The 56,721-nt window shown below is 65.4% G+C and carries 49 protein-coding genes and 1 pseudogene (2 of these 50 only partly in view); 17 read left to right on the forward strand and 33 right to left on the reverse strand.

The window, feature by feature from the left end:
• Nucleotides 1–926, reverse strand: the 5' portion of a protein-coding gene (gene dnaK / locus AC1DGP_RS14770; RefSeq protein WP_441490793.1) for a molecular chaperone DnaK. The gene continues 1,000 nt to the left of window position 1, outside the view; 926 of the gene's 1,926 nt are visible here — the first part of the coding sequence; its start codon is at nt 924–926; the stop codon falls past the left edge of the window.
• A 331-nt stretch (nt 927–1,257) separates the two neighbouring features.
• Between dnaK and AC1DGP_RS14775 the strand changes: the two genes are divergently transcribed.
• Nucleotides 1,258–2,148 carry a hypothetical protein gene (locus AC1DGP_RS14775; RefSeq protein WP_441490792.1) on the forward strand — a complete coding sequence of 297 codons (891 nt, stop codon included), beginning with the start codon at nt 1,258–1,260 and terminating at the stop codon, nt 2,146–2,148.
• Between the two features lie 9 nt (nt 2,149–2,157).
• Here the strand turns inward: AC1DGP_RS14775 and AC1DGP_RS14780 are convergent, their stop codons facing one another.
• Nucleotides 2,158–2,625 (reverse strand): Lrp/AsnC family transcriptional regulator, encoded by a 468-nt coding sequence (locus AC1DGP_RS14780; RefSeq protein ID WP_441490791.1) that lies wholly within the window; start codon nt 2,623–2,625, stop codon nt 2,158–2,160.
• 160 nt (nt 2,626–2,785) lie between these two features.
• Here AC1DGP_RS14780 and AC1DGP_RS14785 point away from each other — a divergent pair, with 160 nt between their 5' ends.
• The 5 genes from AC1DGP_RS14785 (at nt 2,786) to AC1DGP_RS14805 (ending at nt 8,448) form a co-directional block, all read left to right on the forward strand.
• Complete coding sequence (locus AC1DGP_RS14785) at nt 2,786–3,811, forward strand: ABC transporter substrate-binding protein (RefSeq protein ID WP_476832250.1); 1,026 nt, start codon at nt 2,786–2,788, stop codon at nt 3,809–3,811.
• A gap of 19 nt (nt 3,812–3,830) precedes the next feature.
• Nucleotides 3,831–4,583 (forward strand): ABC transporter permease, encoded by a 753-nt coding sequence (locus AC1DGP_RS14790; protein ID WP_441506359.1) that lies wholly within the window; start codon nt 3,831–3,833, stop codon nt 4,581–4,583.
• Nucleotides 4,571–5,335, forward strand: coding sequence for an ABC transporter ATP-binding protein (locus AC1DGP_RS14795; RefSeq protein WP_441506360.1), 765 nt, complete (start codon nt 4,571–4,573; stop codon nt 5,333–5,335). Before AC1DGP_RS14790 ends, AC1DGP_RS14795 begins: the two co-directional genes overlap by 13 nt.
• A gap of 280 nt (nt 5,336–5,615) precedes the next feature.
• Nucleotides 5,616–7,787, forward strand: coding sequence for a protein-disulfide reductase DsbD family protein (locus AC1DGP_RS14800; protein WP_441506361.1), 2,172 nt, complete (start codon nt 5,616–5,618; stop codon nt 7,785–7,787).
• 22 nt (nt 7,788–7,809) lie between these two features.
• Complete coding sequence (locus AC1DGP_RS14805) at nt 7,810–8,448, forward strand: redoxin domain-containing protein (protein WP_441506362.1); 639 nt, start codon at nt 7,810–7,812, stop codon at nt 8,446–8,448.
• Between the two features lie 142 nt (nt 8,449–8,590).
• Here AC1DGP_RS14805 and AC1DGP_RS14810 read toward each other — a convergent pair whose 3' ends face one another.
• From AC1DGP_RS14810 to AC1DGP_RS14825, 4 genes are all read right to left on the reverse strand, one after another.
• A complete protein-coding gene (locus AC1DGP_RS14810) occupies nt 8,591–9,472 on the reverse strand; it encodes a formylglycine-generating enzyme family protein (RefSeq protein WP_441506363.1) in 882 nt (293 codons plus the stop codon).
• Between the two features lie 50 nt (nt 9,473–9,522).
• A complete protein-coding gene (gene nirK, locus AC1DGP_RS14815; protein ID WP_441506364.1) occupies nt 9,523–10,653 on the reverse strand; it encodes a copper-containing nitrite reductase in 1,131 nt (376 codons plus the stop codon).
• A gap of 178 nt (nt 10,654–10,831) precedes the next feature.
• A complete protein-coding gene (gene uvrB / locus AC1DGP_RS14820) occupies nt 10,832–13,489 on the reverse strand; it encodes an excinuclease ABC subunit UvrB (protein ID WP_441506365.1) in 2,658 nt (885 codons plus the stop codon).
• A gap of 185 nt (nt 13,490–13,674) precedes the next feature.
• Entirely contained in the window at nt 13,675–14,091 is a 417-nt protein-coding gene (locus tag AC1DGP_RS14825) for a DUF1801 domain-containing protein (RefSeq protein WP_441506366.1), read from the reverse strand.
• Nucleotides 14,092–14,653: 562 nt separating this feature from the next.
• Here AC1DGP_RS14825 and greA point away from each other — a divergent pair.
• Nucleotides 14,654–15,121, forward strand: a complete 468-nt coding sequence (gene greA, locus AC1DGP_RS14830; RefSeq protein WP_441506367.1) for a transcription elongation factor GreA — start codon at nt 14,654–14,656, stop codon at nt 15,119–15,121.
• A gap of 9 nt (nt 15,122–15,130) precedes the next feature.
• Here greA and AC1DGP_RS14835 read toward each other — a convergent pair whose 3' ends face one another.
• On the reverse strand, nt 15,131–16,348 hold the full coding sequence (locus tag AC1DGP_RS14835) for a TIGR03862 family flavoprotein (RefSeq protein WP_441506368.1): 1,218 nt from the start codon (nt 16,346–16,348) through the stop codon (nt 15,131–15,133).
• 74 nt (nt 16,349–16,422) lie between these two features.
• Here AC1DGP_RS14835 and AC1DGP_RS14840 point away from each other — a divergent pair.
• Nucleotides 16,423–16,721: pseudogene (locus tag AC1DGP_RS14840) on the forward strand (YnfA family protein).
• A 119-nt stretch (nt 16,722–16,840) separates the two neighbouring features.
• On the opposite strand, the gene phoB reads toward AC1DGP_RS14840, so the two are convergent.
• The 7 genes from phoB to AC1DGP_RS14875 all read right to left on the reverse strand — a co-directional run bounded on the left by phoB (nt 16,841) and on the right by AC1DGP_RS14875 (nt 23,341).
• A complete protein-coding gene (gene phoB / locus AC1DGP_RS14845) occupies nt 16,841–17,539 on the reverse strand; it encodes a phosphate regulon transcriptional regulator PhoB (RefSeq protein ID WP_043235687.1) in 699 nt (232 codons plus the stop codon).
• Nucleotides 17,540–17,572: 33 nt separating this feature from the next.
• On the reverse strand, nt 17,573–18,292 hold the full coding sequence (gene phoU / locus AC1DGP_RS14850) for a phosphate signaling complex protein PhoU (RefSeq protein WP_069878062.1): 720 nt from the start codon (nt 18,290–18,292) through the stop codon (nt 17,573–17,575).
• 48 nt (nt 18,293–18,340) lie between these two features.
• Nucleotides 18,341–19,141 carry a phosphate ABC transporter ATP-binding protein PstB gene (pstB, locus tag AC1DGP_RS14855; protein ID WP_069878064.1) on the reverse strand — a complete coding sequence of 267 codons (801 nt, stop codon included), beginning with the start codon at nt 19,139–19,141 and terminating at the stop codon, nt 18,341–18,343.
• A 44-nt stretch (nt 19,142–19,185) separates the two neighbouring features.
• Nucleotides 19,186–20,073: a phosphate ABC transporter permease PstA gene (gene pstA, locus AC1DGP_RS14860; protein WP_441490779.1), complete on the reverse strand. Its 888-nt coding sequence runs from the start codon at nt 20,071–20,073 to the stop codon at nt 19,186–19,188.
• Nucleotides 20,074–20,086: 13 nt separating this feature from the next.
• Nucleotides 20,087–21,058: a phosphate ABC transporter permease subunit PstC gene (pstC, locus tag AC1DGP_RS14865; protein ID WP_069878068.1), complete on the reverse strand. Its 972-nt coding sequence runs from the start codon at nt 21,056–21,058 to the stop codon at nt 20,087–20,089.
• Between the two features lie 95 nt (nt 21,059–21,153).
• A complete protein-coding gene (pstS, locus tag AC1DGP_RS14870) occupies nt 21,154–22,179 on the reverse strand; it encodes a phosphate ABC transporter substrate-binding protein PstS (protein ID WP_441506370.1) in 1,026 nt (341 codons plus the stop codon).
• 100 nt (nt 22,180–22,279) lie between these two features.
• Complete coding sequence (locus AC1DGP_RS14875) at nt 22,280–23,341, reverse strand: ATP-binding protein (protein WP_441490777.1); 1,062 nt, start codon at nt 23,339–23,341, stop codon at nt 22,280–22,282.
• A 614-nt stretch (nt 23,342–23,955) separates the two neighbouring features.
• Between AC1DGP_RS14875 and AC1DGP_RS14880 the strand changes: the two genes are divergently transcribed.
• The gene (locus AC1DGP_RS14880) at nt 23,956–24,246 is read left to right on the forward strand and encodes a hypothetical protein (protein WP_441490776.1); all 291 of its coding nucleotides are present in this window, start codon (nt 23,956–23,958) and stop codon (nt 24,244–24,246) included.
• A 93-nt stretch (nt 24,247–24,339) separates the two neighbouring features.
• On the opposite strand, the gene AC1DGP_RS14885 is transcribed toward AC1DGP_RS14880, so the two are convergent.
• The 4 genes from AC1DGP_RS14885 to AC1DGP_RS14900 form a co-directional block, all read right to left on the reverse strand.
• Nucleotides 24,340–25,287 (reverse strand): lysylphosphatidylglycerol synthase domain-containing protein, encoded by a 948-nt coding sequence (locus AC1DGP_RS14885; protein ID WP_441490775.1) that lies wholly within the window; start codon nt 25,285–25,287, stop codon nt 24,340–24,342.
• A 249-nt stretch (nt 25,288–25,536) separates the two neighbouring features.
• Nucleotides 25,537–27,060 carry an ABC-F family ATP-binding cassette domain-containing protein gene (locus tag AC1DGP_RS14890; protein ID WP_476832251.1) on the reverse strand — a complete coding sequence of 508 codons (1,524 nt, stop codon included), beginning with the start codon at nt 27,058–27,060 and terminating at the stop codon, nt 25,537–25,539.
• A gap of 349 nt (nt 27,061–27,409) precedes the next feature.
• The gene (locus AC1DGP_RS14895; protein WP_441490773.1) at nt 27,410–27,973 is read right to left on the reverse strand and encodes a hypothetical protein; all 564 of its coding nucleotides are present in this window, start codon (nt 27,971–27,973) and stop codon (nt 27,410–27,412) included.
• A 109-nt stretch (nt 27,974–28,082) separates the two neighbouring features.
• Nucleotides 28,083–29,960: an ABC transporter ATP-binding protein/permease gene (locus AC1DGP_RS14900; protein ID WP_476832252.1), complete on the reverse strand. Its 1,878-nt coding sequence runs from the start codon at nt 29,958–29,960 to the stop codon at nt 28,083–28,085.
• Between the two features lie 176 nt (nt 29,961–30,136).
• Between AC1DGP_RS14900 and AC1DGP_RS14905 the strand changes: the two genes are divergently transcribed.
• The 3 genes from AC1DGP_RS14905 to AC1DGP_RS14915 all read left to right on the forward strand — a co-directional run bounded on the left by AC1DGP_RS14905 (nt 30,137) and on the right by AC1DGP_RS14915 (nt 31,486).
• On the forward strand, nt 30,137–30,427 hold the full coding sequence (locus tag AC1DGP_RS14905; RefSeq protein WP_441506373.1) for a hypothetical protein: 291 nt from the start codon (nt 30,137–30,139) through the stop codon (nt 30,425–30,427).
• Nucleotides 30,417–30,734: a hypothetical protein gene (locus tag AC1DGP_RS14910; RefSeq protein ID WP_441490770.1), complete on the forward strand. Its 318-nt coding sequence runs from the start codon at nt 30,417–30,419 to the stop codon at nt 30,732–30,734. The genes AC1DGP_RS14905 and AC1DGP_RS14910 overlap by 11 nt, the downstream gene beginning before the upstream one ends.
• 122 nt (nt 30,735–30,856) lie before the next feature.
• A complete protein-coding gene (locus AC1DGP_RS14915; protein WP_441506374.1) occupies nt 30,857–31,486 on the forward strand; it encodes a nitroreductase family protein in 630 nt (209 codons plus the stop codon).
• A gap of 22 nt (nt 31,487–31,508) precedes the next feature.
• On the opposite strand, the gene AC1DGP_RS14920 is transcribed toward AC1DGP_RS14915, so the two are convergent.
• The 13 genes from AC1DGP_RS14920 to AC1DGP_RS14980 all read right to left on the reverse strand — a co-directional run bounded on the left by AC1DGP_RS14920 (nt 31,509) and on the right by AC1DGP_RS14980 (nt 49,400).
• Nucleotides 31,509–32,555, reverse strand: a complete 1,047-nt coding sequence (locus AC1DGP_RS14920; protein WP_441506375.1) for a GSCFA domain-containing protein — start codon at nt 32,553–32,555, stop codon at nt 31,509–31,511.
• A gap of 145 nt (nt 32,556–32,700) precedes the next feature.
• Nucleotides 32,701–34,110: a polysaccharide pyruvyl transferase family protein gene (locus tag AC1DGP_RS14925; protein ID WP_441506376.1), complete on the reverse strand. Its 1,410-nt coding sequence runs from the start codon at nt 34,108–34,110 to the stop codon at nt 32,701–32,703.
• Nucleotides 34,107–35,285, reverse strand: a complete 1,179-nt coding sequence (locus AC1DGP_RS14930; RefSeq protein ID WP_441506377.1) for a glycoside hydrolase family protein — start codon at nt 35,283–35,285, stop codon at nt 34,107–34,109. Before AC1DGP_RS14930 ends, AC1DGP_RS14925 begins: the two co-directional genes overlap by 4 nt.
• On the reverse strand, nt 35,285–36,490 hold the full coding sequence (locus AC1DGP_RS14935; RefSeq protein WP_441506378.1) for a polysaccharide pyruvyl transferase family protein: 1,206 nt from the start codon (nt 36,488–36,490) through the stop codon (nt 35,285–35,287). The genes AC1DGP_RS14930 and AC1DGP_RS14935 overlap by 1 nt, the downstream gene beginning before the upstream one ends.
• Before the next feature lie 41 nt (nt 36,491–36,531).
• Nucleotides 36,532–37,836: a glycosyltransferase family 4 protein gene (locus AC1DGP_RS14940; RefSeq protein WP_441506379.1), complete on the reverse strand. Its 1,305-nt coding sequence runs from the start codon at nt 37,834–37,836 to the stop codon at nt 36,532–36,534.
• A 2-nt stretch (nt 37,837–37,838) separates the two neighbouring features.
• Nucleotides 37,839–40,022 carry a glycosyltransferase family 2 protein gene (locus AC1DGP_RS14945; RefSeq protein WP_441490763.1) on the reverse strand — a complete coding sequence of 728 codons (2,184 nt, stop codon included), beginning with the start codon at nt 40,020–40,022 and terminating at the stop codon, nt 37,839–37,841.
• A 4-nt stretch (nt 40,023–40,026) separates the two neighbouring features.
• Nucleotides 40,027–40,776, reverse strand: a complete 750-nt coding sequence (locus AC1DGP_RS14950; protein WP_476832253.1) for a hypothetical protein — start codon at nt 40,774–40,776, stop codon at nt 40,027–40,029.
• Nucleotides 40,773–42,026, reverse strand: coding sequence for a glycosyltransferase family 4 protein (locus AC1DGP_RS14955; RefSeq protein WP_476767593.1), 1,254 nt, complete (start codon nt 42,024–42,026; stop codon nt 40,773–40,775). The genes AC1DGP_RS14950 and AC1DGP_RS14955 overlap by 4 nt, the downstream gene beginning before the upstream one ends.
• Nucleotides 42,023–42,856 (reverse strand): class I SAM-dependent methyltransferase, encoded by an 834-nt coding sequence (locus AC1DGP_RS14960; RefSeq protein WP_441506382.1) that lies wholly within the window; start codon nt 42,854–42,856, stop codon nt 42,023–42,025. Before AC1DGP_RS14960 ends, AC1DGP_RS14955 begins: the two co-directional genes overlap by 4 nt.
• Nucleotides 42,853–45,129 (reverse strand): glycosyltransferase, encoded by a 2,277-nt coding sequence (locus AC1DGP_RS14965; protein WP_441506383.1) that lies wholly within the window; start codon nt 45,127–45,129, stop codon nt 42,853–42,855. Before AC1DGP_RS14965 ends, AC1DGP_RS14960 begins: the two co-directional genes overlap by 4 nt.
• Before the next feature lie 62 nt (nt 45,130–45,191).
• Nucleotides 45,192–45,986, reverse strand: coding sequence for a calcium-binding protein (locus tag AC1DGP_RS14970; protein ID WP_113517019.1), 795 nt, complete (start codon nt 45,984–45,986; stop codon nt 45,192–45,194).
• Between the two features lie 313 nt (nt 45,987–46,299).
• Nucleotides 46,300–47,655 (reverse strand): HlyD family type I secretion periplasmic adaptor subunit, encoded by a 1,356-nt coding sequence (locus tag AC1DGP_RS14975; RefSeq protein WP_441506384.1) that lies wholly within the window; start codon nt 47,653–47,655, stop codon nt 46,300–46,302.
• A complete protein-coding gene (locus tag AC1DGP_RS14980; RefSeq protein ID WP_476767598.1) occupies nt 47,652–49,400 on the reverse strand; it encodes a type I secretion system permease/ATPase in 1,749 nt (582 codons plus the stop codon). The genes AC1DGP_RS14975 and AC1DGP_RS14980 overlap by 4 nt, the downstream gene beginning before the upstream one ends.
• A gap of 338 nt (nt 49,401–49,738) precedes the next feature.
• Here AC1DGP_RS14980 and AC1DGP_RS14985 point away from each other — a divergent pair, with 338 nt between their 5' ends.
• Nucleotides 49,739–50,359, forward strand: a complete 621-nt coding sequence (locus AC1DGP_RS14985; RefSeq protein ID WP_441506386.1) for a MarR family winged helix-turn-helix transcriptional regulator — start codon at nt 49,739–49,741, stop codon at nt 50,357–50,359.
• 29 nt (nt 50,360–50,388) lie between these two features.
• Nucleotides 50,389–51,546, forward strand: a complete 1,158-nt coding sequence (locus tag AC1DGP_RS14990; protein ID WP_441506387.1) for a glycosyltransferase — start codon at nt 50,389–50,391, stop codon at nt 51,544–51,546.
• A gap of 7 nt (nt 51,547–51,553) precedes the next feature.
• Here the strand turns inward: AC1DGP_RS14990 and AC1DGP_RS14995 are convergent, their stop codons facing one another.
• Both AC1DGP_RS14995 and AC1DGP_RS15000 read right to left on the reverse strand, forming a co-directional pair.
• The gene (locus tag AC1DGP_RS14995; protein ID WP_441506388.1) at nt 51,554–51,862 is read right to left on the reverse strand and encodes a hypothetical protein; all 309 of its coding nucleotides are present in this window, start codon (nt 51,860–51,862) and stop codon (nt 51,554–51,556) included.
• 283 nt (nt 51,863–52,145) lie between these two features.
• Nucleotides 52,146–53,297: an amidohydrolase/deacetylase family metallohydrolase gene (locus tag AC1DGP_RS15000; protein ID WP_476832254.1), complete on the reverse strand. Its 1,152-nt coding sequence runs from the start codon at nt 53,295–53,297 to the stop codon at nt 52,146–52,148.
• A gap of 180 nt (nt 53,298–53,477) precedes the next feature.
• Between AC1DGP_RS15000 and AC1DGP_RS15005 the strand changes: the two genes are divergently transcribed.
• The 3 genes from AC1DGP_RS15005 to AC1DGP_RS15015 all read left to right on the forward strand — a co-directional run.
• Complete coding sequence (locus tag AC1DGP_RS15005; RefSeq protein WP_441506390.1) at nt 53,478–55,043, forward strand: ABC transporter substrate-binding protein; 1,566 nt, start codon at nt 53,478–53,480, stop codon at nt 55,041–55,043.
• Between the two features lie 79 nt (nt 55,044–55,122).
• The gene (locus tag AC1DGP_RS15010) at nt 55,123–56,064 is read left to right on the forward strand and encodes an ABC transporter permease (RefSeq protein WP_069878112.1); all 942 of its coding nucleotides are present in this window, start codon (nt 55,123–55,125) and stop codon (nt 56,062–56,064) included.
• Nucleotides 56,061–56,721, forward strand: partial view of an ABC transporter permease gene (locus tag AC1DGP_RS15015; protein ID WP_476832255.1) — the 5' portion only. 200 nt of this gene lie beyond the right edge of the window; 661 of the gene's 861 nt are visible here — the first part of the coding sequence; its start codon is at nt 56,061–56,063; its stop codon lies off the right edge, out of view. The genes AC1DGP_RS15010 and AC1DGP_RS15015 overlap by 4 nt, the downstream gene beginning before the upstream one ends.

The raw sequence follows: 56,721 nt of genomic DNA on the forward strand, positions 1-56,721 counted from the left end.
TGGATCAGATCGTCGACCAGGCTCTCGAACTTGGCGCGCGAGAGCTTGATGGCGAGGTGCTTCGGCCCGGAGGCGTCGGCAGTGATGTAGGGCAGGTTGATTTCGGTCTGCGCGGCGCTGGAAAGCTCGATCTTGGCCTTCTCGGCAGCTTCCTTCAGGCGCTGCAGGGCGAGCTTGTCCTTCTTCAGGTCGATGCCCTGCTCGCGCTTGAACTCGTCCGCAAGGTACTCGACCAGGCGCATGTCGAAGTCTTCGCCACCCAGGAAGGTGTCGCCATTGGTCGACTTCACCTCGAAGACGCCGTCGCCGATCTCGAGGATCGAGACGTCGAAGGTGCCGCCGCCGAGGTCATAGACCGCGATCGTGCCGGTGGTCTTCTTGTCCAGGCCATAGGCGAGCGCAGCCGCGGTCGGCTCGTTGATGATACGCAGCACCTCGAGGCCGGCGATGCGACCGGCATCCTTCGTGGCCTGACGCTGGGCGTCGTTGAAATAGGCGGGAACGGTGATGACCGCCTGCGTGACCGGCTGCCCGAGATAGGCCTCGGCGGTCTCCTTCATCTTGGTCAGGGTGAAGGCGGAAATCTGCGAGGGCGAATAGTCCTTGCCGTCAGCCTCGACCCAGGCATCGCCCGTCGGGGCCTTCTTGATCCGGTAAGGGACAAGATTCATGTCCTTCTTCGTCATCGGATCCTCAAAGGTCCGACCGATCAGGCGCTTGATGGCGAAGAAAGTGCGCTCCGGATTGGTGACGGCCTGACGCTTGGCCGGCTGGCCGACAAGCCGCTCGCCGTCATCGGTAATGGCGACGATGGAGGGCGTGGTGCGCGCGCCCTCGGAATTCTCGATAACCTTCGGTGTAGTGCCTTCCATCACGGCAACGCAGGAGTTCGTCGTGCCGAGGTCGATACCAATAACTTTACCCATGGACGGGATCCCTTTCGATTAGCAGATCGCCGACCGGCKACGCATTTCGCACCGCCTGCCGGCCCATGGACCGGCCCGCCCCCGCCTTACGCGGCAAACGGAACCGGCATTCCACGTTTCGCGGTCGTCAAACCGCCTCTTGGCGGCGTATATAGTGAGGGTGTTCCCGCCCTTGCAAGACACGGAGCCGGATTAAGAATCGGCAACCGCGCGCGTCACGCGGGGAGACGTCGCGGCCGCATCATTGCCAAGCAGTGTTGCGCCAATGCTCTTGCACGCGTTCGCTCGCCAATTCATGCAGAAGATTGCGTTTACCATTTCACGGCACCCGATGCTGACCAGACCCGGCCGCATAGCCCTCAAGATCTTCGCGATGCTGGCTGCAGCCGGTTCGGGTGGGCTTGCCCAGGCTCAGCCGATGCAATTGCCGGGCGCGCAACCCTTCAATCCGCCGGGCGCACATCAGGCGGCGCCCCCCGGCACGGGCGGACCGGCCAAGCCGCACACCCCGTCGATGCCGGCCATCAAGCTGCCGACCGAGGAAGGGATCATCGGCCGCGTGCTCCGGCAGAATGGCGGCGCCGGCGAAGCGGTCTTCGAGAAGACACCGACCGGCTTTGGCCTCAAGCTCAACGCTGCCGGCTTCCAGCCCGGCAACCTGACCGAGCCCTGTGCCATTTCCTTCGGCGATACGCCGCTGCCGGTGACATCGCTCGGCAAGCCGGCCGGTGTGCCACGCTACAAGCTGGAGGCCTCGGCCTGCCCGATCGTGTTCGATGTCCTGGAGGGCGCCTTTCTGGTGGTCGAGCCGGAGCAACCCTGCGTGATCGAGGCAGCCGCCTGCCGGATCGATCCGCGAGGCCTCTGGGGCCCTGATGCACGCACCCTCTCGGCGCGGGCCAAGGAGATCGAATCCGAACGCGGCAGGGCGGAGCGCGCGGTGCGCGAGGGCTTTCGCGCGCTTGCAGCCAAGGGCGATCTCAGCACGCAGCGCAGCATCGCGCGGGAACAGGCCGGGTTCACCTCCGAGCGTGAGCTGACCTGCCGTGATTTCCAGCGCGAAGGCTCGCTCGGTTTCTGCGCCGCGCGCATCACAGAGGCCAAGGCTGCCGCAATCCGTGCCCGCCTCGGCCTGCCCGAACCCAAGCCCGAACGGCCCAAGCCGGCGCGACCGGCCGTGGCCCGCCCGGTCGCGCCGGCGGTTGCCGTTCCGACCCAGTAAGCCCGGCCCTTACACTTTCGGCAGGTCCGGAACCTTGTAGGCCGTGGTCGCCTTGATCCGTTCCATCGCGAAGCGGGAGGTGACGTTCTTCAGCGGAATCGTCTCGATCAGCCGCTTATAGAACCCGTCATAGGCCGCCATGTCGGCAACCACCACGCGCAGCATGTAGTCGACATCGCCGGCCATCCGGTAGAACTCCATGACCTCCGGCATCGACGCGACCATCTGCGCGAATTTTTCCAGCCAGGGACCGGAATGGTCGGCGGTCTCGATCTGGACGAAGACCGTGAGCCCGAGTCCGATCTTCTCCGGCGCCACCAGCGCGACACGCTTGGTGATGACGCCCGTCGCCTCCAGCCGCTGAATCCGCTTCCAGCAGGGGGTCTGCGAGAGGCCGACGCGATCGGCCAGCTCGGCGATCGAGATGTTCGCATCACCTTGCAGGACAGTCAGGATTTTCCGGTCGATCGCATCCATTCTCTCAGCCCATCAATTGGAGAACTAATTTCCTATTGAATTGGGAATCTAGAGAAAAATCATCTTTTCGATGCCCGCATCTTGCTTTCAGATAGAAAATCCTTTTCTCAATCTGTCAACCGGCGTTCTCGCCGGACCGATTTTCACGAAGGATGGATCGATGGATCGCCGCCATTTTCTGCTCGCCGGCTCTTCGCTTCTCGCGAGCACTCCCCTTGCCGGCGCTGCATGGGCCCAGAGCGGCGTGACAGCCCGTGTCGGCTACATCCCGGTCATCGGCACGGCGCCCGTCTTCGTTGCCAATGGCGAAGGCTGGCTCAAGGAGGCCGGCATCAATGCCGCCTTCACGGTTTTCGAATCCGGTCCGAACATGATCCAGGCCCTGGCCTCGGGCACGATCGACCTCTATGTCGCGGGTATCGCGCCACTTGCCGTCGCCCGCTCGCGCGGCGTCGACATTCGCGTCGTGGCCGCAACTGCGATTGCCGAGAACGTCTTCGTGGCAGCTCCCGCGCTCGCCAAGTTCTTTACGTCCGGCACCGCACCGGCTGCGGCCTTCGAGGCGCATAGGGCCGCCACCGGAAAACCGGCCCGGCTTGCGACCCAGCCCGCCGGCTCGGTGCCCAACACCACCCTGCAATATTGGCTCTGGGAGGTCGCCAAGGCCGACAAGGCCGATGTCGAGGTCGTGCCCATGGGCATCGACGCGACACAGCAGGCCGTGCTCGCTGCAGCTGTCGAGGGCGCGATCGTGCGCGAGCCGGCGCTGTCGATCATCCAGACCCGCAATCCCGGCATCAAGCTGATTGCCGGCGGCGAGGAGCTGTTCCCCGGCCAGCCCGGGACCGTGGTCGCAGCATCAGGCGATTTCGTGACCAAGAATCCGGACGCCGTGCAGAAGCTGGTGACGAGCCTGGTGCGTGCCGCCGCTCTGATCGCCAAGGACCCCGACAAGGCTGCCCCGCATGTCGGCGCCGCGCTTGGCAAGGGCATCGTCGACCCGGCCCTGATCCGACAGGCGCTGACCTCGCCCGCCAGCAAGTTCCAGATCGATCCGCGCGTCATCATCGAGCCGTCGCGTGCCATGCAGGCCTATCAGGTCAAGCTCGGCTCGCTCGAGAAGGAACTGCCTTTCGACGGCCTGTTCGAGACCCAGTATTACGAGCGCGCCATCAAAACCCTCTGACAGAATCCGGCGGCTGATCTTGACCTCGCTCAGGGCTCCGGCCCTCGCCTTTGCAGGCCTCCTCGCCTTCCTGCTGCTCTGGGAGGCGATCCCTCATTTCGGGCTGGTGAACCCAGCCTTCCTGCCTGGCCCGTCTGCCTTGCCGAAGGCATTCTGGCGCGAAGTGACCTCGGGCGCGTGGTTGTCGGCGATCGGCGGCTCGCTCGGCCATTATTTCACGGGCCTCATCGTCGGCGCCGGCCTCGGCATTGCCACTGGCGTGCTCGTCGGCATGTCGCGCACCGCGGACGAAGCCACGGCCTGGGTCGTGCGCGTGCTTCGGCCGATTCCCGGCCTCGCCTGGGTGCCCTTCGCCATCATCTGGTTCGGGGTCAATCCCTCGGCGGCGGTCTTCATCATCGCCATCGGCGTGTTCTGGATCGTCTTCTTTGCGGCACAGGGCGCGATCCGCGGCGTCGATCGTGACCTGATCGAGGTCGCGGATGCGTTTGGTTTCCGATCGGCCTGGCAGCGTCTGAGCAAGATCCTGCTGCCGGCCGCAATGCCCGGCATTCTGGTCGGCGTCCGCACCGCGCTTGGCCAGGCCTGGATGGCGGTGGTCGCCGCCGAGATCTTTGGTGTCGCCGGCGTCGGGCAGCGCATGATGCAGGCCTCCAGCCTGCTCGCGACCGACATCGTGGTGATCTACATGCTGACCATGGCCGCGCTTTACGGCCTGCTCGACACCGCCTTCGTCGCTTTCCAGGGATGGGTGCTGCGATGGAAAGCGTGATCGACATCAAGGCCCTGTCGCTGACCTTCACCCGCGACGGGGAAGCGACCGAGGTGCTGCACAAGCTTGACCTCCAGGTCGCGCGCGGCGAATTCCTCGCCATTGTCGGCCCATCCGGCGTCGGCAAGTCGACCCTGCTGCGCGTCATCGCCGGGCTCGCCAAACCGAGCGGCGGCGAGGTCATCTTCCATGCCAGGGACCGGACCCGCCGGCCGGTCGCGCTGGTCTTCCAGGATTCGCGCCTGCTGCCCTGGCGCAAGGTGATCTCCAATGTCGGCTTTGGGCTCGAGGGGCGGGCCTCGCGCCCTGCGCGGCTCAAGCAGGCTCAGGAGATGCTCGATCTCGTGGGGCTCGGTCAGCTCGCACAGCGCTGGCCCCACCAGCTCTCGGGCGGCCAGCGCCAACGCGTTTCGCTGGCGCGCGCGCTCGCGGTCGAGCCGGAAATCCTGCTGATGGACGAGCCCTTCTCGGCACTGGACGCACTGACGCGCGAAACCCTGCAGGACGAGCTGATCCGCGTCTGGCAAAGCACCGGCAAGACCGTGCTCTTCGTCACACACGACATCGACGAGGCTGCCTATCTCGCCGACCGCGTCGTCGTGCTCTCGGGCGCACCCGGCCAGATCATCGCCGAGCATCGGATCGCCGCTCCGCGCCCGCGCCGCCGCGGGGCCGCCGCCGAGACCGAGATCGTGCGGGCCGTGCGCCGCGGACTTGGCGCCGATATCGTCGCGGATGGCGCAGCGATCTGATCGCCGGTCACACCACGTCGTGATTCCAGCCGACGCGCAGCGCAGCCTCGGACACCCTCCCGGGCGCCGGGAGCGATGATCGCGTCCGGAACGGCGGCGCTGCGCGGCTCGTCCGGAATGGTGACGCTCCCGTGCGCGGGGCGACATCATAGCGCGGGGCATCCTTGCGCCTGACGCCCGAAGAAGGCCCTGCTCACGCGCTATCACCGGCTTGTCATTGGCGCGCAGCGCCAATCTGGGGCAGGTGAGCTGAGGCCTTTACGATTTGATGACGGAAAACATGGTCGAGCGCATTACAAACGGCTTGCTGCGGCGGGGCCTTCTCATCCTCGCACTGCTCCTGCCCGGCGCCGCCCTTGCCGCCGAATCTGCTGCGGTCACCAGCCCCCGCGTCACTGCGACCCTGCTCTCCAGCCGCGACGTCGTTGCGCCCGGCGAGCGCTTCCAGGTCGCGCTCAGCCAGAAGATCGCCAAGGGCTGGCACACATACTGGGCCAATCCCGGCGATTCCGGCGAACCGACGCGGATCGAGTGGACATTGCCCGCAGGCTTCAGCGTCGGTGCGATCCAATGGCCGGCGCCGAAGGCGCTCCCGGTCGAGCCGCTCGTCAATTTCGGCTTCGGCGATGCCGTGCTGCTGCCGGTGGAGATCACCGTTCCCGAAGGCGCACAGCCGGGCGAGCGCCTTGCCCTCAAGGCGAACGCGACCTGGCTGGTCTGCGAAAAAATCTGCATCCCCGAGGAAGGCTCCTTCACGCTCGACCTCAAGGTCGGCCCGGCCCCGGTCGCCGATGAGGCGGCACAGTCGCGGATCGATGCGGCCCGCGCCGCGCTGCCGCAACCTGCCGATTTCCGGGCGAAGCTGACCCAGGACGGCGATGCGCTCGCCCTCGCGCTGCCGGGCCTCGGGCAGCCCGTCGAGGAGCTGCGCTACTTCCCGCTGCTCGAGACCTTGATCGAGCACGCAGCCCCGCAGACCGCGACGAACACTGCCGCCGGCACGGTCTTGCAACTTGCCCGCTCCAGCTCGTTCAAGGTCGGCGAGACCGAGCTCAGCGGGGTCATCACCTATCGCGAGGCCGGCGTGCCGCGCGCGCTGAGCCTGATGGCCGATGTCGAGCCTGCGCTGGTCAATTCCACCACGGCGCCGCAAGCGGCCCAGGCCCCGGCCGTGGTGCGCGTCGCCGCAGCGCCCGAAAGCAACCTGACGCTCTGGGCGGCACTGGCCTTCGCCTTCGCCGGCGGCCTGATCCTCAACCTGATGCCCTGCGTGCTGCCGGTGCTGTTCATCAAGGCGCTCGGCTTCGCGCAGGCCGCGCAGGCGAGCCGCGCCGAGGTGCGCGAGCAGGGTCTGCTTTTCCTTTGCGGCGTCCTTACCAGCTTCATCATCCTTGCCGGCGCGGTGATCGCGCTGGCAGCGCTCGGCACCAGCATCGGCTGGGGGTTCCAGCTGCAATCGCCGCCCGTCGTGATCGCGCTGGCGGTCATCATGGTGCTGATCGGCCTCAACCTGCTCGGCGCATTCGAAATCGGCGGCTCCGTCCAGGGTGCCGGACATGGGCTTGCCTCCAGCGGCGGACGCTTGGGCGCCTTCATGACCGGGGCGCTCGCCGTCATCGTCGCGACGCCGTGCACCGCCCCCTTCATGGGCGCGGCGATGGGATATGCCGTGACGCAACCGCCGCAGATCGCGCTTGCGGTCTTCCTGGCGCTGGCGCTCGGCTTTGCCGCGCCGGTGGTCCTCCTGTCCTTCGCTCCCGGCTGGCTGCGTCTGCTGCCCAAGCCCGGCCGCTGGATGGTCATCCTCAAGCAGGCCTTTGCCTTCCCGATGTTCGCGACTGCGACCTGGCTGGTCTGGGTCGCCTCCGTCCAGGCCGGCCCCGGCGGCGTGCTTGCCGCTCTGGCTGCGATCCTCGCCGCCGGCTTCCTCGTCTGGCTGCTCGGCCTCGGCCGCAGTGCTGGCGGGCGGACCCGAGTCGCCCTGTCGGCTCTCGCCCTGTTCGTCGCCGTCAGCGCCGGGGCCTTCGTGCTGCAGAGTGCCGTTCCAAGCGCGACGGACGCAGCACGGGCCGGCGACATCGAGCCCTGGTCTCCCGAGCGCGTCGCCGCGCTGCAAGCGGAAGGGCGTCCCGTTTTCGTCAACTTCACCGCGGCCTGGTGCATCACCTGCCTTGCCAATGAGCGGGTCGCGCTGGTCCGGCAGGAGGTCAAGGACACCTTTGCCAAGCTGAACGTCGCCTATCTCAAGGCCGACTGGACCAACCGCAATGCCACCATCGCAGCCGCACTTGCCGAGCACGGCCGGGCCGGCGTGCCGCTCTACCTGTTCTATCCCGGCACGAAGGGCGCGCCGCCCGAAATCCTGCCGCAACTCCTGACGACCGACATGCTGGTCGAGGCCGCCGGCCGTGCCGCCGGCAAAGAGGCGAGGACCGCGCAGAACCGACCCTGATCCTGGGAAGACGGAGGCAGACATGACAGCTGTGACACGTCAGAGGTTCATCGCAGGCTTGGTCCTTGCGGGCCTCACCCTCGCAGCGGCCCCGGCGCTCGCGCAGAGCGGCCCGCGGATCGGTGCGCCGGCCCCCGCCTTCTCGGCGCTCGATGTCGACGGCCGGACCCGGTCGCTCCCGGAATTCGCGGGCAAGACCGTGATCCTGGAATGGACCAATCACGACTGCCCCTATGTCCGCAAACACTACAACAGCGGCACCATGCAGAGCCTGCAGCGCGATATGACGAAGGAAGGCATCGTCTGGCTGAGCGTCGTCTCCTCACCGCCGGGTGAGCAGGGCTATGTCACGGCCGCCCAGGCCAAGGGGCTGACCGCCTCGCGCAACGCCGCCCCCAGCGACCTGTTGCTCGACCCCAAGGGCACCATGGGCCGCGCCTATCGCGCGCAGACCACGCCGCATCTGTACATCATCGATGGCAAGGGCACGCTGGTCTATGCGGGCGCGATCGACGACAAGCCCTCGGCCAGCGCCGCCAGCCTGAACGGCGCCAAGAGCTATGTGCGCCAGGCAGTCGCCGAAATGAAGGCCGGCAAACCGATCTCAGAAGCCACAACCAAGGCCTATGGCTGCGCGATCAAGCTCGCCCCGCTGAACTGACAGCAGCGAGCGCCGCCTCCGCACTGTCGCGGTGCCGCCGATCCACCTATGTCGAGGTCAGCGCGGCATGGTGCCTGATCGGCCGCATCGACGATCGGATCCCTGGTCCGGCCGGCGCTTAGGGCGTCTCCTTGAGCGTCGCCTATCTCGCGACCAGCTGGACCAGCCCCAAGACAAAGCTCCATCCGGGCCGGGAAACGTCGTCACGTACGAGCCGGAAGCCGAGATTGCTCGGAGGCGTGCCGGATGCGCAGCCGCCGGCGCGCGCATCGCGAACGAAATCCGCCATGTAGGCCCGATGGCGGCCCTCAACGACGCGAACCCCGCAATTGGCCAGGACAGCCGTCCTTGCCCCCGTAGCAGCGACGGCGATGCGCTGAAAACAGGTGTCGGTCCATTCCCAGACATTGCCGGCCAAATCGAGAAGGCCATTCTCGTTCGCGCCGAAACTTCCAATCGGTTGTGGCGCCTTTGCGACTGTCGTCACGCGGCTCGCGTCCCTGTCATAGATCGCAAGCGCTCGCTGGCCGGGGTCGCCGCCACTGAGGTTTTCCGGCAGGGCGTCGTCGTGGAATCGGCTCGCGGCTGCATAGGCCCACTCGCCGTCCGTCGGTAGCCGGAACGTCGCCCCCGTCTCGCGTGACAACCAGGACGCATAGGCCTGAGTATCCCGCCAGCTCACTCCGACGACGGGACGGTCAACGGCAGCAGCGTCGGTGCCCGCCATCGGGCACGCTCGGGCTTTGACGCAGCGCAGATAATCCGCGACCGTGACCTGATTTTTCATCACAGCCAGCGGCCTGTCGACAGCAACCGCCACAATCGGCGCGATGATCGGCTTCCCGTCCCGCAAGAACTCGCCGCTGGCACGGTAACGGAATGTACCGGACCGCAGTTCCACGAGCTCCGGGAACGGCGCACGTGCTGTCGCCGATCCGGTGCCATATCCCGGCGCAAGGGCCGAGATCGCGATGGGCGCCAGCGCCGCGCTGGCCAGGGCCATGAGTTTGAACGCGGACAGCATGATGCCTCCCGAGGCGGCCGTCCGACGGCCCTAGGCGGGTGATGGTCAGATCATTTATGCGCGACGTTGCTCACAATCGGTTCGGGCGCCTTTACCTGGGTCATCAGGTCATCATTCCATTGACCCTCGACCCTGAAATGGGCTGTCGCACCAAGTTCGAAGGCCTCGATCATGTTGTGGTTCACGTATCCGACAATGCCGGGCTGAAGGAATTTGGTGAGCGCCGCGCCCGCGGATCCGCCCCGAATGAACCAGGTTTCGAGATTGGTCTCGGGAGGATTCGAGAACTTGCCGGTCTCCCAGACATAGTCTCCGAACCCGCCGACCAGATGTGGACGTGTGTCGCGGCTTGCCTGGGAATGCACGATCAGCACGTTCTCACCGACCTTTGCGGGCATCGCGTTCTTGCCCGTCAGGGCTCCGACCGCGCCGTTGAACACGACGTGACTTGGCACCAGCTTTCGCATGACCTCCATCGTGTCCATGTAGGCGTCGCCATGCGTGTCGTAGTGCTTGAATTTGCCCTTCTCGTCGCGCGGAACGTAATAATCATGCTCGCCGATGTAGTAGACGCGATCGTAGTGAAGCGGCCGTCCGGCCGCATCCTTGAGGCCGTCCCGCGGCAGCACCATCACGGCGCCGCTCATGCCCGAGGTGATATGCCAGGGGGTCATGGCACCTGGGATGCAGTGATAAGCGAACACACCCGTCCGGGTGGCCTTCCAGCGCAGCACGGTCTGCTCCCCGGGGTTGATCAAGGTCAGATCGGCACCGCCTGATGCGCCCGCAGCAGCATGGAAGTCGATATTGTGCGCCATCGAGTTGGTGTCGGGATTGGCAAGCGTCACCTCGACATAATCACCCTCGTGCACGACAAAAAGCGGCCCAGGGATCGACCCGTTGAAGGTCATGGCCTGCAACGTGGTGCCCTCTTCGTCGATAACGATCTTCTTCTCCTCGACCCAGAGCCTGAACTCCATGATCCTTGGGCCCAGCTTGGTCGCCTGCTCGTGAGGATGAACGAAGGGCGGTGCGACGAACTCGACCTTCTGTCGCGGCAGATCGAGCACCTGAGCCGATGCTGGAGCGACCAGCGCCCCGGCCAGGAATGCGGCGCCCCTGAGGGCGGCACGTCGGGAGATGGTGGCCTTACCATCGGCAATCTCGAATGCCTGTCCCATGGCCATCCCCCCTTGAGCACCATTCATTCGAAAGGATACCGGCGGTGCAATCGTGGAACTACGGACCAAGGTCGAAGAGCATTCGGGCGGTAGGTCTTGCAGCCCTTTGGCCGTGGCGCTGGCGCGCCCGGAGCAGGGAACGGCAGATGCTGGACTCGGGCAGAGCCACTACGGGCAGCTATCGCCGGCCGCGTCGCTTGGCCTGTTCCCCCGCGCCCTTCGGCCGCGATTCCGGAACCGGACCCATCTCGTCCAAGTTCGGCTTGCGCGGACGCGAGACCGGTTTGGCTTCGCCGCCGCCCCAGTTATGCGGGCCCATGTCCTCATCGGTGGGTTTGCGCGCCCGTGTCGGCAGGTTCGCCGACGCGCCGTAGCTGCGCTCCCCCTTGTACTTGCCAGCCGAGGCCTCGACATCGCTCTGGCGGGCGAGCGGGTCATCGGAGATGGCGAGTTCGGTCGCCTGCAGGCGCTTGATCTCGTCGCGCAACCGGGCGGCCGTCTCGAATTCGAGATCGGCGGCAGCCTCGCGCATGCGCTTCTCGAGATCGGCCAAGGCGGCCTTGAGGTTGTGCCCGGCGATCGGCGCATCGACCAAACCCTTGTCGACCGTGACATGGTCGCGCTCGTAGACCGAGCCGAGGATGTCGCCGATGGCGCGCTTGATCGTCTGCGGCGTGATGCCATTCGCGAGGTTATAGGCCTCCTGCTTCTCGCGGCGGCGATTGGTCTCCGCCATCGCGCGCTCCATCGAGCCTGTGATGTGGTCGGCATAGAGGATGACCTTGCCGTCGACATTGCGGGCGGCGCGGCCGATGGTCTGGATCAAGGAAGTCTCGGAGCGCAGAAAGCCTTCCTTGTCGGCGTCGAGAATGGCGACGAAGCCGCATTCCGGGATGTCCAGGCCCTCGCGCAGCAGATTGATGCCGACCAGCACGTCGAAAGCGCCGAGGCGGAGATCGCGCAGAATCTCGATGCGCTCGATCGTGTCGATGTCGGAATGCATGTAGCGCACGCGCACGCCGTTCTCGTGGAGGTACTCGGTCAGGTCCTCGGCCATGCGCTTGGTCAGCACGGTGACGAGGCTGCGGTAGCCCTTCTCGGTGACCTCCTTGATCTCGTCGAGCAGGTCGGCAACCTGGTGCTTGGCGGGGCGGACCTCGACCGGAGGGTCGATCAGCCCGGTTGGACGGATGACCTGCTCGGTGAAGACACCGCCGGTGCGGTCCATCTCCCAGCCGCCGGGCGTCGCCGAGACATGCACCGATTGCGGGCGCATCGCGTCCCATTCCTCGAAGCGCAGCGGCCGGTTATCCATGCAGGACGGCAGGCGGAAGCCGTATTCGGCCAATGTCGCCTTGCGGCGGAAGTCGCCCCGGTACATGCCGCCGATCTGCGGCACGGTGACGTGGCTCTCATCGGTGAAGACCAGCGCATTGTCGGGCAGGTACTCGAACAGGGTCGGCGGCGGCTCGCCCGGCTTTCGGCCGGTGAGATAGCGCGAATAGTTCTCGATGCCGTTGCACGAACCGGTCGACTCGATCATCTCTATGTCGAAGGTGCAACGCTGGTCGAGCCGCTGCGCTTCGAGATAGCGCCCCATGCGATTGAGTTCCTCAAGGCGGGCCTTGAGCTCCTCCTTGATCGACTTGACAGCCTGGGTCAGCGTCGGGCGCGGCGTGGTGTAGTGCGAATTGCCGTAGACTTTCACGAATTCGAGGTCGGCCGTCTTTTGACCGGTGAGCGGATCGAATTCCGAGATGCTTTCGACCTCGTCGCCGAACAGGCCGATGCGCCAGGCGCGGTCCTCATAGTGGGCCGGGAACAGCTCGATGACATCGCCACGCACGCGAAAGGTGCCGCGGGCGAAATCGCCAAGCGTGCGCTTGTATTGCAGGGCGACGAGATCGGCGATGAGCTGACGCTGCTCGATGCGCTCGCCGAGTTTGATGGCGAAGGTCATCGCCGTATAGGTCTCGACCGAGCCGATGCCGTAGATGCAGGAGACGCTGGCGACGATGATGACGTCGTCGCGCTCCAGCAGCGAGCGCGTGGCCGAGTGGCGCATGCGGTCGATCTGCTCGTTGATCGAGGATTCCTTCTCGATAAACGTGTCCGAACGCGGGACGTAGGCCTCCGGCTGATAGTAGTCGTAGTAGGAGACGAAGTACTCCACCGCGTTGTCGGGGAAGAAACTCTTGAATTCACCGTAGAGCTGTGCGGCCAGCGTCTTGTTCGGGGCGAGGATCAGAGCCGGGCGCTGCGTCTCCTCGATCACCTTGGCCATCGTGAAGGTCTTGCCGGAGCCGGTAACGCCGAGCAGGACCTGGTCGCGCTCCTGCCGTGCGACGCCGTCGACGAGATCGGCGATCGCGGTCGGCTGGTCACCAGCCGGCTCGAAATCCGACTGCATGCGGAAGGCGATGCCGCCCTCGGACTTGTCCGGGCGGGCCGGGCGATGCGGCGTCCAGGGCTTGCCGGGATCGATGAAGGGGCTGCCGGACTCGAGCAGGTGCTGCAGCGAATGCGCGGTGACGGAGGCAGCGGTCTCGCCCTCGGCCTCGCCGAAGGCAGAGGCCGCGTCGCCTTTCTTCGGCTTTTTCTTCAGCTTGGTGTCGCCGGGGCGCGGCTCGCCATAACCGGCCTGCGGCTGGTCGCTGAAACCGGAGGCGCCGCCCGGGACCGCCCTGCCGCGGTTGATCGCGGGATTGAGCAGATCGGCGAGATAGCCCTCGAGCGGCTTCAACTCGGGCTTGGTGGCCTTGGAGTTCGGCGTGCGCGCGGAGGCGGGCTTTTTTGCAGGCTTAGCCTTGGCGGTCGTGTCGGAGCTTTTCGGCATGGCGGCAATATGGGGCGAAACCGGGCGGAGCGCGAGGGGTACGCCGTCGCAGCAGGCGGATAACTGACAGCAGGTGACAGGAGTACACCGTGGCAGGAGAAGCCGGATTGAAGCGGTCCCGGGGGTGGGCGCGATGCAAGTCCGGCTTTCATCGCGCGCCGGCGCATATCGAGACGGAGCGAGGCTTATCCGCGGGACTTGGTCTTGCCGCAGCCGCCGGACATGTTGAGGGTCACGGCTGCGCGAATGAGAGCCTTCAATGCCCCTTCGTCAATCGTCTCACCCTCGTGGATGTCGATGGCCCGCCTGGTGTTGCCATCCAGACTGGAATTGAAGAGGCCCGATGGGTCGTCGAGTGAGGCCCCCTTGGCAAAGGTCATTTTGACGACGCTCTTGTAGGTCTCCCCAGTGCAGATCAATCCGTCGTGGGACCACACCGGAACCCCTCGCCATTTCCACTCCTCTACCACCTCAGGATCGGCTTGCCTGATCCATACGCGGAGCTGGGAGAGCATCTTGCCTCGCCAGTCGCCCAGCTCGGTGATCCGCTCGTCGATCATCCGAGACGGGGAGTTTTCGTTCTGGGACTCGCTCTGGCTCATGATCTTCCCTTCTCTCCGGAACTCTCGCTTCTGGGATCGGGCCAACCGTCTGCTCGAGATCGCAGCGCAACCTCTCGAAGAGGCTGGGCCGGCCGGTAAACGTCTTGGAGAGCACGGTGTGTCTGCACGGATCACAACGCATAACTCTCTGGCTATTGATCTGCATTCATAATCATTGGGCTATACGTCAGTCAATCGAAGCCTGCGCGCGCAACGATCGCCGTCGGGTCTCGCAACTCAGGATCAAGGTGGCCGCGACGGACGGCCGACGCAAGCGCGGCGCTCTTCCGGCATCGGCTGCCCCCTTGGGAACGGGACTGCGCTCGTGATCGGGGGCCAGGGGCAGCGCGCGATGGCTCTGCTCTTGATGGTGCGGCCGGACACGGGGGTGTAGACTGTTCGGGTCTTGTCTTCGGCAGTGCCTGATCCCCATCTCCAAGTGATCGCCGCTTCAGAGTCCAGCATCGGGTTGGCGCTGCATCGCAAGCAGTCGTGAGGACGTAACACTGAAAGCTGTGGTCCGGTTCGCCGGATGTGCCGAGATCAATAGGAGGAGGCCAGAATGACTCGCGCCTTCGTCAAGGAAGCAGAGGAAAGAGGGACCCTGGACGAGCTGCCGGACCGGCCAGTCTCGCCTCACCCGAACCTCGTGACGCCTGAGGGGCTCGCACAGATCGAGGCCCAGCTGGCGCGCTGGCATGACGAACACGCGGCGGCGCTGGCCGGAGGCGACCGCACCGAGATCGCTCAGACGCGGCGCGAGTTCCGCTACTGGGCGGCGCGGCGCGCCAGCGCCAAGCTGGCCCCTGCGCAGGAAAGGCACGACATCGTCCGCTTCGGCTCGACAGTGACGATCCGCCGGGCCGATGGGCGCGAGCAGAACTGGCGGCTGGTCGGCGAGGACGAGGCCGATCCGGCACACGGAACGCTGCCCTATGTCGCGCCGTTGGCGAGCGCGCTGATGGGCAAGGGCATTGGCGAGAGCGTCAGCATCGGCACTGAGGCGGTCGAGATCATCGCGATCTCCTGAGGCGATCGTTCAGCTATCCGCGAGCCAGGCCTGAATCCCTGCTGCAGCTGCGACTCCGGTCGCGAAACAGGCCTGCAGCAGATAGCCGCCGGTCGGCGCCTCCCAATCCAGCATCTCGCCTGCGACAAAGGTACCGGGCAAGCGTTTCAGCATGAAGCCTTCCTCGACCTCGGCCGCGGCGACGCCACCGGCGGTGGAGATCGCCCGCTCGATCGGTCTGAGACCGGTGAGCACCAGAGGCGCGGCCTTGATCAGTGCGGCCAGCCTCTCCGCGTCTTCGGGGAGTGGCCCCTTCGCCGCTTCGCGCAGCAGCGCAATCGCGGATGGAGCAAGACCTGCAGCCTTGCGCAGATGATTGCTCAGCGTCACGCCCTTGCGACGATGCGCGAGGCGCTGGACCAGCAGTGCCGCCTCGTGATCGGGCCGCAGATCGATGGTGATGACCGCCCTGCCCTCGCGCAGGATCGTCTCGCGAATCGGGGCAGAGAGTGCATAGACCGCGCCGCCTTCCAGACCCGTCGCATCGATCATCGCCTCGCCGGGCACGGATTGGCCGCCGAAGCTCAGGACGATGCGCTTCAACGGTACTCCGGCAAAACGCTCTCGCATGGTCTGGGACCAATCGACCGTGAAACCGCCATTGGCCGGGCGCAGCGGCGCGATCGCAACGCCGCGCGCCGCCAACAAGGGTGCCCAGCCACCATCCGAACCCAGCCGTGGCCAGCTCGCACCGCCGAGCGCGAGCAGCGTCGCGTCGGGCCGCGCCTCGACATCGGCGCCATCGCGGCTCCGGAACGTCAGAGCTCCCGCTTCGCTCCAGCCGGTCCAGCGCTGCCCAGGCGCGAAGGCGACGCCGAGACCATCGAGCCGGCGCAGCCATGCCCGCAGCAGGGGCGAGGCCTTCATGGCGCGCGGGAAGACGCGGCCGCTGCTGCCGACGAACGTGTCCTGCCCGAGCGCATCGGCCCAGTCGCGCAGGGATTGTGGCGGGAAGGCGCGAATGGCCGGCTCCAGCCAGGCTTGCGCATCGCGATAGCGGGGCAGGAACCTGTCGAGCGGTTCGGAATGGGTAAGGTTCAATCCGCCGCGCCCGGCCAGCAGGAATTTGCGGGCCGGCGAGGGCATGCGATCGTAGATCGTGACGGTGTCCCCGGCTGCCGCAAGGCGCTCGGCCGCGATCAGCCCGGAGGGCCCTGCTCCAATAATGGCGACGTGATGTGTGGGCATCGGTCCGGCTTGCCGTCAGCGCGCCCTGCGGTCAAGGGTAATCCCGCCCCGAAGGCCATCGACAGGGACGAACCATGCCGACCATCGCCGCCTATTTCGGCGCAGCCATTCTCGAAATCGCCGGCTGTTTCGCGTTCTGGGGCTGGCTCCGGCTCGACAAGCCCATCTGGTGGCTCGTACCCGGACTGTTTTCGCTCGCCCTGTTCGCCTGGCTGCTGACGCTGGCGGAGAGCGAAGCCGCCGGACGGGCCTATGCCGCCTATGGCGGCGTCTACTCTGGGCCGTGGAAGGCTTTCGCCCCGACCGCTGGGACATTATCGGTGGGCTGATCTGCCTCGCCGGCGCGGCGATTATTATCGCAGGGCCGCGCTAGGGTATCGGCCCGAAAGGTGGATTGCGGTTTTCGGGAAGGCCGATGCAACCATAGACGGTTAGATCGTCGGGCGGATTCGATATCCGGCCCGATGATCCAAGTCCCCGATGATCCAAGTCTCAGCTCCGCGCAAAGGTCTCGTCGAAGGCATAGCCGGCACCGCGCACGGTCCGCAGCGGGTCCTTGGCGTTGTCAGGAGTGATCGCCTTGCGCAGCCGGCCGACATGGACGTCGACGGTGCGCTCGTCGATATAGACGTCGCGGCCCCAGACCGCGTCGAGCAGCTGGGCCCGGGAATAGACCCGCCCCGGCGCCTGCATCAGGAATTCGAGCAGGCGGAACTCGGTCGGGCCGAGATGCAGCTCGCTGCCTGAGCGGCGGACACGGCGGGTGGTGCGGTCGAGTTCGAGATCGCCGGCGGCCAACAGGCCGGCGACATGACCCGGCTTGGCGCGGCGTAGCAACGCCTGGATGCGGGCGATCAGCTCGGGCAGCGAGAACGGCTTGACGACATAGTCGTCGGCCCCGGTGGCGAGGCCGCGCACACGCTCGGTTTCCTCGCCGCGGGCGGTGAGCATGATGATCGGCACCCGCTCGGTATCGCGACGGGTCCGCAGCCTCCGGCAGAGCTCGATGCCGGAAAGGCCCGGCAGCATCCAGTCGAGCAGCACGAGGTCCGGCGTATGATCGCGCAGATGCAGCTCGGCATCGTCGCCACGCGCGACGCTGTCGACCTCGAAGCCCTCGGCTTCGAGATTGTAGCGCAGCAACAGGGTCAGCGGCTCTTCGTCCTCAACGATCAGGATGCGTGCAGGCATGTCTCACTCGGTCCCAAAGGTGTCGGGCGCCGGTCACTCACCGGTGGCGGCGTCCAGAAGGATATTGGTCGTGTCGAGCTTCGGGCGGGCTGCGTCCAAGGCTTCGCCCGTGACGAGATAGTGGATCGTCTCGGCGATGTTGGTGGTGTGGTCGCCGATGCGCTCGACATTCTTGGCGCAGAACAGGAGATGCGTGCAGAAGGTGATGTTGCGCGGGTCTTCCATCATATAGGTGAGCAGCTCGCGGAAGAGCGAGGTATAGAGCGCGTCGATCTCATCGTCGCGGCGCCAGACCTCCATGGCCTTCTGCTCGTTGCTGACGGCGTAAGCGTCGAGCACGTCCTTGAGCTGGGCCTGAACCAGGCGGCTCATATGCTCGAGGCCGACGACCGCGCGCGACGGCGGCTGGAACTGGCCGGAGATGGCGACCGCGCGCTTGGCGATATTCTTGGCGAGATCGCCGACACGCTCGATATCGGCGGCGATGCGGATGGCGGAGATCAGCTCGCGCAGGTCGTTGGCGAGCGGCTGGCGCCGGGCGATGGTGAGCACCGCCTTCTCCTCTACCTCGCGCTGCAGATTGTCGAGGCGCTGGTCGGCGCTGATGACCTTCTGTGCCAGCCCGGTGTCGCGGCGCACCAGGGCGACTGTCGAATCGCCGAGCATGCGCTCCGACATGCCCCCCATCTCGGCCAGGCTGCGGCGGATCCCCTCGAGATCGGCATCATATGAGCGGACGATGTGATCAGTCATCGCGGCGTATCCTTTGTCGGCAAAGCAGTTGGAAGGCTGGGCGCCGGTTCAGCCGAAGCGGCCGGTGACGTAGTCCTGCGTCTGCTTCTTGTGCGGGTTCATGAAGATGGTGTTGGTGGCGTCGAATTCGATCACCTCACCGAGATACATGAAGGCGGTGTACTGCGAGATACGCGCCGCCTGCTGCATGTTGTGGGTGACGATGACGATGGTGAAGTCGGTCTTGAGCTGCTCGAGCAGGTCCTCGATCTTGCCGGTCGAGATCGGATCGAGCGCCGAGGTCGGCTCGTCGAACAGGATGACTTCCGGCTTCTGGGCAATGGTCCGCGCAATGCAGAGGCGCTGCTGCTGGCCGCCGGACAGGCCCATGCCGGAGGTCTTCAGCTTGTCCTTGACCTCGTCCCAGAGCGCGGAACGGCGCAGCGCACCCTCGACGCGGTCATCGAGCTCGGATTTCGGTGGCTTCTCGTAGAGGCGGATGCCGAATGCGACATTGTCGTAGATCGACATCGGGAAGGGCGTCGGCTTCTGGAACACCATGCCGACGCGCGAGCGCAGCTCGTTCACATCGATATCGTTGCTGATGACGTTGCGGCCGTCGAGCAGGATCTCGCCGGTGGCGCGCTGCTCGGGATAAAGCGAGTAGATCCGGTTGAAAATGCGCAGCAGGGTCGACTTGCCGCAGCCCGACGGTCCGATCAGGGCCGTGACATGGCGGTCCCGGAAGTCGAGATTGATGTTCTTCAGCGCCTTGTGCTCGCCGTAGTAGAAATCGAGGTTCTTGACCGCGATCCGGACGGGGGCCTCGGCATCAAGCGCTTGCGGGCTCAGTTCCAGCGTCGAAAGCATCGACTTGTTCCTTCAGATCGAACGCGACGAGGGTTTAAGGCCGTTCATTTGCCGCCCCGCACGATACGGCGGGCGATAAGCGAGAGGCACAGGATCGAGACGGTGATGATCAGCGAACCGGCCCAGGCGAGTTGCTGCCAGTTCTCATAGGGGGCGGAGGCGAACTGGTAGATCGTCACCGGCAGGTTGGAGACGCCGCCGACGAGGCTGGGCGAGAACCAGAAATTGTTGTTCAGCGCAGTGAAGATCAGCGGCGCCGTCTCGCCGGCGATGCGCGCCAGGGCCAGCAGGATACCGGTGACCATGCCGGATTTCGCCGCCCGCCAGGTCACGCTGGTGATGACGACCGAAGGCGGGGCGCCGAGCGCAGCACCGGCTTCACGCAACGAGCTCGGCACGAGGCGCAGCATGTCCTCGGTGGTGCGCACGATCACCGGGATCGCGATGATGCCCAGCGCCACGCCGCCGGCCCAGCCGGAATAGCCGCGGAATGGCTCGACCAGGATGACGTAGACGAAGAGGCCGATCAGGATCGACGGCGCCGAGAGCAGGATGTCGTTGATGAAACGGATCAGGTCCGCGAGCTTGGAGCCCTTGCCGTATTCGGCAAGGTAGGTGCCGGCGAGCACGCCCACCGGCGTCGCCACGGCGATGCCGAGGAAGGTCAGCACGATCGAGCCGACAATGGCGTTGGCAAGGCCGCCCCCCTCGCTGCCGGGACCGGGCGTCACCTGGGTGAAGGTCGCGACGGAGAGCCCGCCGATCCCCTTCACGAGCAGCATGCCGAGAATCCAGAACAGCACGAAGATGGCGAGAAGGGTGAAGCTGGTGGCGATGATCTTCATCGCCCGATCCGCGGTGCGGCGCGCGGGGCGGACGCGGCCCCAGACCTGATGAGGCGTCGTTGCGGGCGGGGTGACGGCGCTGTTCATGGCCAGGCTCCGCTCAGAAGGACTTGACGCGCGCGACAAGGATACGCGCGATCACGAGGACGACGAAGGTGACGAAGAAGAGGATGCAGCCGAGCGCGATCAGCGCGTTGAGCTGCAGGCCCATCGCCTCGTTGAATTCGTTGGCGATGCGCGAGGCAATGGTCGAGCCGGGGTCCATGATCGAGGCCGAAAGCCGGTTGGCATTGCCGACGACGAAGGTCACCGCCATGGTCTCGCCAAGCGCGCGGCCAAGACCGAGCATGATCGCGCCGATGATCGAGACGCCGGCCTGCGGCACCAGCACATGGCGCACGACCTCCCAGGTCGTGGCGCCGATGCCATAGGCGCTCTCACGCAGCACGGACGGGATCTGCTCCAGCATGTCGCGGGTGATCGAGGCGATGAAGGGGATGATCATGAAGGCGAGGATGATGCCGGCCGTCAGGATGCCGAGCCCCGAGGGCGAGCGCGAATACAGCACGGTGCCGACCAGCGGAATGCCTTCGACGATGTTCGAGACCGGGATCTGCACATAGGCCGCGAAGAGCGGCACGAAAACGAAGAGACCCCACATGCCGTAAATGATCGAGGGCACGGCGGCGAGCAGCTCGATCGTCGTCGAGACCGGGCGCTTGAACCAGGGCGGCGCGAGCTGGGTGAGGTAGACGGCGATGCCGAGCGAGAGCGGCACGCCAAGGACCAGCGCGATCAGCGCGGTCGACAAGGTGCCTACGATGGCAGGCCAGGCGCCATACTGCTCGTTCTGGGTGTCCCAGACGCTGGACGTGATGAAACCAAGGCCGAATTCGCGGAAGGCGGGCCAGCCGCCGATGATCATCGAGGCGATGATGCCCGCGAGCAGCACCAGCACGAAGAGCGCGGCGGCCCGGCTGGCATTGCGGAAGACAATGTCGAAGGTGCCCTTTGGAGTGCGGCGAATGGCGGGCGCGCCGGGCGCGGCCATCTGGTCTGTCACGGCAGCCATCCGTGGTTACTCCGGTCGCATAAGAAGCACGAGGAAACGGGTCTCACAAAGTCGAACGCGAGGCGGGAACAACCCGCCTCGCGTCATAGCATGGATCAGAAGATCGGCTTGCCAGCCGGGTCGGTGGCGCCCTTCCAGGCGGCGCGGACCTGATCCTTGACGTTGGCCGGGAGCGGCACGTAGTCGAGATCGAGCGCGAGCTTGTCGCCGTTCTTGAAGGCCCAGTCGACGAATTTCAGCGCGGACTGCACCTCTTCGGGCTTCTCCGGCTTGGCATGGACGAGCAGGAAGGTGGCGGAGGTGATCGGCCAGGCCTGGGCGCCCTTCTGGTTGTTCAACGAGATGCCGAAGCCGGGAGCCTCGTTCCAGTTCGCATTGGCGGCAGCGGCCTGGAAGGACTTGTCGTCCGGAGCCGGGAACTGGCCGTCGGCGTTCTCGACCAGCGCATGGGCCAGTTTGTTCTGCTTGGCATAGGCGTACTCGACATAGCCGATCGAGTTCGCGACCTGCTTGACGGAGGCCGAGACGCCCTCATTGCCCTTGCCGCCGATGCCGACCGGCCACTGCACGGCCGTGTTGGTGCCGATCTTCGACTTCCAGTCCGGCGAAACGCGCGAGAGATAGTCGGTGAAGACGAAGGTCGTGCCCGAGCCGTCCGAACGATAGACCGGGTTGATGTTGGCGTCAGGCAGGGTCAGGCCGGCATTGATGGCGACGATCTTGGGATCGTTCCACTTCTTGATGGTGCCCTGATAGATGTCGGCGATGATCGCGCCGGTGAGCTTCAGCTTGCCCGGCTCGACGCCGGCAATGTTGACGGCCGGAACGACGCCACCCATGACGGTCGGGAACTGGATCAGGCCGTCCTTGGTCAGGTCCTCGCCCTTGAGCGGGGCATCGGTCGCGCCGAACGCAACCGTCTTGGCCTTGATCTGCCGGATACCGCCGCCTGAGCCGATCGACTGATAGTTGAGACCGATATTGGTCTCCTTCTTATAAGCTTCAGCCCATTTCGAGTAGATCGGGAAAGGGAAGGTCGCGCCCGCGCCGGTAATGTCGGCGGCCTGGGCAACGCCGGCCAAGCCGATCGTCGCAGCCGCGAGAATGAGAATTTTGCGCATTAGAGGAGTCCTCGTCTGGGTCGCAGTCTTTAGCAGCCCCGCTAGAACACCTTCCATGTGACAGACAGATGACAGACCGTCACGTTCGCCGTCACATTGGTCAGGACGGGCTCCGCATCATCGCGCCGAGGCGCGGCAGGATCGCCTTGAAGAGGGCGCCCTTGCCGTACTCGCTCTCGATGGTGAGACGGCCGCGATGGCGTAACACGATGTGCTTGACGATGGCGAGACCAAGGCCCGTGCCGCCGGCCTCGCGGCTCGCGGCCGTGTCGACACGATAGAAGCGTTCGGTGAGGCGGGGCAGATGCTCGGGCGGGATGCCTGGCCCGTCGTCACGAACGCTGACGCTGGCTTCGCTCGCGCCCTCGACCACATTGATTGCAACCACGCCGCCCTCACGGCCATATTTGATGGCGTTCTCGACGAGGTTCTCCATCAGCCGCAGCAACTCGTCGCGGTCCCCCGCGACTTGGACCGGCTGGGTCGGCGTCTCGAGCTTCAACGCCACCTTGCGCTCGCGTGCCATCAGGGTGAGCGAGTCGACGATCTCGCGCGAAATCGCGGAGAGATCGACAGGCGTGTCCGGCGCGAGATGGGCGCGCAGCTCGATGCGCGAGAGCGAAAGCAGATCGTCGACCAACCGCGCCATGCGCAGACCCTGTTCGCGCATGATGGCGAGAAAGCGGTCGCGCGCGCCGGTATCGTTGCGCGCCGGTCCCTGCAGGGTCTCGACGAAGCCGAGAAGGGAGGCGAGCGGCGTGCGCAGTTCGTGGCTGGCATTCGCCACGAAATCGACGCGCATGCGTTCCGTGACGCGCAGCTCACTCAGATCCTCGAAGGTCAGCACCACGGGATTACGCCAGACGCCGCCGGTCAAAGCTGCGATGTGGATGCGGAATGTGCGCTCGACCGGCACGCGCTCGACCAACTCGATGACCCGGCGCCCTCCACGGCGCGAAACCTGCTCGATCGCGTCGATCAGGTCGGGGTCGCGCAGGACGAGCGTGAGCGACTGGCCGCGTTCGAGCGCCGGAATGAGCGCGCGCATCGCTGGGCTCAGTGCCTGCGCCACCCCTTGCGCATCGAGCAGCACCACGGCGGAACCCAGCGCCTCGATCAGCGCTGCAGTGGCCGGCGCGTGGGGATCGACGACATCGACCATGTGAACATGCCTATCAGGAGGAAGCTGGCGCCCTCATAGGGGCTGGCACGCGCTCTGCCAATCGCTCCGGGCGAGATGCCCCCCGCACTTGCGAGGCCCCCCACAGCGCGCGGCGACACTGGGCGAAATCCACGCCATCCAGGATCTCAGCAGGAACGAAGCGCGCTTGGGTGGTCACTATCGGCGACGCGCCGGGCGCCGCGGAGGCCGAGGCTGTCTCGACCATGATCGGAATTGCGACCGGCCGCTCTCGCTCAGATCAAGAATGTATTTTCAGCCAATTATCATCGTTTTATTGAGACAACATCGGACTTGGAAAGGCTACTGATAATGATGCTCAATCGATGTAACGATGACCATCGGCATGGCCAGCCATCTTTTGGCCTTCTACGGACACTATTCGGACATGGAACTGGTCAGCCAGACCAAGAATTTGGTGGCTTGAGCCTTCCATTCTCCCTAGTCTTGTTGAGTCTTTTATGCGTCATTTTATCTTGGCTGCATGCGTTGCAGTATGCCTCCCTGCGACCGCCCAAGCCAATGTCCCCGCCGGCAAGGTTTCCTTCCAACCGCAAGTGAAGGGGTTGGGCTGCCTCAAACCGGAAACCCTGGCGATGATCAGCGAGTTGGTCGCCAAGATCGGCCCGATCAAGATCACCTCGACCTGCGGCGGTCGCCATGCCCGGAACTCGCAGCATTATAGCGGAAAGGCGATCGACTTCAGGCCACTAGCCGCCTCTACACGCAGCGCGGTCGCTGCCGCCAAGGCCCTCGCGAGCACCGGCGGCGTCGGTTCCTATTCGAACGGCATCGTCCATGCGGATGTCGGCGCGCGCGAGGCCTCCTGGTATGGGCACAAGCGCAGCAGCCGCCAGGTCGCCTACGCAGCGCGCAGCAGCCGCTAAAGCGTCGGCTTTCGAGAAAGACGCGGCAATCACAGCAGTCGGATCATCTGACCGGATACGAGATCAGGTCAGATGATCTGAAGGGGCGGCACCCTAGATATCGTGGCGCTTAATGCGGCGGATCATTTCGTGCAGCGCCAGCATCACCAGCGCCAGGATGAAGGGCAGCAGGTAGTAGATGATGCGGAAGAGCAGCAAGGCTCCAAGCACATGACCATAGGGCAGTCGGTTGAGCGCGACGAGCATCGTCGCCTCGAAGACTCCCAACCCGCCGGGCGTATGGGCGGCGATGCCGATCAGGCAAGCGAAGACATAGGCCGCCAGGAAAGCCGGATATTCCAGCCCATAGCCGCCGGGCAGCAGTACGAAGAGCACGGCGGCGGCGGCGCAGACCTCGCAGGCGCCAAGTGTCATCTGGCCTAGCGTGATGCCGAGCCCCGGCAGCGGCAGATTCCAGCCGCGGACCCGGAAAGTGCGTTCGTCGGTCGCGACCCAGACGAGATAGCCGAGGATGGCGAGCCCCGTGGCGCCACCGACGACCTGCACGACCCAGGGCGAGGTGCGCGCGAGCATCGCGACAGAATCGGTGGCATAGAACAGGCAGGCGCTGAGGATCGCGCCGAGGCCGAGCCAGAAGGTCAGGCCGGCGATAATCGTCAGGCGAGCGACCTCGGAGGCGCGCACCCCCTTGGCCGAGTAGATCCAGTAACGAACGGTGCCGCCCGTCACGATCGGGAATCCGAGCGTGAAGGACACGGAATAGCTGGTGAAGGAGGCGAGTGCGGTCGTTCGGTAGGGGATCGACATCCCCAGCCTTCTCAGCGCCAGCGCATCATAGCCGGTCAGCAGCAGATAGCTCAGCGCGGTGAAGCCGAGCGCCAGCCCGATCTGGCGGCGGCTGGCATCGGCGAAGGCACCGGCTACCTGGCCCGGCTCCATCTCGCGGATGATCAGCCAGAGGACGGCCAGTGAAGCGACGAAGATGACCGTGCTGGCAAGTGGGCCGAGCCAGCGCCAGCGACTGCGTTTGCGCAGCGGCATTCCGGGCTCGTGCGGGCCGTACGACATGCTCTCTCGTGGTCAATTGCGCGAGGTGGGAATGTGCTCGCGTCGATTGCGGACGGGAGGGCACCGCAGCGCCCCGGCCCCGACAGATAGCGCCTCGGCCGCGATCCACAAGACGGGACGACGCGGCGAATGCGCACCATGAGGCTGACGCAGGTCGCGTCGGGCCGGCATTGCGACGGCCCGACGACATCTGTCCGCTTCAGCCCAAGCTTTTGGCCAACCTCAAGTTTCTCCGGCTTGAGCCGCAGCGAAGAATGCCTCCGGCCCCTCGATCTCGACCAATTTGCGATTCTCGATCAGCCAGAAGCGATTGCCGACCGCCCTGACGAAGCTGCGGTCATGCGAAACCAGCAGGCAGCTCGCCTCATGCGCCATGAGTTCGCCCTCCAGCGCCTCCTGCCCTTCGATGTCGAGATGGTTCGTCGGTTCGTCGAGCAGGTAGAAATTCGGATTGGCCAAGCGCAAGACCAACATGGCGAGCCGCGACTTCTGCCCGCCCGAGAGCGCGCCGATCCGGCTGCTCTGCATGTCGATCGACACACCCGCCCCCGCTAGCAGGCTGCGCGCCGGCTGGTCGCCGACATCGAAGCGCCGGGTGATCACGCCGTGCGGCGTATCGCTATCGGCGAGTTCGGAAAGACTCTGACTGCTATAACCAAGAGCAAGCGACGGCGTGACCTTGATGCGCGCAGCGTCGGTTTCCGCGATCGCGTCCCTGATCAGGCCAATCAGTCGCGACTTGCCGGTCCCGTTGCGGCCCAGCAGCACGATCCGGTCACCCTGGGCGATCGACCGCTTGCCGGTCTTGAACAGCGGCGCCCCATCCGGCGTCTCGACGGAAAGATCGTCGAGGGTCACCAGGACTTTGGCATGCGTGCCGCGATTGGCCAGCCTGATCGCGCCCGATGAGCGCTCCTGATAGCCAGGCCTCGCCGCCTCTTCCAGGCGCTCGGCCCTTTGCCTGAGCTGCTTGGTCTTGACCACGAGGAGGTCGCTGCCGGAATTGATCCCGATATTGTTCAGCTTCGCCGCCTGCCGGCGCAACTGCTGCGCCGCCTTCATCTCGCGCTGGTAGCGACGCTCCTCCGAGGCGTCGACCTCATCCAGCGCGGCGCGCGCCCGCGTATAGGGCAGCGCGAAGACCGGTGAGCTCTCCAGCCTGAGGAACAGCGTGCGATTGGACACCGCGTCGAGGAAGGCGCGATCATGACTGGAGATCACCACGGGCACGTCGCGCGGCAGACCGTTCAGCCATTCCTCGAGTTGGCTGATCCGGGCGAGGTCGAGATGGTTGGTCGGCTCGTCGAGCAGCAGCATGTCGGGATCGGTCACCCAGACGCTGGCCAGCATGGCGAAGCGTTGCCAGCCGCCGCTCAGCTGCGACAGGGGGCGCCGGCGAAGCGCCTCGGGAATTTCGAGCGCCTCCAGCGCAACGTCGACGCGCCAGGATTCCGTCTCGGCCTGCTCCATCGGGAGCGCGCGACGGACGAGGTCATAGACGGGCAACGCCAGCAGCCCGGCGGGAATTTCCTGCTCGACATGGCCGACGCGAAGTCCGCGCGACCGCGTGATCTCGCCAGTCGTAGGCTCATGGGAACCAGCAAGGCAGCGCAGCAGGGTGGATTTACCCCGGCCATTGGCTGCGACGAGGCCGAGGCGATCTCCCGCCCCGATCGCAAGATTGAGATTGGAAAAGAGCGGCGCACCGAGCGTGACGCCAAGTTTGCGGGCGTTGATCAAAGCCATAATCGTTCTCTGGACTGCGCGAGCCGTTGTCCGGCATCCAGGAAAGGCGCGTTCCACGGCCTTGAGGATGCGGATGCCGGATGCCTGTGCGGCGTCAGCTCGTTGGGTTGGGAGAGGCGCAGTTCACCGGAGCCATGAGGCTCGACGCTGCGCCGCCACGAAGGGCAGACCGGAAGAGAACCGTTGAGCGATCGTCTTTGGGTCAGCCCTGCAAGACAGCTTGCAGGGCCTGAACGGGGCCACGCTGACGATGGTGACGAAAGAACGTAATCACGCAGCCCCCCTTTCTCGAGTGAACGATGGCAACAGCCCTAGCGCCGTTCCAAATCGTTCGCAACTGCGGCTTGCCTCAGGCAGTCTTGCGGAAAACGCGCAGCGTCTTGAACAGGCCGACCTCCTCGACCGGGCGCGACTTCGCCCAATCCGCGATGATCGGCTCGGCCGAGGCATAGGCGAAGGAGCCGGTATAGAACAGGATATAGCCGCCGGCGTCAGTCTGGTCGGTGAAGAGCTGCATCACCTCGAGATCGGTAAGCGCGCCATAGGCATCGTTCTTCTCGCTGCGGAACTCGCAGGAATGGAACAGGGTGACGATATCGAAGCGCGGCAGCAGCTTTGCGTTGCTGGTATAGATGTCACCGAAATAGGCGGAATAGGTCTTGGTGATCGAGGGGTTCTCGGTCGCCAGCTTGACGAAGGCATCATATTCCTTGGGCGAAGCGGTGATGCCCAGCACCGTGCAGTCGAGCTCCGGCTCGGCGCAGCGGATGCCGATATAGTGATGCCCGCCGGTCCCGAAATGATAGATGCGCTTGCCGGTGAGGCTCTGCTCCTCGAGCCATTCGACGAAATGCACGTCACAAGGGCACTGCTCGACCCGCAGGCCCCAATAGACGTCCCAGATGTTCAGCATGCGATCAGCTCCGTTACAGGCAGGTCCGTCATACCTGCGGCATGAGGCAAGGCGGGCTTGGTCGGGCCCGAGGTACAGGGTTTCGCGGCAAGGCTGACCGAAACGACCGTCATGTCAGGCCCCGCTCCACCACACTGGCCCGCAGGGCGGGCGTGCCATCCGGATTGGCCATCCGCGCCACGCCGCCGGCCCGCTTCATCACGAGATGGTGGCTGGCGGCCTCCGCAAAGCCAGGGCTCTGGCCCATCAGCAGGATGATGGCGCCGGGCCGCACGGCTCGCAGCTCGGCGATGAGCTCGAGCGCAGTGTCGGTTTCGAGGGCGCTGGTGGATTCGTCGAGCAGGAGCACGTCAGGCGCTTCGAGTTCGGCGCGGGCCAGCGCCAGGCGCTGCCTGTCGCCCGTCGCCAGGAGCTTGTCCCAGTCGCGATGCTCGTCGAGGCTCGCGGCGAGCGCAGAGAGCCCGTAACGGCGCAAGGCATCGGCAAGCGCATCGCCTGGACGGGTCAACGCCGTATCAAGAATCGTGCGCAGGCTGCCTTCGCTCAGGTGCAGGCTGTGCGGCACGACGGTCACCCGCGCTCCTTCCGGCAGGGAAATCTCGCCTCTGCCCCAAGGCCAGAGACCGGCGAGCGCCTGGATCAGCGCCGATTTGCCGAGCCCGAGTTCGCCCGAAAGATGCAAGGTCGCGCCGGCCGGCAGGGAGAAGCTGAGATCGGCGGCCAGGTTGCGGCCATCGCGATCGGTCAAGGTGACATCCGCGAGACACAGCAGAGTGTCAGGGCTTTGCTTCACGGTCAGATGATCATCCGGCCGGCTCTGTTCGACACGGTCGAGCGCGTCGGCCAGTTCGTTGACGCGCCGCGCGGCGGCCAGCCACTCGGCGATGCGCATGAAATTGTCGAGCACCCAGTTGAAGGCGTTCTGCACGGCGACAAAGGCGGCAGCGACTTGAACGACCCCGCCGAGCGACATCTCGCCGGAGAGATATTTCGGCGCGGCCAGCAGCAACGGAACGACCGGAACGAGCGCGCCGCTGCCATTGGTGATCCAGGTCAGCCTGCCGCGCTGGCGGATCATGGCGAGCCAGCGCTGCGCCAGGCTGTCATAGGTGCGCGCAACGGCGCGACGCTCGCCTGCCTCGGCGCGAGCGAGCGCGATCGGCTCGCCATGATCGCGAATGCGCATCAGGGCGAAGCGCAACTTGGCTTCGCCCTCGTTTCGAGCCGCAACGAGGCGCGGCAGCCGGCGGCCGACAACGGTGATCAGAAGCGAAACCAGCACCGCATAGATGATTGCCGCCAATACGAGATAGGCCGGGATGGTGATCGCCCCCGAGCCGGCCGGAATCGTCAGCGCGCCCCCGATCTCCCAGAGGATCTCGATAAACATCACGATGGTGATGAAAGCCGACAGCAGACCTATGGCAAAATCGACGAGCGGTTCGGTTGCCCAGCGCACATCGTCGGCGATGCGATATTCGGGATTGGCCGGCTCGTCATTCGAGAGGCTCAGACGGAAGAAGCGTCGCTCTCCAACCCAGCCGTCAGCGAGCTTCGCCGTTACCCATTGCCGCCAGTGCACCTGGAGCGTCTCGCGCGTGACCAGGATGGCGACGCCGATACCGGCGACGATGAGCGCGAGCACCGGAAAGACCGCCATGGCGGTCAGCGCGCTCTCCGTGTCTTTCTTCTCCAGCGCATCGAAGAACCAGCCGTTCCAGCGATTGACGGTGACATTGACGAAGACGCTGAAGATGATCGATGCCGCCAGCGACAGCGTCCAGAACCAGGCCTTGCCACGGGTCGTTCCACGCCAGAAACCGCCGGTCAAGCCGGCAAAGCGCCAGGCGACCTGCCGATCGGAGGGCAGGCTTTCGGCAATGCCAGGCGCTTCGACTGACTTCAGCAAGAACGATGATCCCCCCGGATCGGAACAACACACGTCCACGCCCGGGTTTTCCCGATTGCCGCACACGCCTGCCAGCATGGCGCCTATCCTGCGCTCGATGAACCAAGGCTGAATGATTCTGACCTTGCGGCACCGATGCCACCCCGCAGTTTCGAACTGTTCTATTTATTCAATGAAAACAATACGTTGCACTACAACCCCCTCGCGCCTACTGAATTTCGCCATGTAAGAATCGGTCACGGCGAGGCAACGAGATGGGCGAGATTTCTGCAGGGGACGTAGTTGCGGCAATCGGCCGGAGCGACGAACTCATCATCCAGGAAACGCTGCGGACCAAGGCGACCACGCTCGAACTGCGTCGGGCGCTCGCCTTCGCAAAGGGCCCCGCCAATGCAAGCCCGGCCGCCTATCAGGCGTTGCCGGCGCGGATGCAGCGTCTCGTCGACCTGCTGACTGCTGCGCTCGAGGGATCGGCGCAGCCGCTCGGTCCCGCCCAAGGTGAGAAACCCAACCATCGGCGGGAGGACGCCCACCGTGCCGCTTGAACTGATCCATGACGAGAACACCGAGGCCGCCCGCGCCGCGCTGCGGCAGGTGGTTATGACGGCATTCTGCAACGCCTTGCACGATTCCCAGCTCGCCCCGATGACCGTGATGCGGCTCGCCGCCGAGGCAATCGGCTCGATCTATCGCGAGGTCTCCGATGCCCATCGCCATGAGGACGCTTGTCCATGCGGCTGGCGGCCGAGCCCGGAGCAGGATATCGACGCCCTGCAGGTGGCCCTGGCGCGTCTGGCAAGACCGGCGCCGATCGCCGATCTGAGGCTGGTCGAGGTTGCCGGCCGGGCTTAGATCATCGGTGATCTGAGTCTTCGGGTTTGCATCGGCTTTCCCGAAGGCCGCAATCCACTTTTCGGAACGATGCTTCAAGCGCGGGCACGCGCGAAAGCGCCAACGATCGAGGACGTGAGGACATGAACCAGAGCCAGGCGGCCCTTGCCGCAGCGCCCGGGGATGGCGAGACGCTGCTGCGCCTGCTCGAAACGCGCCGCTCGGTCGGGATGACGATGCTCAGCGAGCCGGGCCCGGATGCTGCAGCGCTGGCCCGCATCCTGACGATCGCCGCCCGCGTGCCCGATCATGGCGTGCTCGAACCCTGGCGCTTCATCGTGCTTGCGGGAGAAGCGCGCAAACGGGCAAGCGAGCGTGTCTCGCGGCTCTATGCCACCGAGAACGCGGCGATGGATGCCGAGAAGCGTGAGAAATTCACCGGGATCATCGGCCGCTCGCTGACCTATGCGCCCCTGATCGTCTTGGTCGTCAGCAAAAGCGACCCCGAGGCGCGCGTCCCGGTCTGGGAGCAGGATCTCTCCGCCGGGGCGGTCTGCATGAACCTGCTCACCGCAGCCCACGCGCTTGGCTTCGGCGCGAACTGGCTCACCGGCTGGGCCGCCTACAGCCCCGGCGTGCACGCCCTGTTCGGGCTTTCGAGCGGCGAGAAGCTCGCGGGCCTCGTCCATATCGGCACGGCGAAGGAAGCGCCGACCGAGCGCCGGCGCCCCGATATCGACGCGATCACCACCGTGTGGACGGGGACGGACTGACCCTGTTCCCGGTGAGTCTGCGTCAGACCAGCGCCGGGCTGGCAGTCGCGCCGATCGTCTGACCGAGATAGCTGCGCTCGAAGGTCTCCATCACCGTCGCCACCATCTTGCGGGCGACATGGAGTTGGTCCTCCTCGAAAGCGATGGCACGCGGCGAGTTCAGGACGATCTCGTAGCTCGGGAAGTAATCGACGAAATCGAAGCGCCGGTAGAGCTCCTCGGCGACGGCGCGCAGCACCGATTTCGAGGCGCTGTTGGCCACGATGACGTCGGCATCCTTGAACGTCGCGCCTAGCGGCACTGGCGAAACGGTGACGATGAAACGCATCTCCGGATGGCAGTGCTCGCGGATCAGCGTGATCGCGCCGAGCATGTCGTTCAAGGTCGCCTCATAGCCGTAGTCGACGAAGCGGAAGCGCTCGGGCATGCGCGAGAGCCAGGTCGGGCCGGGGTGGATATTCATGGCGAGCCCGGTCTCGGAGTCGAGCCAAGTCTCGGTCAGCCCGAGCGTGAAGAAACAGATCCGCGCGTCCCTGATTCGCGAGGTCGCGGCCGTCAGGCGCTTGCGGTTGGCAAGCGCGGTCTGCTGGTCGAGCAATCTCAGGCCGCTGGCGTGCGGATCGAACCACTGGTCAGGGGCAAGCTCGATCAGCCCTTCATTCGGATAGGGTTCGTCGAGCAGGACGCGCTTGAGCTCATGCGTCATGGACCGCACCGAGTACTTGTTGAGCGCGCCGCGACTCAAACTTCCGCGCGCCGCACCACCGCCGCGGCCCGTCGCCTCGTTCCAGCTCTCGAAATGCTCAGCGGGAACGCCATGGCCTTCGAGCAGGAGCGACAGCCCACGCATCATCAGGACGTTCTCGACCTCGCGCGCGAAGCAGGAGCCCATCGTAAAAATCGGCCAGGCCGGATCGATCTGGAACTTCGGCTTATGCTCGACCGAGAGATAGTTGCCGGTCGTCAGTCGCTCCTTGGCCATGCGCTCGGGCTTGCCCGAGATCCAGCCGCGCACCGGATTGCCGCGCATGATCGTGAGCGCGGTGCCCGCGTCGTATTCGATCTTCATGGTCTGCTCCTGCCGCTCCTGGCCGTCGACACCATGCCGCCGACCTCTTTCAGGGTGTTCGGTTCAGGCGCCCCCACAGCTTACGCGCTGCGGGGAAGCTCGCCCTCCCCCTTCAACAATCAGGGTTCAGGACAACGGGTCAGCCTCACATCCGGTGGGGAACGCCGTTCCTGTCGAGGAAGTCACGCATGCGGTCGTAGGAGGCGGCATAGCTCTTCGCGAGCGTGTTGAGCTGCGCTTCCTGATAGACGGCTCGCCACCCGCCTTCGGCGAGGGCGGACTCCGGCACGACAGGGATCTTCAGGGTCTCGGCCAGCTCCTGGCTGCGCGTGTCATAGGCGACGAGAACGCCCGGCACGCCCTGCGCCACCGCCGGCAGCACGCCGTGGACGCGGTAGCCGACCGCAAGATCGAGCCCCTGCGCAAACGCGTCATAGCGCTCGACATCGAAGAAGGTGAAAAGCTGTTTCTCGTAGATCCGGCGCATCGCCGCATCATCGGCGCCGCTCCACCAGCCGGTGTGAACGAACTCGGCCACCGCCTTCTCCATCGCCTTCTCGTCGCGCAGGAAGAAGGCTTTCTCCTCCTGCTCGCCATGCGAGGACATCACCATCTCGCTCTGGCGATCGACCTTGAGAAGCGCGGCCTTCTGGTTGCGCAGATAGGCCTCCGGGTCGGCGGTATAGCTCTTGTCCGCCTCGCGCCTGAGGCTGAAGGCGACCTTGCGGATCTCGCGCTGGTCCGGAACCCGGATGGCGAGATCGCGCTTGCGGGTCCGAAAGATCGAGGGGCAGCCGACCACCTCGACATTGCGAATGCCGTTATGGCGCAGCGTCTCGGCGCTGAAGGCGCCGCGCACGCCAATGGCGGCGCAGCGGTCGGAAACGATCTGCCAGAACCGCTTCGAGGCGTCCGGCAGTTCAATGGCGCGGTTCTGGCTCGCCTGCGCGCCGACGCCGATGGCGTAGACCGGCAGCTTGACCTTCTCCAGCACCTCGACGGCACGGAACCACTCCATCTTTTCATGGATGAAATTCGAGCCGCGGACGAAGACGTAGTCGAACTCGCTGGCATAGCGCTCGATATCGGCCTCTGTCGGATTCATGATCTTCATCGGCTCGAGATGCGCATAGCGCAGCAGCTTGAGCGTCGAGTCGAAGACGATCATGTCGCCGATGTTGAAATAGTCGGAGAGTAGCTTCTCCATCGGTGCCCGGTACCAGCGCACCTTGTCGTGCTCGTAGACCTCTCCGGCCGGGTAGATCACCAGTGCGCGCAGCTTTTTCTCGGTCGCGATCGGGGCGAGGCCCGAGCCGGGCGCGATCTTGCCGCTCTCGGCATCGAGCACCGCAATCTCGCGCGGTCGACCGTCCGCGAGCCTGGGCAGCGGGATGGTGAGCTCGGCGACGACGGCATCGCCGGTTATCACCGCGCCCGGCTGGATCGTCGCATAATCCTGGCCGTCGAGCCGCAGGCGCAGCGCCGGCCAGGCCCCATCGGGACGCCTCGCGACGGAGACGACGATCTCGTTCGTTGTGGCACGCAGAATTTTCAAGGCTGGTCCTTCACGATGTGAATCTTGACGCGGACGAGGTCGCGCTCGGGACCGAGCTTGCAGTCCTTCACCCGCATCCGGGTCATGAACAGGAACGCCTCGTCCCCGGTCGTTTCGAAATTGCGCGAGGTGGAGTCGGGGTCGGCAACCGCGCCATAGGCGTAGCGGGTCGTGTCAGCGCAGTTCTTGCTCCACATCGTCGGATGCACGACGAGCGTCTGCAGCGGCGACCAGCGCAGCAGATCCGCGGACCAGCTATAGGCGACGCGGCCGCCCGCGATCCCCTGGCTGGGGTCGGGACCGAGATGGAGCACCGCCAGATAAAGTCCGCTCGGCTCGTGCTTCGTGACGGAGCCGACCGTGGTCGGCAGTCCCTTGAGCGGCTGGCAGGGCTTCGCCTGCGACAGGTCCTCGCGATAGGGATCGACCGCGCGCACCGTGTAGTCGGTGCCGTCAAAGGCCCGCCACGAGGCGGCATCCTTGATGTCGGTGCTGCGGAACAGGCAGACGCCACCCTTCTGGCCCTCGCCGCCGGTGGTCGCGATCAGCGCATACCAGGCGCCGTCCCGCTCGATGATGTTGGACGGGTTGAAGAAACCGCGATGGCGCCCCTGGCCGACATCCTGGCGGAACGCCGGCGCGGCGACGAGCTGGCGCGGCTCTGCGCTGAAATGGCGCCCGCCATCAGTCGAATGCGCTGCCGTTACGACATTGTACCAGCAGCTCATCCTGTCCTTGAAGCGGCAGGCATTGCCGTAGCGGTCGGCATGGTATTCCGCATGCATCAGCCCGAAGACGTCGCGACCGTCGCTGGTCCATGTCGCGGTCAGCCAGTTCTTGTCGCTGAACTCGCTCGGGTCCGGACTGCTCTTGGCCTCGAAGGAGACCGAACAGGAAATCCCGATCCGGTCGAGGCTGGGGCCGGCCATGGCGCGGTTGCGGTAATTGCTGGCGAAGGCGACCACCGCGCCGTTCTGATTGCGGAAGGCCCGCAATGGCGCGTCTGGAATATGCCATTCCTCGCAGCGCTGGCGCGACCAGGCGTAGACGGTCTCCTCCGTGGCGCCGGGAACGATCTCGACGCGATAGCCGGGAGCCTGCGCAAATGACAGGTGCGGAACGGCGAGCAGCGGCAAGGCCGCCAGCGTGGCCGCAAGGATGGTGCGTTCCACCATCAGGCCACCTTTCGTTCGGCCTCGGGAATGGCGGGGGCGACCGCCGCCCTGACCGCCGGGGCGCGCATCTTGGTGTCGACCTTGTTCTCGACCAGGAAGTCGCGCATCGCGGCGTAGACCTGGGCATAGGTCGTGTTGAAGCGGTCGAACCGCGCCTGATCCCAATGCTCCTCCAGCCTGAAATCCTGGCCGGAGAAAACGTCGAAGCTCGGGATCTGGAAGGTCTCGGCGAACTCGACCGTGCGGCTGTCATAGGTGAAGTAGATCGAGGGCGTGCCGTTGGCGAGCGCCATCAGGTTGCCGTGCAGCCGGTAGCCCAGCACGAGGTCGAGGCTGCGTACGAGATTCTCGTAATCGGCAACCACGTCCGAATAGAACATCCGGCCGCGATAGAGCGCCTCCATCGCCTCATCGAGGTACCAGGAGGTGGCCCACTCGTTTCCGCGCAGCGCCGCCATCGCCTCCTCCTTCTGCTCCGGCGTTCCCAGCGCGAGTTTCTTCTCCTCGATCTCGCCCTGCGCCATCAGCGTCGCCTCGAACCGGCCCGCCAGCGACTTCACGAGGTCGCGGTGGAAGGTGAGGTAGCGCTTGATGTCCTGCGCATAGGTCGGCGAGACCTCGCGCCGCAGCGTGATGCCGACCTTCTTCACGCTGTCGAGCGCAGGCAACTTGATCGCGAGATCCGGCCTGTTGGCGCGGAACGCCGTGGGGCAACCGATGATCCGGACATTCTTGATGCCGATCTCGTTGAGAATCTCGGCCGAATAGGTGCCGCGCACGCCGAGCGAGGCGGTCGAATCCGCCATCAGCCTGAGCACGGTCTTGGTGTCCTCGCTGAGCTCCAGCTTGCCGCTGACCGGCGCCTGCGCGCCAATGCCGAAGGCGATGACCGGTATCTTTAGCCGGCGCAGCACATCAGCCGTCTGGTTCCATTCCATCTCGGCATGGACATAGTTCGAACCGCGCAGGAAGACGTAGTCGTATTCCGCGTTCAACCGGTCGATCAGCGCCATGTCCGGATTGGCGATCGGCAGGACGTCGAGCTTCTCGAAATTCAGCAGCTTCAACGAGGAGTCGAAGACGAAGGCGTCGCCGATATTATGGTAGTGGTTGATATGGCTCGCGAGATCCGCGTGCTGGTACCAGCGCACATTGTCATGGTCGTAGACCTCTCCCGATGGGATCATGACGAGGATGCGGGCCATGGTTCTGTCTCCCCTGGTTTTCGTGTCGGCTTCTTCTGGCATCAGGCGATCATCGGCGTGGCCGCGCGGCTGGCCGGAACCGGCATGCCGCGCTGCTCGATCAGGCGCTGGTAGAGCGCGATATGCTGGGCGGCGCAGTCGATATGGGTGAGCGGACGGGTGATCCCGGCGCGCAGGCGCGACCAGAGATCGGGCTCGCTCAGGGCGCGCGTCATGCAGTCGACCAGATCCTCCGAGCTGCCCGAGCGGAAATGCAGGCCGTTGACCTCGTCGACGATCTTCTCGGCCATGCCACCGATATTGCTCGAAAGGATCGGGCGGCCGTGGAAATAGGCCTCCTGGATCACGATCGGCGAGTTCTCCCACCAGACCGAGGGCATCACCACCCAGTCGACCGAGCGCATCAGGTTCGGCATCTCGTGGTTCTGGAAGGCACCGCAGAAACGCACCCGCCGGCCGGCATTCTCGACGAGTTCGGCGAACTTCTTCTTGTAGGCCTCGGGCTGGCGCTCGAGATTGCCGCCATAGACGAGCAGGATGGAATCCTCACCCCAGACGGCTTCCGGGATGCGGGTGACCGCATCGATCAGCACATCCGCCCCCTTGTAGGGCGTGAGCTGGCCGAAATAGGCGAAGCGCGAACGCCGTGCCGTCTTGTCCGGCAAGGGCCGGGGCGGTGCGACCTCGGCAACGTCGATGCCGTTCTCGATCACCGAGAAGCGATCGGCCGAGAGGCCCCAATCCTGGTAGCGCTCGGCCAGGAAGCGGCTCGGCGAGATGAAATGATCGGCGAGATTGAGCATGCCCCGGATGAAGGTCTCGCGCGCCAGGAAGCGGCCGGGCGCGATATCCGGGAAGCAGGCATTGCAATCGGTCGGCGAGGCCCGGTAGCAGAGCTTGAAAGCGCCGGTCTTCACCATCTGGCCGTGATGATGGCAGATGCTGAGATATTCGTGGAAGGTCACCACGATGAGAGCGTCGGGCAGCGTGTCCCGCACCGCGAACAGGCATTCGAGCCCGAGCCCGATGAAATGGTGGAAATGCACCACATCCGGCTTCAGGTCGCGCAGCACGCGGACGAAATCGCGCTCAATCTCCTCGGTGTTCCGGTTCGAGAGCAGGAAGTGATCGTATTCCTCGGCGTAGTAGAGTAGCTCGCCGCCGCGCTGGCGCAGGCTCATCAGTGCCGTACCGGCGTGACGCGGCGTCGGCGAGCCGACACGGGCAAGGTAATGCGCGTCGAGGCCTTCGCTTGCCTGCAGGCCCTTGTGCAGATTGTAGGAGGCGATTTCGGCGCCGCCGAGAGACAGGGTCGGGTGTCCATGGGACACGACGAGTACGCGCATCATCATCCTCGCATGTTCGAAACGGCCAGCGCCCAGCGACGGTCGAAGCTGGAGCGGTCGGCGAGCTGGGCAAGCGAGACCAGATGCGGCCGCGCCATCTCGCCATCATCGACGACGTAAACCTCGACCTCCGGCACCCAGAGCGAGGGGAAGCCGTTCATCCTGAGCTTCAGGCAGAGATCGAGGCCCTTTTCGGCCGTCGTGAAGTAGTTGCGGGCGAAGCCCCCGGCTTCGATGAAGGCGGCGCGCGACATCACACAGCATTCGGTGGCGCCGGCCGCGACTTCCATCGGACCGAGATTGCCGATCGCCTCCAGGGGATAGCCGACGAAGCGATTGAAGACACGCCGGCTCGGCCCCTCCCCTTCCATCCAGGCGCCGGCCCAGCGGATCGAGTTGTCTTCGAAAAGCAGCGTGGGGCTCGCGACGCATTGTCCGCCACGCGCCTTGAAGGCGCGCTCGAGCCGGCCAAGCCAACCGGGCATGCGGATCTGCGCGGCCCCCGAGAGTAACGCGATGGTCTGGAAGCGGCAGGCGCGCGCGCCGGCCTCCATCGCGTCGCAGGCGTCCTCGACCCCATCGACGAGCGCAAGCCGCACGGCGAGGCCGTAGAAGCGAGCAAGCCGGCGTGCCTCGGCACCGACCCGGTCAAAGCTCTCGCCGGGGACCGCGAGCACGATAGGCACCGGGCGTATCTCGGGGTCGATCGCGAGCAGGGCGAAGAGCGAGGAGAGCTCGCGCTGGCGATGGTCGAGGCCGATCACCAGCCCCAGATTCGCATCAGCCTTGAAGGCGCCGATATCGATGGTCTCGATCACGCGCGGCGGGGCGATCTCGGCGGCCTGCAAGGCGGGAGCGATCTGGCGTTCGACCACCGAGGCTGCGGTCGAGGATTTCGGATCAAGCAGCGCGAAGACGCGTTCGAGCGTCCGCCGCGGCTGGCCGCGCCCGGCCTCCAGGGGCAGGAAGGCAGGGCCGGATCCCTCGATCTCGAACTCGAGATAGAGCGGCTGGCCGGGCTCAGGCGTGAGCTTCGGTGCGAAGACGATGAAGCCGTGGCTGTTGCGCCGGCCGCCGAGCATATGGGCAAAGCGCGGATCGCCTGCAAAGGCATCGGCGACGTCCGGACGCGACACGCGTGTCCAGACGCGGTCGAGCACGCAGGATTGGCTTCCGGAGCGCAGCGTCACCGCGCTGACATGACGGTCCGGATCGAACAGCCAGCCGATGATCAGGGTGCCGGTGCCCTCCACGATGGTCGCGTCGTCGATGCCGGCCCGCACCGGCGCCTCCAGCAATGCGACCGTGTCCCGGCCATCGAAGCGCTGCGAGGCACGCCGGAGCTTGTCGGACGTCGCCTGCGGCGCGCTGCCGCGCTGCAGCCCGTCGCGCAAATGGCCGGGAACCGTGATCGGTTCGAGCAGGACATGGCGCTCATAGACATCGAGCGCGCGCCAGCCATCCGTGGCGCGGAAGAACAGCCGCTCGATCTCGCTGGGATGGCGGATCTGGCATTCTTCCAGCAGGCCGAAGAAGCCTCGCGCGCCGTCGGCAAGATCGTCGCGCTCGAAGGTTCCTGCCTCCAGAACGGCGAAGGACAGCCCGCCATGGGCGATCAGCAGCTTGGTCCGGCCTGCCGTGAAATCGGAGGTCCAGCCCTGAATGAAAACACCGTCGTCGATCGGCCCCATGACCTCGACGAAGCCGCCGGGCTTGGCGATCGACTGGAGCAGCATCGAGGCTGCGCGCAGGCGGCGTGGATTGGGTTTTCCGGCGAGCAGGATCTCCAGGAGCCCGTCGACAACCATCGGGAAAGCCTGCCCCGAATCCTCGGCAAGGCCGGCAAGGAAGGATTGCAGCGGCAGCGGCTTCGACGCCAGCACGAGGCGCAGCGGCCGGCCGGGGCGACCGAGCAGCAGGGCGCCGGAACCGGAGCGGTCGGTCGCGGGCGCGGGTGCGAGGCAAAGGAAGCCGATGGCTGCCGAGGCTTCGGCCTGCGGCCGGCGCCAGGTCAGCGCCATGGTCTCGGCCTTGTTGCGCGGATTGCCGTCGACGGCGACAGGCACCTTGCCCGGCATCGCGTCGCAGGTGCTCATGATCAGGATGGCGTTCTCGCCGAGCGGCGTCCAGGCGACGGTCGGCGCCGGGCTGATCCGGGTCTGATCGGGGACGATCACTTCACTCATCGCATCACCGGTCCAGCAGGATCAGGGTCAGGGTCACGAAAGACATCAGCGCGGCGAGCCCGGAGAGCGAGCCGAGCAGGATGGTCGCCTGCCGCATCGGGCGCTGCGCCTCCTTGCGGATCGTGACCAGGCGCTCGTCGAAGCTGCGTAGCGTCGCATCGAAACGGAGCTGGAAGACATCGAGCTCGGCCAGGCGCTGGGAAATATGGTCGGCGCGCGCGGCCTCCGCGGCCTCGTCGCGCTGTACACCGCTGCCTGCCATGCGCGTCGTCATCTCGTCGAGTTTCTCGACGAGTTCCTTCTGGGCGAGCTGCCCACGCCGGTTGAGCGCGATCAACGCCTCGACGCGATCGAAGAAGCGCGCAAGCGGCACCGCGATCGCAGCCTCGGCTGCGAGCTCGGCCGGCGGCGGCAATCTGAGCTCGAGCTCGACATCCGTGCTCGGAGAGACGCCGACGATGCTCAGTCGATCGCGGGCTGCGACCAGCGTGTCATCGAGTTCCATCGCAAAGGCATGGCGCCCGTCGCCAATGCCGTTGCGGCGAAGGTCGATGCGGCTCTGGTCGGCGACGGCTTCCATCGCAACCCGCCCATCAAGCTTGAGCCGGACCTTGAGCCGCTCGTCGGGACGGGTCTCATCCCAGATCCAGCCATGCAGGCGGTTGCCGTCGAGGGCATCGACACGGCCATTGAGGCGCGCCGGCACGACATTGGGCAGCCGCTCGGTTCCGTCGGGATCGCGCATGACCGTCATGCCGCCTCCGCGAGTGTGAGCCTGTCGAACAGCGCGAGATGCGCCGCGGTGCATTCAGCGATGGTCGGCTGGGGCCGGATGCCGTCGACGAGGCGATCCCACAGGCCCTTCTCCTCGACCGCGCGCCGCAAGGTGCGGGCAAGCTGGGCCGGATCGCCCGGGCGGACATGCAGCCCGTCGATGCCGTCCCGCACCATCTCGGCCATGCCACCGATACCGCTGGCGATGACGGGGCGGCGGTGCTGGAACGCCTCCTGGATGACGAGCGGGGCATTCTCCCACCAGATCGAGGGCATCACCACCCAATCGATCTCGGCCATCAGCTCCGGCATCTCCTCGCGATGATAGGGGCCGCAATGGGTCACCATGCCGTCCGAGGCCGCGAGCGCCGCCTCGAACTCCGCAATGAAGGCCTCGCTCTGGAACGGGGCCCCGCCATGGATGCGCACTTCGAAGCCGCGCAGGCCCGAGGCACTGAGCAGCGAGGCTGCCTTGACCAGCTCCAGCACCCCCTTCCAGGGATTGACGTTGCCGAAATAGCCGAAGCTGGCGCGGGGCCCGCGCTTGGCCCGGTGCGGTGCCGGTTCGCGAGCCGGGCGCGCGTTCTCGATGACGTCGATGCGGTCGCCCGCCAGCCCCCAGTCGACATAGCGCTGGCGCAGGAAGCGGCTCGGCGCGACGAACTGATCGACCGCTGCAAGATGGGTCTTCAGGAAGCGCTCGCGCAGCAGGAAGCGGTCGGAGCCGATTCCGGGAAAGCAGCCCCGGCAGCGTGTCGGAGAGGCCGCGGTGCAGCGCTCCTTGTCGGTCGGCCGCACCATCAGCCCGTCATTATGGCAGATCGGGTAATAGTCATGCAGCGTCATCACGATCTTCACCGCCGGCAGGAGGCGCCGCGCCAGCGTCAGGAACTCGGCCCCGATCAGCACGAGATGGTGGATGTGAATCACATCCGGCCGGTATTCCTGAAGCAGGCTGGCGAGATCCTGGAGTGTGCCGTAGTGATCGATCTGGCTGAGATAGAAGCGGTCGAAATGGCCGCTCCACAGCAGGACATCGCCATCGGTTCCGGTAGCCTGCAAGGCCGTGCCGGGATGCGCCTCACGGTGGATCGCGTTGGTCGCGCCGAGGAAGAGCACGTCGCAGCCCTGCTCGCGATAACCACCGGCGAGGTCATGAGCCAGAATCTCGGTGCCACCGGGATGCAGATCGGGATGGTTATGCGCGACGACGAGGATGCGGCGGCTCATCGGCTGCGCTCCGGCTTGGTCGCGATCAGCACGTCCTGGTAATGTGGTGCGTTGATGCCGCGCCAATGGCCGCGTCCAAGGCTCTCGACGAGCAGCCCGGCAGCTTGCGTCTGCGCGATCAGGAACTCCTCCTCGATGCCGGCGGCAGCGAGCGGTGCCTCCTCGATCGCGTACCAGCCCGGCCCATCACGCCAGCGCTTGAATTTCAGGCGTTCCTGTCCCGTCGGCTGCCCGTCAATGGCGAAGGCGGTCAGGAACAGGCGTCCGCCCGGCGCAAGCAGGCGGCAGGCCTCCTTGAGGTAGACCGTCAGTTCCTCCGGCGGCAGATGCGTCGCCACAGAGACCATCGTGATGAAATCGAAGCTCTGGTTCGCGAAGCCGAAAGCGACTTCGGTGCCGGGCAGCGAACCCTGCGGATTGTAGAGGGGATGAGCGATGTCGAGCCGCTGAAAGCGGAAGCGTGGGTAGACCGGCGTGATCGTCTGGGCACACCAGAGGATGCCGTCCATCACGGGGTCGACGCCGTCATAGCTCGCTTTCGACGGATCGAGATACTGCGTCAGCGGCACCGCCATGCGGCCGATGCCGCAGCCGATGTCGAAGACCCGCTCCGTCGGCTTCAGGCGGCCGATCCGGACGTAATGGCCCAGGAATTCCGCGCCGATCTCGCGGTAGTCGCCGTCACCGACAAAAATGTTCTCGGCCGGCGGATGCGGCAGGAAGCGGTTGGTACGGATATGGTCGAGCAGCCAGTCGAATTCCTTGCCGGGGGGGCTGAGGATCGCGCCCGGGCTGGGCTCTATGGGACGCAGTGCCAGGGTCGCCGTCATGCAGCGCTTGCCCTCCTGAGGACGGTGCGGGGAAGAATGTCGGGATCGCGCGCGGGCGCGGCCTTGCGCGGCAGAGCCGATTCATCGGCCATCAGCGCTTCGATCTGGGCGTCCCAGCGGCCCGTCTGCAGCCAGGCATTGTGCTGCGAGGCAACGCCGCGGGTGTAATCCAGGCTCTTGGAGATCGACTGGCGCTCGAGATGGTAGAGCGCGACGGACGGCACATACTTGATACCGAAGCCGGCCTGCCGGATCTTCAGGCAGAGGTCGCTATCCTCGTAGTCGCCGATGACATAGCTGTCGTCGAAGCCACCGACCTCGTTGAAGAGCGCACGCGGCAGCACGATGCAGGCACCGGTGACGCCGGGTACGAGCCGCTCGACATTGGCGGGCCGATAGCTGCCCGGCATGCCCTTGAAGTAATGATGGTTGAGCCAGACGCCGTGACGGTCCCGCTTGAAAAGGAGGCCGGCATGCTGCAGCGAGCCGTCGTCATAGAGCAGTTTCGGCCCGACTGCGCCGACACGCCCGCGCCGGTCGAGCTTGCGCGCCAGCGCGGGCAGCCAGCCGGCCTCGCTCGGGATCACATCCGAATTGACCATGGCGAGCACATCGCCACGCGCCGCCTCGGCCCCGGCATTGCAGGCGGCCGAGAAACCGCCATTGCGGCCCATCACCACGAGCTGGATCGCCAGGCCATAGGCAAGGTGCAGGCCGCCGAGCAGATGCGCGACCTCAGCCTCATGCTCGGGGGAATCGAGCACATAGATCAGCTCGGCCTTCTCGACGAACCAGGGATCAGCCGCAAAGGCTGACACCTGGATCCGCAGAAAGTCATAGACCCGGTAGAGCGGGACCACGACCGAGACACTCGGCCGGTCCGGCAAGGAGCCGATCGTCCGCACACGTGGCTCCGGCAGGCTGTCGCGCAGCGCGGACTGGCACGCGGCAAGCACGGGAGCGAGGCTCTGCTGCAGGATTTCAGCCGTGAGATGCTGCGGCGGGATCGAGGCCAGGGCCCGGGCGCGGATGGTCGCAATGTCGGCGGGCTGCGGCGCCGGGCGCAGGAAAAGCGTGGTCCCCGATCGCAGCTTCAGCTCGCAGCGCGGCTGCAGGACAGGAGCGCCGCCGGCATAGTCGGGCACGAGACCCAGGAAGCCGGTCACGGCTCGGTTGTCGCCGCCGGGCTCTGCCATCACGGCCGGGAACCGCGCGATCCGGTCACCGATCGGGCTCGGCGCGCCGGTGCTGCGGTGTATGAGGATCTGATCGAGCAAGCCGTCCAGGTCGCGGTACCAACCACCGAGCAGCAGGCCGGCAGAGGTCGAGACGGCGAGATCGAGCTCGGCCGAGGGCAGGTCGTCGTGACGACGGACGCTCTGGACCGGCAAGGGCAGTCGCCTCTGCATCTCGATCGCGAGCAGGCGCCCCTGTTCGGACTGGCCGGCCAGTTGCTCGACGAGCCAGCTGCGCAGATCGTCGCGCTCACTGGCCTTCCCGGCCCACCAGCGGCCAAGCGTCGGCGCCGTGGCGCGCTCGGGAAGGGCCCGGACGATCAACCCGACATCGCTTTGCAGGACGAGCAGCCCCGCTCCGCGCGGCTGGGGCTCATCAAGGACTAGGTGCAGCGAGCGGCGGGCACTCCGGTCAGGTTTGCCGAGCCTCGGATTCGCAGCGATACGCGTCAGGCTTGCGGGGCCGAGCCAGTATGCCACCTTGATCGCGTCGAGGCGCCCGGGCACCGAGGATTCAAGAAGGATCTTGCCGTCGGGCAGCGCAGCGACCGGCAACACAGGCGTCGGTTTGCGGGAAAGTGCGAGCAGGAACTGGCGCAAGAAGGCGAGATAGGCGGTCGTCTCCCGCAGGTTGAACAGGGTTGGCCAGGTCGCGATCAGGGCGTTTGCCAGGGCAATCCTCGCGGCCGGCGTCAGCTCGCGCAGAATCTCGGGCGCCTCCGCCATTGCATGCACGAATTCGGGATCGAAGGAGACGGCCTGATCCGGACCGAGATTGCCACCGGACAAGGTCGCGACGATCTCGTCATGGCCGGAATGCCGGAAGACAGAGACGATCCGGGTGCGCCCGTCGCCTAGACCCAGCGTCAGCGAGGCGGAGGAAACGCGCCGCTCCCGGCTTGCCAGCGATACGACCTGCCGATCAGCGAGCGGTCCGTCGAGGCTCCAGCTCAGCAGGAACACGGAACCACAGAGCCGCAGCAACTCGGGATTGGAGTTTTGGTCTCCGACCAACTGGGTCGTCGTGATCGTCAACATGGCTCAACTTCCGACGTGTCAGGGTGCGACGCCGGCCGGGAGTAGCCGGCGTCGCGAGGTCGTTACGCGACGGTGAAGTAGGAGTTCGGATCGCTCTGGACGTCCTCGGCGGTGACGCCGACGAGAGTGAGCGAATCGCCGTTGCCGAGATCGACAACCGCATTGCCGTTGACCGTCGTCGTCCGCGCGGCGAGGTCGTCTGCCGAGGTAACGCCGGTGCCGTTGATGTCGGAGGCGATCTGCAACATGTCGTGACCGGCATCGAAATCGAGCACGAGATCGTTGCCGCCGCCCCCTTCGAAGACGAAGACGTCGTTGCCGGCACCGCCGGACAGGATGTCGTTGCCCTCCCCGCCGAAGAGCAGGTCGTCGCCCGAACCACCCTGGAGGATGTCGTTACCCTCGCCGCCCATCAGGACATCGTTGCCCGAGCCGCCCTGGAGCAGGTCGTTGCCGAGACCACCCTCGAGCACGTCATTGCCGGAGCCGCCCTGGAGGATATCGTTCCCTTCGCCACCGATGAGAACGTCGTTGCCGGAGTCGCCCTGCAGCAGGTCGTTCCCCTCRCCACCCATGAGCACGTCATCCCCCTGGCCGCCGGAGAGCAGATCATTGCCCTCGTCGCCGGAAAGGACATCGTCGCCTTGACCGCCGAAGAGGATATCACGCCCCTCGCCACCGAAGATGACGTCATCGCCTTGGTCGCCGAAGAGGACATCGTCGCCGTCTTCGCCGAACAGGACGTCTGCTCCATGGCCGCCCTTGACGACGTCGTCGCCGGCACCGGCATGAATCACATCGCTGAACCGTGTCCCGATCAAGAAGTCGTCGAACGCGCTGCCTTCTATCGTGGCCATAGTCACCTCCTGGAAATGAACTGAGGCGCCCCGAGGGTCTCGGCGCGCATTCGCCAAAACACCTCGCAAAACGGCGCCGCCCCAATGACGAGCAGATGGCTCGTCATTGCTCAACGGAGTTAAGCCTACCGAATATGTGCGATGCAGCAAGAGATTTGTTGTGACAATATTATGGCGTGAAAAGATTTACTGGCGTTAATTCTCTAATTGCCAGGCGTTATACATTGAATGAATTTCAAAATTCGAAATATAAATCGAAACGTATTCTTACTTTGCTGAATTCACTATGAAAATTCACACCGGCCGCCCCTGTTCAGTCCTCGCGGAATGCCCGGTTGAAGCTCTCGGCGAAGGGGGCCAGCAGATAGTCCACGGCGCGCCGCGAGCCGTTCACGATCAGGACCTCTGCGGCCATGCCGGCATGAAGGGTGACCTTGTTCTGGGCGAGACTCTCTGGCGTGATCTCGGCCCGGACAATGAAATAGGCGACGCCGGACTTCTCATCGACAAGCTGGTCGGCAGCGACATAGGTCACCTTCGAGATCAGCGGCGGCATCAGCCGCGCATTGAAGGCGGTCAGCCGCACCCGCGTCTCGGCACCGAGCTTGACCGAGTCGATGTCACGCGGATCGACCTTGGCCTCGACGATCAGGGGCTCGCGCTCGGGCACGATGTCGAGAATGGCCTCCCCGGCGGCAATCGCACTTCCGGCGGTCCGCGCCCGGATATTGGCGACGATACCCTCCTGCGGGGACATGACCACGAGGCGGCGCAGCACGTCCTCAGCCTGGACGATGCGCTCGACTACCTCGGACAAGGAGAGCTGGCTATCCTGCAGATCCTTGGCGATCTCGTTTTGCCGTTCGAGGCCGAGCGAGGTGATCTCGAGCTGCGCGCCTGCGACCGCCTGCTCCGCCTTGGCCTTGCGGGCCGCGGCCTCGCCACTGCGTCCGGCAAGCTCGCTCTGCTTGGTCTGGAGTTCGACAAGCTGGCTGCGCTTGGCATAGCGCTTCTCGTAGAGGTCCCCGACCACGCGGACCTCCTCGTCGATCAGGCTACGCTGAAAGCGCGTCGCCTCGATCTGGGCCTGAAGCGCCTCGGTCTCGGCCTGATGCTGCTCGATGACACGTTTCTGGATGCTGATGCGCCCGTCATAGACCTGGGTGCGCGCCTGGAAGAGCTTGCGTTCCGCTCTGATCACCTCCTGCGCAATCGGCGTTCCGGCCATCTTGAGATCATCGGGAAAGTCGATCTCCGTCGCGTTGTTCTGCTCGGCGCGCAGCCGGGCCAGCCTGGCCTCGAAGCCGACGCGCTTGCCGTGGAGCTGCTGCAGCTCGGCGCGGGCACGTGCATCCTCGAGCCTCAGCAGGGGCTCATCCTTGACGACGCGGTCCCCTTCAAGCTTGAGCAGCATCTTCAGGACGCCGCCTTCGAGATGGCTGACGGTCTTGCGCTTGCTGTCGACCACGACGGTACCGACCGCGACGGCGGCATTGTCGAGCCTTGCCGTCACCGCCCAGGCCCCGAAGCCGCCGAAGCCGATCGCGATCGCGCTGACACCGGCCAGCACGAGATTGCGCAGCGAGGGCATCCGCTCCTCCGGCTCCTCGACGGGGGTCACCGGAATGAGCGCGCGGCTCGTGCTCATGGGGGCTGGGAGCTTGCTCATGCCGTCACCTCGCGGGGCTTGCTCATGCCAGTCTGCGACTTGGGTTCGATCTCGACGAGGCCACCAGGCGTGATCATGCCGGCGATCGCTGAACGCGGTCCGAACTGAGCGATCCTGCCCTCGCGCAGCACCAGGATCTTGTCGACGATCTGCATCACCGAGGGGCGATGCGCGATCAGGATGACCATGGCACCGCCCTCGCGCGCGGCATTGATGGCGCGAATCAGGCTCTGTTCGCCTTCCGCATCAAGATTGGCATTGGGCTCGTCCAGCACCAGCAGGCGCGGCGCGCCGTATAGCGCCCGGGCAAGGCCGATACGCTGGCGCTGGCCGCCCGAGAGCTTGAAGTCGCCGTCATTGACGTTCGTGTCGTAGCCGAGCGGCATGCGCCCGATCAGCTCATGCACGCCGGCAGTCCGAGCGGCCTCGAGAATGGCCTGCGGCTCCGGAATCCGCATCCGGGCGATATTGTCGGCGATGGTACCGTTCAGCAGCGAGACCGATTGCGGCAGATAGCCCACCATGGCGCCGAAGGAGGCGCGCTCCCAGAGATAGACATTGTGACCGTCGAGATAGACGCCGCCGACATTCGGCTTCAGAACCCCGACGAGCAGCCGCGCCAGAGTCGATTTGCCGGCTCCGGACGGGCCGACGATGCCGAGCACTTCGCCCGGCGCCAATGAGAACGAGACACTCTTGATGACGGTCTGCTCTGCCCCGGTCGGAGCGTAGACGACGCGGTCGATCACCAGATCGCCCTGGGTCGGTGGATTGGCGGTGGTCTGGCGCCGTGACGAGCCGAGCAGCAGCAGATCGCGCACGCGCTTCCACGCGGCGGCCGCGAGCACCCATTGCCGCCAGTCGGATATCATCGAATCGAAAGGCGCCAGCAGGCGGCCGAGCAGGATGCTCGCCGCCATCAGCGTGCCCACCGAGACTTCGTTCCTGATGATCAGCGTGGCACCGGTCGCATAGATCGCGAGCTGCATCGTCATGCGCGACGCGCGGGTCACCGCTGCAATCAGCTTGCCGCGGCGCGTGCCGAGATCGAGCAGCTCGATCATCGCCACCTGTTTGCCGCGCCAGCGCCTGGCCAAAGCCGGCAGCATACCCATGGCCTCGATCGTCTCGGCGTGGCGCAGGCTGGCGCCGACATCGTTGATGCTGGCGACGCCTTCTTCGTTGGCCTCCTTCAGCACACGGCGCGTCAGCACGTCGGAGAGCACGCCGAGCATCAGCAATATGATCAGCGAGATCGCGCCGACGAGCCCATAAACCGGGTGGAAGGCAAAGAGCACGGCAAGGAAGATCGGCGACCAGGCCGCCTCGAGCGGCGTCGCGATGGCCGAGCTCGCGATGAAATAGCGGATATCGTTCAGGTCGCGAATCGCCTGGGTGGCCTGGGCCGAGCCCTGTTCGAGCGAAGCACTGACCGCCGCTTCCAGCGCCGGCAGATTGAGGCGCCGGGCGAAGCCGCTTGCCATGGTCTGGAAGGTCAGGGAGCGAATGAACTCGATGGCACCATAGAGAACGAGACCAGCGATCGCGATCACCAGCAGCATGGTGAGCGTGTCGAAGCTGCGGCTGACGATGACGCGGTCCTGCACCTGCACCATGAACATCGGCACTGTCAGCAGCAGGATGTTGACGCAGAAACTCAGGAAGGCCGCATAGGCAAGGCCACCGGCAAAGGAGCGCTGCAGTTCACGGATCAAACCATCGGGCGCCGAAGCTGCGACCTTCATTCATATCTCCGTTGCAGAGGGTCCGGATCGGCCAGGGTGACGGCCAACCATCAACCATGAAATATCGCCAGCAGGGACACGATCGAATACTAGCTTGTTGCGCTAGGCGTGTCGTTATGATGACAGATAAAGAATCGAATATCTGCGATTATTAAAGAGGAATATGGCCAAAAAACGCAATACTTTGAATTTTGAAACAGTTTATACATATCAAAAAATTGCTACAATCTTAGTTTCCACATATCGCCGATGGCATGTGCTTTGCGTATAGGCTATTCCACTCCAGAAGGGGTTTTCTTCGGGCGGGGTGCCCATTTTCAAACCAGGCGGAGTAGAGAATGCATTCGAAACCGCAATACGGCGCCCAGTTCCTGGGTGCCGCAGTCAACGGCCAGCCCGGCCGACCAGAGCGGAGAACTGATTCGGACAATGGAATTTCGAGGAACACCGTCACCCAGCTCGACCTCGCCCGCCTGATCGACAGGGTCCACCGGCGTTTTCTCGACTATCTGCGCCTGGAGTTGACCCGGCTGGGCGTCGATGATGTTTCGCCCTCGCAGGTGATGGTTCTGCTGACGATCGGCACTGGGGAGATCGCGGTGCGCGACCTGCTCGACCGTGGCTATTATCTCGGCTCGAACGCCTCCTATAACCTCAAGCAGCTGGTCGAGAGCGGCTATCTCGAGCGCGGCGCCTCGCCGCGTGACCGGCGGCTAGCCCGAATCTCGCTGTCCCCCAAGGGCCAGCTTCTGGTCGAGCGCCTCAAGCAGCTCGATGAGAGCAATCAGTTCGGCCCGAGCCAGGATCTCGATGTCGAACCGGACATGCGGACGGCCTACGACACCTTGCGGCGTCTCGAGCAACTCTGGAGCGACGCCCTGCGCTATGGAGGGGTTCTGCTGGCGTCATGCGCGTCTTATTCGTTCATCGTTCAGGATCTGGTCAATTCGCTCACCTGATCGGGCGCCTCCTCGGCGACGGCGCCGAGGTGACGCTGGTCACGGAACATGCGGAAGCCGTCCGTCCCGGGCTGCGCCAGATTCTCTACACCGTCAGCGGACCCGTAACGGCGAGCCCCAGCCTCGCCGCGACGGAATATCACGTCAGGACAGGCGAAGCCGTGGCCTCCGTCCTGCGGCGACTGCCGCGCAATGAACGACCCGACGTCATCATCGGCCATACCGGCTGGGGTGGGCTGCTCTTCGCGAAGGACGCGCTGCCAGCCACGCCGGTGATCGGCTATTGCGAGTACTATTACAACGATCGGGACTCGGATTTCGATTTCGAACCCGCGGACGAAGCGACGGACGCAGAGCGCATGCGGCTGAGAATGCGCAATGCCGCGCAACTCCTGACCCTGCAGGCCATCGACGCCGCCTATACCCCAACGCGCTGGCAGCACCGGCAATACCCTGCCAGCATCCGCGACCGGATCGCGATCTGCCATGACGGCATCGATACGCAGCTATGCCGGCCGAATGCGGAGGCCAGTTTCACGCTGCCCGATGGCGAGGTGATTCGCGCCGGCGACGAGATCGTCACCTTCGCCGCCCGCGACCTTGATCCCTATCGCGGCTATCCGCAATTCATGCGCGCCGCCGCGCTGGTCGCGCAGGCAAGACCCGATGCCCGCTTCATTGTCGTCGGCGGGGATGGCGCAGGTTATGGCCGGCCGCGTCCGGATGGGCAGCTCTGGCGAGATGCGATGCTGCAGGAAACCCGGCTTGGCGAGCGCCTCGTTCACATTTCCTGGCTGGCACATCAGGAGCTGCGGCGACTGTTCCAGGTCTCCGCGGTTCATGTCTATCTGACTGTGCCCTTCGTGCTCTCCTGGTCCCTGCTGGAAGCGATGGCCTGCGGCTGTATGGTCGTCGGCTCACGCACACCGCCGGTCCAGGAGGTGATTACCGACCGCCGCAACGGGCTGCTCGCTCCGTTTCACGACGTGCCGGCCCTGGCAGCCACGATCGTGCAGGCACTCGAACGGCGGGGCGAGCTCGAGGGCCTGCGCTGCGCGGCACGGGCGACAGTGCAGGCGAGATTCGAACTGGAAAGCTGCCTCGACCGACATATGCGCCTGATCGAGAGAGTGGCGGCACAGGGCGATCCCACGGGGACGGAGATGCCCTGGGTCGAGGCCGGCTGAAGCCGCGCTATTGCACCATTTGATCAGGGCCGCGCTGGAAGGTCATGGCCTCGGTGATCAGGCGTCCGCGCCGCATCGGCTTCACGCCGGCCTCCTGCCAGCCATCGGCCATCATCAGCCGCGCCACCATCCTGTGAATGCGCTTGAGATGGGTAGCGGGATCGCAGGATAACCAAGTTCCGCAGGTTTCTTCGATGAGTGTGACCAAAGGCTCGAGAGGAGGATCCCCCTGCTCGGCTGCGTATTGCAGGGCCGCATAGCCGGTCGGGGAGGAAATGATCTCCCAGACTTCGAGCGGTTCAGTTCCCCTCATCATGGCTGCCGGCCTTTCCGTCTGCCCGGCAGAACCGGACCTATTACTACCGCGAGTAGAAAATCCTGCGTCCGGCCGCCATCGGATGCAGAATGCAGAACTATACTACCGTTTCATTGAGGAAGGAAAGTGCCGGGCGTCGTTCCGCGAGCTCCTGGGCCGACGAATCCGGAGGGAATGGACCGCCGCGAGCGCGTCGTCCGCGGCATCAGGCCGCCGTCACAGCCGCGCAACAGCACCAAGCTCCCCGGGAGCGAGGCCGTGCCGCATCTCGAGGCGTGATGCGTCAGCCCACCTGCCTCGTCTCTTGGCAAGCCTCCCAGAGGCGGCCGCCGATCACGATCCCCGCCGCCGTCAGGCGCTCGGCGCCCCGCAGGATCGCGCCGGTCGAATCGCTATAGTCGAAGGCCCCGGCCTCAAGCGACAGGATCGAGATGTCTGCGATCGTCCCAGGGGCAAGCGTGCCCAGCTCCGGACGCTCGATCGCCTGCGCTGCATTGACCGTCGTGCGCCTGATGACCTCGTCCAGCGGCATGCCGAGGCAGAGGAACTTTGACATCGTCGTCGTCAGATCGAAGGCCGGCCCCTCGATGCACAGGGCATGGACGTCGCTGGAGATCGTGTCCGGAGCAAAGCCGTTGGCGAGCATGGTGCGGGCGACGTCGAAGGAGAACGAGCCCATGCCATGGCCGATATCGAAGATGATGCCGCGCTCGCGCGCCGCACTGACGGCCGGCAGCACGCCGCCATCGCGCGTCACGGGCGAGTTCGGGAACGGCCGGAAGCAATGGGTCAGCACATCGCCGGGGCGCATCAGGGCGAGCACCTGCCCGAGCGTCGGAGGCGGGTGATCGATATGCACCATCATGCGCATGTCGAGCCGCTCCGCCGTCTGGCGCGCGATTTCGAGCGGGACGAGACCGGCAGTACCTGACACGTGATGGCCGACGCGCACCTTCAGACCGGCGAGCACATCGCGATTGGCCTCGGCGACCGCGAGGGTGTCGATCGGCGCCAGCAGGCGCTGGTCACCACTCTCGCCGACCATGATGGTCTTCGAGAACGCATAGATGCCGGCAAAGGAGATGTTGAGATAGGCAATGATTCGCACGGGGCAGGTGTCGATGACATGCCGGCGGAAGCCATCGAAATTTCCGGCACCGGCACTGCCGGTATCGACGAGCGTGGTGCAGCCGCGGCGCGCGAGGATCAGCGGGTCGACACCCAGCGACGTCCCGCCCCAATAGACATGAGTGTGCAGGTCGATCAGGCCGGGCGTGACGATCCTGCCGGAAACATCGTGGATCTGCGGAGCGTCCAGGCGCGGCGCCAGGGCTGCAATGCGTCCGTCCGCGACACCGACATCAAGAACCGCATCGATGCCCTGGCCGGGGTCGACAACCCGCCCGCCGCGCAGAACCAGATCGAGAGAGGACATTGGTTACCCCTGGGTCATATGGAATTTAATTACAGAGCCAGATAGAAGTATCAATCACTTCGGCGCAAACTCACCCTTATATTGCCATGCAGCATGAAATTTGGCGATTGACAGATGCCATTTGCGTAATAAATTTTCATCACCCTCACAATAGGCAACGCGAACGGCAGGGAGAGGCCAATGCGGAACCGCGATCACAATCAGAATTCTGTCACCCGGCGCGGACTGGGCGTCCTGGCAGCGGCCCTTGGCGCCTCGGCTGCGCTGATGCCGATGGCGGCCATGGCGCAGAGCGCATCCAGCGCCAATCTCGCCATGGTCGGCGAGCCGCAGTCGCTCGATCCGATGGCGTCGACCGCAGATCTGGTCGGAACGATCATGCAGCACGTCTACGAGCCGCTGTTCACCTTCGATGCGAACTGGGCGACGCAGCCGATGCTGGCGGCAGCACTGCCGACGGTGTCCGCGGACGGCAAGACCTACACGATCGAGCTGCGCAAGGGCGTGAAGCTGCATAACGGCCGGGACCTCGATTCCGAGGACGTCGTCGCCTCGCTGAAGCGCTGGCTCGAGATGACGCCGCGCGGCAAGGGTCTGGCTAAGAGCATCGCGAGTCTGACCGCCAAGGGCCCGTCGACCGTCGAGATCCAGCTCAGCAAGGTCGAGCCGGCGCTGCTCGCCCATCTGGCGCTGCCCTCCGGCTTCGCCGCGATCATGGCAAAGGAATCGATCGCCACCCCGCTGACCGAATTCGTCGGCACCGGCCCCTACAAGTTCCGCGAGCGCAAGCCGGACCAGTTCGTCGTGCTGGTGAAGCATGATGGCTACGCCTCGCGCAGCGAGCCCGCCTCGGGCTATGCCGGCAAGCGCGAAGCCAAGATCGACGAACTGCGCTTCATCCCGGTGCCGAGCGCCAATACCCGCGTCGAAGGCGCCATCGCCGGCCAGTATCAATTCGCCGACCAGCTGCCGGTCGAGAGCTACAAGAAGGTCTCAGCCGCGAGCGGCACGCGCCCCGTGCTGACCATGCCCTTCGGCTTCCCTTATTTCCCGACCAACACCAAGCAGGGGCCGATGGCCGACCTGAAGGTCCGTCAGGCCTTCCAGATGGCCCTCGACCTCGAAGAGGTGATGATGGCCGGCTTCGGCGAGCCGAAATTCTTCGCACTGGCGGCCGAGCATTTCCCGAAGGGCTCGCCGTTCTATTCGGAGGCCGGCAAGGACAAGTACAGCAAGCCGGACGTCGCCGGCGCCAAGAAGCTGCTGGCCGAGGCCAAATATGACGGAGCGCCGCTCCGTATCCTCAACTCGAAGCAGTATGATTTCCATCACCGCATGGCGCTGGTGATGGCCGAACAACTCAAAGCCGCCGGCTTCAAGGTCCAGCTCGATGTCGTCGACTGGGCCACCCTGGTCCAGCGTCGCGGCGACCCGGCGCTGTGGGACATCTACATCACCCACTCGGCCTTCCTCCCCGAACCGATGTTGTCTCCACCGCAACTCGGCGAAGGCGCTCCGGGCTGGTGGTCGAGCCCGGCCAAGGAGGCCGCGCTCAGCGCCTTCAACAACGAGCCCGACCCGGCGAAGCGCGGCGCGCTCTGGGGCAAGGTCCAGCAGGTCGTCTATGACGAGGTGCCTTATATCCGCGCCGGCAACTTCGCCGCACTGGCGGGAGCCTCGCCGAAGCTGTCCGGCTATGCGGCAATGCCGTGGCCGTCCTTCTGGAACGTCGCTCTCGCCAAGTAAGGCGCAAGCTTGATGTGGCGGGGTGCGTTCGCGCGCCCCGCCACAGTCGTATCCGCTTCCCGCGAAAGGAGCGCATCCGGTGCTCGCACATATCGGACGTCGCCTCGCCGGCCTGCTGCTGGTCCTCTTTCTCGTTGCCGCGCTGGTCTTCTTCCTGACGCGGCTGGCGCCCGGCGACCCCGCGGCCCTGATGCTCGGCGACCAGGCGACGCCGGAGGATGTGGCGCGCCTGCGCGAGGCTTACGGGCTCGACAAGCCGCTCCTGCTGCAATTCGTGCTCTGGCTGAAGGAATGCGCGACCGGCAATCTCGGCCAGTCGATCTTCCTGCAGCAGCCTGTGACCCAGGCGCTGCTGCAGCGCGCCGAGCCGACCTTCTTCCTCGCGATGTTCTCGCTCGCCATTGCCGCGGCGATCGGCATCCCGGCCGGCATCGCCTCCGCGGTCTGGCGCGGCCGCCCGATCGACCAGGCGGTGAGCGGGCTCGCCATGCTCGCGGCCAATATCCCGAGCTTCTGGCTCGGCCTGATCTTCATCCAGCTCTTTGCCGTGCGTTTCGGCTGGTTCCCCGTCGCTGGCTATGGCGCGCCCGACGCCTCCTTCTTCGAGCGGCTCCAGCACCTGTTTCTGCCATCCGCCGTGCTCGGCGTCGTCAACTCCGCCCTCATCACGCGCTTCACCCGCGCCAGCATGCTCGATGTGCTCGATGCCGATTTCGTGCGGACGGCACGGGCGAAGGGCATCTCGGAACTGCGCGTGGTGCTGCGCCACGCCTTCGGCAATGCGCTCGTCCCGATCATCACCGTGCTCGGCCTGACGCTCGCCCTGCTGATCGGCGGCGCGATCGTGACCGAGACCGTGTTCGGCCTGCCCGGCGTCGGCAATCTCGTCGTGTCGGCGGTGCTGCGCCGCGATTATCCCGTGATCCAGGGCGCGCTTCTGGCGGTCGCGGCGATCTACGCACTGATCAACCTGGCGATCGATGTGATCTACACCCTCGTCGACCCACGGGTGCGCCAATGAGTTCCGCCGTGACCTCAGCTCCGACACTTCTGTTCTTGCGCCGGCTCTTCCGCCGCAAGCTGGTGCTGCTCGCAGCCGTGATCCTCGTGATTGCCTTCGCACTCGCCCTGCTGGCGCCCTGGCTCTCGCCGTTCGATCCTGCCTCGATGCGCATGGCAAGGCGCTTGCGCCCGCCCGGCGAGGTGAACTGGTTCGGTACGGATGAGCTCGGCCGCGACGTCTTCTCCCGGGTGATCTGGGGAGCGCGCGCCTCACTGGGAATCGGGCTTGCCGTCGTCGTGATCTCGATCTCGATCGGGGCCGCGCTCGGCCTCGTCGCCGGCTATTTCAAGCGCGCCGACGCCGTGATCATGCGCCTGGTCGATGCGCTGATGTCGCTGCCCGACATCCTGCTCGCCATCTTCCTCGTCGCGGTGCTCGGCGCCTCCGCGGGCAATGTCGTGCTAGCGCTCGCCATCGTCTACACGCCGCGCGTCGTCCGCGTGATCCGCGCCTCGACGCTGGTGGTGCGGGAACTGCCCTTCGTCGAGGCGGCACGCGCACTCGGCGTCTCGATCTGGCGCATCCTCTTCGTGCATGTGCTGCTCAACGTCGCCTCGCCCCTCCTGGTGCAGGCGACCTTCATCTTCGCCTATGCGGTCCTTGCCGAAGCCGGGC

The sequence above is a fragment of the Allobosea sp. 05T433 genome (assembly GCF_056396065.1).

Excerpts from the sequence above, each read along its gene's own strand:
- AC1DGP_RS14775 (WP_441490792.1), top strand. The coding sequence starts at position 1,258 with ATGCTGACCAGACCCGGCCGCATAGCCCTCAAGATCTTCGCGATGCTG.
- AC1DGP_RS14780 (WP_441490791.1), bottom strand. The coding sequence starts at position 2,625 with ATGGATGCGATCGACCGGAAAATCCTGACTGTCCTGCAAGGTGATGCG.
- AC1DGP_RS14785 (WP_476832250.1), top strand. The coding sequence starts at position 2,786 with ATGGATCGCCGCCATTTTCTGCTCGCCGGCTCTTCGCTTCTCGCGAGC.
- AC1DGP_RS14795 (WP_441506360.1), top strand. The coding sequence starts at position 4,571 with ATGGAAAGCGTGATCGACATCAAGGCCCTGTCGCTGACCTTCACCCGC.
- AC1DGP_RS14800 (WP_441506361.1), top strand. The coding sequence starts at position 5,616 with ATGGTCGAGCGCATTACAAACGGCTTGCTGCGGCGGGGCCTTCTCATC.
- AC1DGP_RS14805 (WP_441506362.1), top strand. The coding sequence starts at position 7,810 with ATGACAGCTGTGACACGTCAGAGGTTCATCGCAGGCTTGGTCCTTGCG.
- AC1DGP_RS14810 (WP_441506363.1), bottom strand. The coding sequence starts at position 9,472 with ATGCTGTCCGCGTTCAAACTCATGGCCCTGGCCAGCGCGGCGCTGGCG.
- nirK (WP_441506364.1), bottom strand. The coding sequence starts at position 10,653 with ATGGGACAGGCATTCGAGATTGCCGATGGTAAGGCCACCATCTCCCGA.
- uvrB (WP_441506365.1), bottom strand. The coding sequence starts at position 13,489 with ATGCCGAAAAGCTCCGACACGACCGCCAAGGCTAAGCCTGCAAAAAAG.
- AC1DGP_RS14825 (WP_441506366.1), bottom strand. The coding sequence starts at position 14,091 with ATGAGCCAGAGCGAGTCCCAGAACGAAAACTCCCCGTCTCGGATGATC.
- greA (WP_441506367.1), top strand. The coding sequence starts at position 14,654 with ATGACTCGCGCCTTCGTCAAGGAAGCAGAGGAAAGAGGGACCCTGGAC.
- AC1DGP_RS14835 (WP_441506368.1), bottom strand. The coding sequence starts at position 16,348 with ATGCCCACACATCACGTCGCCATTATTGGAGCAGGGCCCTCCGGGCTG.
- phoB (WP_043235687.1), bottom strand. The coding sequence starts at position 17,539 with ATGCCTGCACGCATCCTGATCGTTGAGGACGAAGAGCCGCTGACCCTG.
- phoU (WP_069878062.1), bottom strand. The coding sequence starts at position 18,292 with ATGACTGATCACATCGTCCGCTCATATGATGCCGATCTCGAGGGGATC.
- pstB (WP_069878064.1), bottom strand. The coding sequence starts at position 19,141 with ATGCTTTCGACGCTGGAACTGAGCCCGCAAGCGCTTGATGCCGAGGCC.
- pstA (WP_441490779.1), bottom strand. The coding sequence starts at position 20,073 with ATGAACAGCGCCGTCACCCCGCCCGCAACGACGCCTCATCAGGTCTGG.
- pstC (WP_069878068.1), bottom strand. The coding sequence starts at position 21,058 with ATGGCTGCCGTGACAGACCAGATGGCCGCGCCCGGCGCGCCCGCCATT.
- pstS (WP_441506370.1), bottom strand. The coding sequence starts at position 22,179 with ATGCGCAAAATTCTCATTCTCGCGGCTGCGACGATCGGCTTGGCCGGC.
- AC1DGP_RS14875 (WP_441490777.1), bottom strand. The coding sequence starts at position 23,341 with ATGGTCGATGTCGTCGATCCCCACGCGCCGGCCACTGCAGCGCTGATC.
- AC1DGP_RS14880 (WP_441490776.1), top strand. The coding sequence starts at position 23,956 with ATGATCAGCGAGTTGGTCGCCAAGATCGGCCCGATCAAGATCACCTCG.
- AC1DGP_RS14885 (WP_441490775.1), bottom strand. The coding sequence starts at position 25,287 with ATGCCGCTGCGCAAACGCAGTCGCTGGCGCTGGCTCGGCCCACTTGCC.
- AC1DGP_RS14890 (WP_476832251.1), bottom strand. The coding sequence starts at position 27,060 with ATGGCTTTGATCAACGCCCGCAAACTTGGCGTCACGCTCGGTGCGCCG.
- AC1DGP_RS14895 (WP_441490773.1), bottom strand. The coding sequence starts at position 27,973 with ATGCTGAACATCTGGGACGTCTATTGGGGCCTGCGGGTCGAGCAGTGC.
- AC1DGP_RS14900 (WP_476832252.1), bottom strand. The coding sequence starts at position 29,960 with ATGCTGGCAGGCGTGTGCGGCAATCGGGAAAACCCGGGCGTGGACGTG.
- AC1DGP_RS14905 (WP_441506373.1), top strand. The coding sequence starts at position 30,137 with ATGGGCGAGATTTCTGCAGGGGACGTAGTTGCGGCAATCGGCCGGAGC.
- AC1DGP_RS14915 (WP_441506374.1), top strand. The coding sequence starts at position 30,857 with ATGAACCAGAGCCAGGCGGCCCTTGCCGCAGCGCCCGGGGATGGCGAG.
- AC1DGP_RS14920 (WP_441506375.1), bottom strand. The coding sequence starts at position 32,555 with ATGAAGATCGAATACGACGCGGGCACCGCGCTCACGATCATGCGCGGC.
- AC1DGP_RS14930 (WP_441506377.1), bottom strand. The coding sequence starts at position 35,285 with ATGGTGGAACGCACCATCCTTGCGGCCACGCTGGCGGCCTTGCCGCTG.
- AC1DGP_RS14935 (WP_441506378.1), bottom strand. The coding sequence starts at position 36,490 with ATGGCCCGCATCCTCGTCATGATCCCATCGGGAGAGGTCTACGACCAT.
- AC1DGP_RS14940 (WP_441506379.1), bottom strand. The coding sequence starts at position 37,836 with ATGCGCGTACTCGTCGTGTCCCATGGACACCCGACCCTGTCTCTCGGC.
- AC1DGP_RS14945 (WP_441490763.1), bottom strand. The coding sequence starts at position 40,022 with ATGAGTGAAGTGATCGTCCCCGATCAGACCCGGATCAGCCCGGCGCCG.
- AC1DGP_RS14950 (WP_476832253.1), bottom strand. The coding sequence starts at position 40,776 with ATGACGGTCATGCGCGATCCCGACGGAACCGAGCGGCTGCCCAATGTC.
- AC1DGP_RS14955 (WP_476767593.1), bottom strand. The coding sequence starts at position 42,026 with ATGAGCCGCCGCATCCTCGTCGTCGCGCATAACCATCCCGATCTGCAT.
- AC1DGP_RS14960 (WP_441506382.1), bottom strand. The coding sequence starts at position 42,856 with ATGACGGCGACCCTGGCACTGCGTCCCATAGAGCCCAGCCCGGGCGCG.
- AC1DGP_RS14965 (WP_441506383.1), bottom strand. The coding sequence starts at position 45,129 with ATGTTGACGATCACGACGACCCAGTTGGTCGGAGACCAAAACTCCAAT.
- AC1DGP_RS14975 (WP_441506384.1), bottom strand. The coding sequence starts at position 47,655 with ATGAGCAAGCTCCCAGCCCCCATGAGCACGAGCCGCGCGCTCATTCCG.
- AC1DGP_RS14980 (WP_476767598.1), bottom strand. The coding sequence starts at position 49,400 with ATGAAGGTCGCAGCTTCGGCGCCCGATGGTTTGATCCGTGAACTGCAG.
- AC1DGP_RS14985 (WP_441506386.1), top strand. The coding sequence starts at position 49,739 with ATGCATTCGAAACCGCAATACGGCGCCCAGTTCCTGGGTGCCGCAGTC.
- AC1DGP_RS14995 (WP_441506388.1), bottom strand. The coding sequence starts at position 51,862 with ATGATGAGGGGAACTGAACCGCTCGAAGTCTGGGAGATCATTTCCTCC.
- AC1DGP_RS15000 (WP_476832254.1), bottom strand. The coding sequence starts at position 53,297 with ATGTCCTCTCTCGATCTGGTTCTGCGCGGCGGGCGGGTTGTCGACCCC.
- AC1DGP_RS15005 (WP_441506390.1), top strand. The coding sequence starts at position 53,478 with ATGCGGAACCGCGATCACAATCAGAATTCTGTCACCCGGCGCGGACTG.